This is a genomic window from Verrucomicrobiota bacterium, assembly GCA_016871495.1.
Lineage (GTDB): Bacteria > Verrucomicrobiota > Verrucomicrobiia > Limisphaerales > VHDF01 > VHDF01.
In genome coordinates this window covers 1-54,718 of the sequence record VHDF01000027.1, presented here as the reverse complement: position 1 = coordinate 54,718, position 54,718 = coordinate 1, and the positions used below count along the sequence as shown (strand labels likewise).

Genomic DNA, 54,718 nt, shown 5'->3' with positions numbered 1-54,718 from the left:
AGGGAGTGGTTGATGTAGTCCTCTGGACGCTGCAGTTCGTTGTCATGTGTGGCGAACACGTCTCGGAAGATATCCCGTGTCCACACATGGCTCACTTCGCTCCACACAGGCGCGAACATTGTCTTCAGCGTTCGGTTGTCGACGAGCCGTTGCCAGTACAGGTAGTACTGGTCGATGTACTGCTCGAAGTTCTGGCAGTTGGCGGCCCGGTAGTAGCGCCACGGGTAGCCGCCGAAGAGCTCGTCGCCGCCGCTGCCCGACAGCACCACCTTCACGAACTTGCTCGTGAGCTTCGCCGCGTAGTAGTTGGGGTAGCTCTGCCCGACGCGCGGCTCCTCGAGGTGCCGCGCCACCGCAGGCAGCGACCGTTCCATGTCGCCGGCCTTGAGCACCATCTCGTAGTGCTCGGTCTTGAACTTGGCGGACATGGCCTCGGCCTTGGCGCGCTCGTCGAAGGCGAGCTCGATGCCTGAGGCGGAACTGAGGTCGAACCCGCAGGTGAAGGTCTTGAGGTTCGGGAAACTCTGGGCGGCAATCGCCGTGATGGAGCTCGAATCCATGCCGCCCGAGAGATATGCACCCAGTTCCACATCACTCACGAGCTGGCGGTTCACGGCCTGCCTGAAGAGACGGTCGAGCTCCTCGATGTAGTCCTCGCGGCGAAGCGGCTTCTCGGGCTCGCGGAAGCGGTAGTCCCAGTAGCGGTGCAGGGCGGGGCGGGCGCCTTCTTCGGCGCGGAGCGTCAGGAAGTGACCAGCCGGCAGGATGCGGATGTCCTGGAGCAGCGTCTGGTCCGTGAAGATGTTCTGGAAGGTGAAGTACTCGAGTAGCGCGGGCTTGTTGAGCACGCGGCGGAAGCCGGGCTGCGCGGTGATCGCCTTCTGTTCGGATCCGAACGCGAACGTGCCCGACTGGTCGCTGTAGTAGATGGGCTTGATGCCGTAGCGATCTCTCGCGAGCAGCAGGGTGCGTTCCTTGCGGTCCCACAAAGCGAGCGCAAACATGCCGTTGAACTTGAGCAGAGCATCGGTGCCCCAGCGGGCGAGCGCGTAGAGGACAACCTCGCTGTCGGTCTGGCTACGAAACCAGACGCCAGCCGCCTCAAGTTCCGCGCGAAGCTCGCGAAAGTTGTAGATCTCGCCGTTGTAGCTGAGTACCCAGCGGTGGTCGGCGCTCACCATGGGTTGGTGACCGGCCGGGCTGAGGTCAATGATCGCCAGGCGGCGGTGTCCGAGCCCCACATTCCCCTCGATCCAGTGGCCTTCACCGTCGGGCCCACGATGCGCGATCACGTCGGTCATGCGCTTGAGCACGACCGGCGACACCGGTCCACCATCAAGGTGGATAACGCCGATTACCGCGCACATGGGTTCAGCCGATGGCCTTCAGGCAGGCGACCACGTGGCGGTAGTCGGCCTCGTCCATGCGGTTGTGCAGCGGGATCGCCATGGTGTTGCGGTCGCAGTCCATGGCGCCGGGGTAGTCGGTGGGACTGATGCTGTAGCGCCTGGCGTAATAGCCGAGCATGTGCACGGCATGGGTGCCAGGACGCGTGGCGACACCCGCAGCCTGCAGCAGTTCCATGATGCGGTTGCGCGGCAGCGGGGCAGTGGCAGGGTCCACGTAGGTGACGAAGGCCTGCCATGCATGGCTGCCGGCAGCGGATCGCTGCGGCATTCGCAGCCACGGGATACCCGCGAGCTGCTGCAGGTACCACTGCGCCCAGCGGTCGCGGTCTGCGATGAAGCGGTCGAGCTTGGCGAGCTGCGCGAGGCCGACTGCGCCCTGCAGGTCGGTCATGCGGTAATTGAAGCCGAGCAGGTTGAACTCAGGCAGCAGGTAGGGCGTGGGGCCACGGTGGCGCTGCTCTTCGGACACCGACGCGCCGTGGTTACGCAACGCGTTGGCGACCTCAGCGAGTCGGTCGTCGTTGGTGGTGAGCATGCCGCCCTCGCCGGTCGTGATCGACTTGCGGGGGTGGAACGAGAAGACGCCGCAGGTGCCAAGACCGCCGGCCGGGGTGCCGCGCCACGATGCCCCTGCGGCGCAGGCGCAGTCTTCGATGATGGGAACGCCCGCGGGGATAGCAGCTCGTATGGCGTCCATGTCCGCGCAGAGTCCGAAGAGATGGACGGGGATCACCGCCTTGGTGCGGGGAGTGACGCGTTTGGCGAGATCGCGCGGGCAGATGTTGTTGGTGCGTGGGACGACGTCTGCGAAGACCACCGTGGCTCCGCAGTAGAGCACCACGTTGGCGGTCGATACCCATGTGAACGCCGGCACGATGACTTCATCACCGGGACCGATGCCCAGCGAGGCGAGCGCCAGGTGCAGGCCCGTAGTGCAACTGGTGACGGCAAGCGCGTGCTTCACTTGATGCCGCGCGGCAAAGGCGCGCTCGAACTCTGCGACTTTGGGTCCCTGCGTGAGCCAGCCGCTCATGAGCGGTCCCTTGGCTGCCTGCCATTCGTCCTCGCCGGTGGAAGGGAGGGAGATCTGCACGGGCCGGGCCGTAGGCATGATCGGCGTGCGGGCGGGCGTGTCTGTCATCGGGCGCATGCGTGTAGCCCGACGGCGCGCTGCCGCGCAGCGACTTCCGACTTGTGTGTGTTGCGCCACTCGATCAGGGAGCGCATTCCTTCCTCAAGATCGAGGCTCCAGCGAAACCCCAACTCCCGCTCGGCGGCCTTGGGACAGCCGACCCGGTTGGTGACAAACGTTTGTCCAGCCGGTTCGTATTGAATGCCCAACGACTCGCGCCCGCTCAGACGCAGCAGAAGCTCCGCGAGCTCTTTGATCGAGGTCTTGATGCCCCGTCCGACATTGAAGAAACCGAACGGGCAGTTGGACTGAAGCGCGCAGACGTTGGCGCGGGCGACATCGCGCACGTGGATGAAATCGTAGGCTTGCGATCCGTCCCCGAAGACTTTGGGCCTCTCCCCGCGGTCTACGCAGTCGAGAATCTTCATCATGACGGCGATGTAGGCACCCCGATAATCCTGGCGCGGCCCGTAAACGTTCATGTAGCGGAGCCCGACGCCGTGGAGGCCATAGCGCTTGTGATAAGCCTTGAGCATGTGTTCCCCGGCTATTTTGGTGGCGCCATAGAAAGTCCAATTGTTGTAGGGATGCTCTTCGGTCATGGGTTCGGCGACGGCGTCGCCGTAGACGCTGGCGCTTGAAGAATAGACCAGTTTCTTGACTTGATGACGCCGGCAGGCTTCCAACACATTGAAGGTGCCGCGAATATTCACTTCGAACGCGGACTCCGGGTACTCGTGGCAGTGCAGGAGCCAAAGCGCGGCCAGGTGAACCACGCCGTCGATGCCCTCGAAGGCGCGGTCGAGAATATCCCGTTGCAGCACGTCCCCGCCATGAGGGAACAGGTTGACCCGTTTGTCCTGCAAGGCCGAGGCGAGGTTGTCGACGCTGCCTCTCACAAGGTTGTCGTAGACTCGAATTTCAGCGACTTCCGTTTGGATGAGTTCATCCACCACGTGGCTGCCGATCAATCCGGCTCCGCCGATCACCAGGATTCGCTTGTTCTTGAGTTCCATAAATGTGGCTCTTGTGTCTTACGAATCGCGCAACAATTAATTCCGATTTTCCCGCGCCGGGATTTTGACCTGGAGCGAGGCGCACTGAGGGAGCATGCCCTGGCCATGGGCCTGTGACCGAAGTGCAACAATGCTCCAGGTCAAAAGAACCAGCGAGAAAATCGGAAGTGAATGTTCCACGGTTCCCTCGCCCGGAAATTTTATACTCGTTTCACGACCGGGCATTTCCGGGCCAGCCGAATGTGAATGACGCGGGTTAGGCATTCAGGTTGCAGGCCCGGCGCTCTTGAAGTCGTCGTAGGCAAGGCGTCCGAGGCGCATGGATTCGGGCAGGGGCGCCTCCTCATCCAGATCCAGGCAGTGCAACCGTCCGGGTTGGGCTTCCTGGTAGCGCAATCCTGATTCCGGGCATCGCAAGATGCCATCCGGATCAGGCTTGAGGAGATGTCCATGGCGGCTCATCCAACCCTTCTGCCTGGCCGGAGCGCCGACCAGGAAGGCATAATCGGGCGCGCTCCGGGTGACGACGGCTCCCGCGGCGACGAAACTGTAGCGGCCAAGAATCACTCCAGGAACCAGAGTGGCATTGGCTCCGACGGTCGCTCCCCGGCGAATCACGATGCGTTCGTAAATGGACTGCCGATTGACTTGAGACCGGGGATTCGTCACGTTGGTCAGCACACAGGAAGGCCCCAGAAAAACGTCGTCCTCGATGGTGACTCCTGAATACACCGCGACGTTATTTTGAACCTTCACATTGTTTCCGAGCCGGGCGCCTCCCGCCACGAAGGTATTCTGCCCCAGGATGCAGCGCTCCCCGATCACGGCTCCCTGGCAAACGTGCGCAAAATGCCAGACTTTGCTCCCGGGGCCGAGGGTGGCGCCTGGATCCACGACCGCGGAGGGATGGATGTACGGCGATGGGCCCCCTGTCGGGTGCGCTGGCGCCGCGGACAATGACGTTGGCGTGCCTTCGTCCAGCAGGCTCTTTTGGGCGGCTTCGAGAACGCGCAACACTCGCACTCCTTCCATGGCATCGGTTCGGGGCGGGGTGCGGGTCGCGCAGCAGTCCAAAAAGTGCCGGCATTCGTTGGACAAGGGCTCGACTTCCTCGACCTTGAGGTACTCGCAGTTGCGGGTGGTGTTGGGCACGGGAAGCTCGCCGCGCTCCCAGGTGAGGTAATGGCGGTGCAGCCGCAACTTCGACTCCCAGGGCTGCGTGTCGTCAAATACGACCATGCCCTGGGAACCGACGACGGTCAGTTTCTGTTCCTTAAATGGATTCAGCCAACTGACGTAGATGTGAGCTCGAAAACCGCCTACGAAACGGAGCGAGGTGAGCGTGGTGTCATGAACCCCGGGGGTTAGGTAGCAGTCGCCGGTGCACTGGACCCAATCGGGCACGCGGTGGCCCGCCAGGGAGAGAATGACCGAAATGTCGTGGGGCGCGAAACTCCAAAGGGCATTCTCCTCGCGGCGGATGCGTCCGAGATGAAGCCGGTTTGAAGTCACGTAGAACAGCCGCCCGAGTTCGCCGGACGCGACCAAAGCTTGAAGCGCGCCGATGCAGGGATGGTATTGGAGGAGATGCCCCACCATGAGGATGAGGCCTTTCCGGGATGACTCTTGCGCGAGCAGGAGGCCCTGTTCGGGTTCCAGGCAGAGGGGTTTCTCGACAAACACGTCCTTGCCTGCCGCAAGGGCCGCCTGAGCGAGTGAGAAATGAGTGGACGCGGGGGAGGCGATGGCAATTTGGCGAATGGCGGGATCGGCCAGCACTCGATCCACATCGGTGCATTTTTTCACCCCTTCATATCCTGAATCGAAGCCGTCGAGCAGCGATTCGTTCATGTCGCAGAGCGTGTGCAACGCGCCGAGCGCTTGAAAATTGCGGGCCAGATTGCGCCCCCAATAGCCGCATCCCACGAGAGCGAGCGCGGGTTGGGCGGGGGTGGGGACGGGCGGAGTCTTGACGGGGGCTGAGAAGTTCACGGGAGATGGGGTGGGGCAGCCTCGCGAACGCCCTGGCAGACGTCATCGATTTCGGCGGGGTCGAGGAAAGGATGCATCGGCAGGCTGAGCACTTCCCGGGAAGCACGTTCCGCGACCGGAAACGCCCCCCAAGGATAGCCCGGACTTGCGTAGACGGGCTGCTCGTGAAGGCACTTCGGATAATAAATGGCCGTCGGGATTCCTTTGTCTTTCAAGCGGGCGGCGACAACATCGCGCTCCGGCACTCGAATGGTGTATTGCGCGTAGACATGAGTATTGCCTGAAGCCACCTCGGGTGTCACGCAACTGGCTCGCAGCCTTTCGGTATAGGCATGACCAATCCGAGATCGAGCCTCCACCTCCTCAGGGAAGTGAGGCAGTTTGGCCAGGATGACCGCAGCCTGCAAGGTATCGAATCTGCCGTTGGTTCCAACCACCGTGTGATGGTGGCGCTTGCCGCCATGGATTCGGATGTCCCGCATCTGCTGCGCGAGAGCGTCATCGTTTGTGAACAGGGCTCCTCCATCGCCGTAACATCCGAGAGGTTTGGCGGGGAAAAAGCTGGTGCTGGCGATACGGGTCACACTGCAACTTTTGCGCCCCTCTCGCGTGGCCCCAAAACTTTGCGCCGCGTCCTCGATCACCGTGATGCCGCGCGGCTCGCAGAGCGCGTTGATACGGTCATAATCCGGCATCTGACCGAAGAGGCTGACCGGGATGATCGCTTTGGTTCTGGGCGTCATCGCCGCCTCGATCTTGGTAATGTCGATATTGAAGGTGGCGGGTTCGATATCGACAAACACCGGAGTGGCCCCCACCAGATTGATCACTTCGGCACTGCTGATCCAGGTGAAGGGAACGGTGATCACCTCGTCGCCAGGCCCGATCTCGAGAGCCCGCAATGCGATTTCGAGACTCATCGTCCCGCTGGCAACCGTAATGCCATGCTTGACTCCGACAAAGGCAGCCAGAGCGGCCTCGCATTCCTCAACTTCGGGACCCATGACGTACTGGCCGTGTTCGAACACCTTGCGAACACGCGCGTCAATCTCGTCTTGATGTCGCCGATATTGGGTCTTGAGATCAACAAATTGCATGCGTGATAGAAAGAGGCCGGCCGTGCTCTAGAGCATCAATTTCTCAGCCATAGGCAACACGAGTCTCAGCTTTCCTTGGATGCGCGCCAAAGCCTTGATCCGTTCGCTGCAGAGACGTAGCTCGTCCGGCGTGAGAAGCCCGCGTGCCGCGTCCTCGTCCAGGCTCGAGGTCAGGCTGTCCAGGCGGAGGGTGGTCGCGTGCAGGCGGGGGCGGACGTAATTTTGGTAGCTGGCGCGGATGAACTCTACGAGGTCGGTGACGACTTCATAGTAATCCCGCCGGTCCCCCGAGATCCAAATCTGGCGGATGGCGCCCCATTGAGAGAGCTGCCGCGTGCCCGTGCTGGCGCTGCCTTTGCTAATGTTCAAGATGCTGACCAGGTCATCTAGGGAAAGAGGGCTGGCGGAGAGATAGAGGAGTCCGTAGATCTGGCCGATGGAGCGAGGCAATCCCATGAGGTGGCAGAAGCGCGAGCAGGCATCGATCATTTCCCTGCGTGTCCGAGACTCGGTCGTGGCAGACTTCGACCGCAGTTCGCTCAATTTTCGCTTGTCCACCGGGGGCACCATGCGGGAATCGGTGTTTCGAAGAGGCAGGATCTGACCCGAGAGGGCCGGCTAGACGGCGTAGAACTCGCGATACCAGGCGACGAAGCGCTCGACGCCGACCTCGATGGGTGTCGCGGGCTTGAAGCCCGTGTCGCGAGCGAGGTCGTCCACATCGGCAAACGTGGCTGCCACATCGCCGGGCTGCATGGGCAGAAGCCGTTTCTCAGCCCGCCGTCCCAGGGATTTCTCGAGGCAAGCAATCAGATGCAGCAAGGGAACGGGCTGGTGATTGCCGATGTTATACAGACGGAAGGGAGCCTTGCTGGTGCCGGGATCCGGATGATCGCTGTTCCAGTCGGAGGATGGACTCGCCACGACGTCACACGCCCGCTCGACACCTTCGGCGATATCATCGATGTAAGTGAAATCCCTTTGCATGTTCCCTTCATTGAAGACGTCGATGGGCCGGCCTTCGAGGATGGCTTTCGCGAACAGGAACAACGCCATGTCGGGTCTCCCCCAGGGTCCGTAAACCGTAAAGAAACGCAGGCCGGTGGTGGGAAGACCATAGAGATGGCTGTAGGTATGAGCCATCAACTCATTGGCTTTTTTCGTGGCCGCGTAAAGGCTTAGGGGATGATCGACGTTGTGATGAACCGAGAACGGCATCGTGGTGTTGGCGCCATAGACAGAACTGGACGAGGCATAAACCAGATGTTCCACGCGGTGGCGGCGGCAACCTTCCAGCATGTTGCCGAAGCCCAGGAGATTGGAGTCGATGTAGGCTTCGGGGTTGCTGATCGAATAACGCACGCCGGCCTGGGCGGCCAGGTGAATCACCCGCCGAGGTTGGGATTCGGCGAAGAGGTCACGCAGGGCGGAACGGTCGGCAAGATCCGCTTTGCGAAATGAGAAGGAGGGATGGGGCAGCAGTTGATCGAGCCGGGCCTGTTTGAGCCTCACATTGTAGTAATCATTCAAGTTATCGAAACCGACCACTTCATCGCCTCGACGCAAGAGGCGACGAGCCAGGTGGAATCCAATGAAACCGGCGCAACCGGACAACAGAATGCGCATGATAAAGGGAACTGGGAGAGGATCCGGCCGCCGGAGGATCGAGACGCTTCGCGCCCGTCGCTTCGCGTGGGAGAGCTCAAACTTCAGCAGAACGCTCGCTCCGGCGTTTTTTTCGTTCGGAGCGATTTGAACAAAATAGAAGTTGTGGGCCAAGCGCAAGTTAAATCGTGTTTGGGCTGGACTGGGCAGCAGGCCCGCCGCAGGCGCACGCCGCTCGATGGCCGGGCTCTTCCTGCCCCCAAGTTGGAGGGGCGTCCGGGTCCGATTTCCAGGGTTTTGGCGCTGGGCAGAGATCGTTCGGGGAATGCGTTTGTCAAAGAGGCGAACTCGGCCTACTGTCTCCGCCATGCATCGTGCATCCCGAATTCTCTTCCACTTTTTCACAGCTTTCCTTTGGGTTTGCGGTTCGTCCGCGCTCTTGGCGCAAGAGGTCAAACCCAAGCCCGAGTCAGCAGCGCTCCCGACGGCGGAGAGCCTGATTGAAAAGTACATGCAGGCGGTGGGCGGGAAAGAGGCGATCCTGAAAGCCAAATCAAGGGTCATCAAAGGGAACATTGAAATGCCGGCCATGGGCTTGAAAGGTGCCGCCCAGATCTTCGCAAAATCGCCCGACAAGATGCTGACCGTGATCGAAATCGAAGGACTGGGGACGATTCAACAAGGATTCAATGGCAAGATTGGGTGGTCCAAGGATCCGCTCACAGGAGTCCGTGAATTGAAGGACTCGGAACTGTCCATGCTCAAGCGGTCCGTCGAGTTCCACAAGGATGCCAAGTTGAAGGAGCTCTACCCAAAGATGACGGTGAAGGAGAAAAGCAAGCTCGGCGAGTCCGAAGTCTATGTCGTTGAAGCCATTCCGGCAGAAGGTTCCCCTGAAACCATGTTTTTCGACGTCAAGTCGGGGTTTTTGATCCGGAGCGACTTCGAGTTCGAGGGGCCTCAAGGGAAAATGGCTTTCGAGAATTACCTCGAGGATTACAAGGAAGTTGAAGGGGTGAAAATGCCGTTCAAGCTGCGGCAGATCAATCCCGCGATCAGCATCACGACCAAGATCGACGAGGTGAAGCAGAACGTCGAGATTCCCGATTCGAAGTTCGAGAAGCCGAAAGCCGAGTAAGGGATGGCCTGACGCTTTTGCGGAGGGGAAGCCCGGGCCTCCATGGATTCGCCCGAGAATCCATCCCGGCTCCAACTCAACCGCGCCTCATGTGCGGGAGAGGTTTGGGCCGCATTTCGTTGGGTCGATTCCCGGCTCGATTCGCAGATTTCACACGCGTCCGCGCCTAGGCATCGCCGCGTCTCGTTATTCGGATCGTCTTCGGGGCAAAAATCGGTATCATGCTGCCCAGCTTTCGGAGCTGCGCCTGCCAGATTTTTTCGTGAAAACCCTCAATCTTTTTCTCCTTGTGGCCGGCTGGGTGCTTGCATCCATGCCCGTCCTCCACTCCCAAACCACGGCTTCCTCAGGCAGCCAAGGCAACGCGGTGCTGCTCACGGCGGAAGGCAAGGTTGATGTGTTTCGCCTTGGTGCTTCGGATTGGACGCCGGCGCAAACGAACATGGCGATCCGGGTCAAGGACCGGTTGCGCACCGGCTTGAAGAGCCGAGCCACACTCCGGCTTTCCAATCAATCCGTGGTGCGCTTGAACCAGCTTACCAGCATGGAGGTGGAACCGGACGAATCCCAGGGCAAGAACGTGCTCAATGTTCAGCGAGGATCGACCTACTTCTTCAATCGGGAAAACCCGGTCGAGACCGAATTCAAGACCCCCCGGGCCTCCGGGGCCATACGCGGGACCGAATTCAACATTGATGTCGAGGAAGACGGCCGCACGGTGGTGACCCTGATCGATGGGGCCGTCGATCTCAAGAACGAGATCAGCCAAGTTTCGCTGCTCAGCGGTGAACAAGGCGTGGTGGATGCCACGGGTGCTCCTCGCAAAACGGCGGTGCTGGACGCGGTCGGAATCATCCAGTGGTCCCTTTACTATCCTGGCGTCGTCAATCCCGATGACCTCGATTTCGGGGGAGCTGCGCCTTCAGCCCTTCAAGGTTCAATCCAGGCCTACCGAAGCGGAGATTTGCTGAAAGCTCTTGCGTTGTATCCCTCCGACCGAACCCCGGCGAGCGAGGGCGAGAAGATTTATCTGGCGGCATTGAATCTGGCGGCGGGACAGGTGCCGGAGGCGTTGAGAACGATGGAGGGAGCCCGGTCCCCGCTGGCGGATGCCCTTCGCGAAGTTGTGGCGGCGGTGAAAGGGCAGCCCTGGGCGCGCAGCCTTCCCCCGGCGACCAGCACGGAATGGCTGGCTCACTCCTATCACGCCCAATCTCAAGGCCGCTTGGAGGACGCCCGCAAGGCGGCCCGGGCCGCGGTGGAGAAAGCTCCGGGGTTCGGATTCGCCCAAGTCCGTCTGGCGGAGCTGGAGTTTGGGTTTGGCCGAACCGCCGAAGCGCTGGCTCCTTTGAATCGCGGATTGGAATCTTCGCCTCGAAACGCCCAGGGACATTCCCTGAAGGGGTTCATGCTGGCGGCGCAAGGCCGGACGCGCGACGCGCAGGCCAAGTTTGATGAAGCCATTGCCTTGGATGGGGCTCTCGGCAATGCCTGGCTCGGCCGGGGTCTGTGCAAGATTCGCCTGGGCCAAGCCAACGAGGGCCGGCAAGATTTGCAGACTGCCGCCACGCTCGAACCGAACCGGTCCATGCTGCGCAGTTACCTCGGCAAAGCTTGGAGCAACGCCGGCAACAAGGAACTGGCGGGCAAGGAACTCGACCTCGCGCGTCGGTTCGATCCGAATGATCCCACTCCTTTGCTGTATTCCGCGCTGCTCCATCAGCAGAACCATCGCGTCAACGAGGGCATTCAGGATCTGGAACAATCCAAAGCGCTGAACCAGAATCGGGGCCTGTTCCGATCGCGCATGCTCCTTGATCAGGATCAAGCCGTGCGCAGCGCCAATCTGGCCAAGCTTTATCAAGACAACGGGATGACCGAGGTGGCGGTGCGGGAAGCTTCGCGGGCGGTGAACTACGATTACGCGAGTGCCTCCGCCCATTTGTTTCTGGCGAACAGCTATTTCGCGCTGCTCGATCCCAAGCAGTTCAATTTGCGGTATCAAGCGCCGTGGCTCAGCGAGTTGCTGCTGGCCAATCTTCTGGCCCCGATCGGGGGAGGATCGCTTTCCCAAAACGTGTCACTGCATGAGTATTCCCGCCTTTTCGACGGCAACCGCGTCGGCTTTTCGACCGCCACGGAATACTTCAGCAGCGGTGATTGGGTCAGCTACAACTCCCATTATGGCACGTACGGAGACACCAGTTACAGCCTGGACGCGAATTACCGGCAAGACGGTGGCCAGCGGCCGAACAACGACATCGAAAGTTTCGACCTGTGGGCAAAAATCAAACATCAAGTGACGCCTCAGGATCTCGCCTACGTGCAGTTCCTCTATGCCGAGGCGGATCAGGGCGACATTGCCCAGAACTACAGCCCCTCCACGTTCAGCGCCACACAGCGCGCCAGGGAGCGGCAGTCGCCCCTGCTCTATGCCGGATGGAATCACCAGTGGCAACCCGGGGTGCATACGCTCGCGCTGGCGGGCTGGAGAAGGGATAGCTTCAGTTTTGATGACCCCGCGTTCCCCATGACGGTGTTTGACGGTTTCACCCGCCGCCCGGTCACCCGGCCGTACGCCATCGATTATTTGTCCGAGATCGAGTCGTTCTCGGGCGAGTTGCAGCAGTTGTGGCAAAACGAGAAGCATCAGGTGGCGGCAGGAGCACGGTTTCAAACCGCCGACCTCCACACGGAGTCGCTCAGCACGCGCATTCCAACCACCACAGCTCAGAATCAGGACAACGACCTGCTCCGATTCTCGGCCTATGGTTACTATCAGTGGCAGGTGTTCCCCATCCTGCGCCTGATCGGGGGTGTTTCCTACGATCACCTGGATTATCCCGTCAACGTCGATACCGCGCCGGTCTCGAACGTGGAGAATTCCAAGGACCAGCTTTCACCGAAGGCGGGATTCATTCTCGAGATCACGCCGGTGACTTATCTTCGAGGCGCGTTCACGCGATCCTTGGGCGGTGTCTTCTTCGACAACACCGTCCGACTCGAGCCGACGCAAGTGGCGGGCTTCAACCAGGCGTACCGCAGCATGGTGCCGGAGTCGGCCGCCGGACTCGTCCCGGGCACGCGGTTTGAAACTTTCAACGCCGGCCTGGATCACCGCTTTGAGAAGACGCGCACGTACGCGTCGCTGGACGCGGAGTGGTTGCGGTCCGATGGCGAGCGCGGCGTCGGCTCGTATTATGTGGCCGGACTCTTGGGAGGGCCCACACCCTTTGACTCACGGCAGCGGCTTGACTACGAGGAACGCGGCGTTGCGCTGACCCTGAATCAGTTGCTCGCCAAGGAGTGGTCTGTGGGGCTGCGTTATCGAATCTCGGAAGCGGAACTGAGCAGCCGTTTCCTGAACATCCCGGACCGGGTCACGGACCTCAGCGCGGTGAACTTCGATCATCAAGGCGTGATGCAGTCGGCGCAGTTTTACACCATCTACAACCATCGTTGCGGATTCTTCGCGCAGTTTTCCAGCCAGTGGAACCTCCAGAGCAACCAGGGCTTCTCGCCTGACAATCCGGGCGACGACTTCTGGCAGCACCATGTTTACTTGGGCTATCGCTTCCCGCGACGCATGGCCGAAATCCGTGTGGGAGTGCTCAATCTGACGGACCGGAACTACGAGCTCAACCCGCTCAATCTCTACAACGAGCTCCCGCGCGAGCGCACTTTCACGGCGAGTCTGAAGCTGAACTTCTAGCCCGCAGGGCGGAAACTCGATCGCGGGTGTTCCCCAGTCCAGCCTGGCTCGAACAAGGCGGGCTCGATTTCGGTTTCAAAGGGCCCATCCCTCACGGTAATCGTGCCGGATGAATTCGTCGGCGGATTTTGACCGGCGAGCACGCATGCGTCGCGCGTCCCATTCGATCTTGACGCCGGCGCGGTAGGCGGCATTTCCAAGCAAAGCGGTCTCGGACAGCGGGCCGCCGTATTCGAATGGACAGGTTGTCGAGCCCTGGCCTTTGCAGGCGGCGATCCATTCGCGGTGATGCCCAATGGAATCGGGAATCGATCGGGGTGGCGGGACGAATCCGGCGAATGTCTTCTCCGGCAGAAGCAGATGACGTCCGTAGTCCGCCAGTAATTCTCCCTTCTCCCCCACAAACAAGACACCGCTTCGCCATTGTGCGTGCCGCTCCGGCCCCAGGCGCTCGGGAAAACGCCCTCCATGGTACCAGGTCACGGTGACCGGCCCGCGCATTTCGCGGGCGGGATGCTCGTAACGCACGATCAGCCAGGGCGGAGTGGAATGCGCGTGCACCGGGGGGCCGCTCAGAACTTCCACGCTTTCCACATGGCTGAGTTGCAGCGCCCAGTGGGGAAGGTCCATGAAGTGGCATCCGAAATCAGCCAGGGATCCACCGCCGAATGCCCACCAGTTCCTCCACTTGAAGGGCACCCATTCCGGGTGGTAGGGATGCGGATGAACCGGTCCGAGCCAGAGGTCGTGGTGATGATGCAGCGGCGCCGGGGGAAACGTCGTGGGATAGTTCTGGCCGCCATACACGGCGTTGACCCAAACATGCACCTCGCGGACGCCGCCTAGGGCGCCCGATTGGACCAGTTCGACGACTCGCCGATAATTGGCGCCCGCGTGGATTTGTGTGCCCATCTGGGTCACACGCTTGCGAGCGCGGGCGGACTCGGTCATGCGGCGAACCTCGGAAACGGTGCGGGCCAGTGGCTTTTCGCAATACACATGGCGTCCGGTTTCGAGCGACGAGACGGCGCAAACCGCGTGAGTATGGTCCGGGGTGCCGATGACCACGGCGTCGATGTCCTTGCTCTCGAGCAGGCGGCGGAAGTCGTAGTAGGCGCGGGCGCTGGGGTGGCGCTGCAACGCCCTGGCGAGGTGTTGGGCGTTGACATCGCACAGCGCGACGATGTTTTCATGCGCCACCTCATTGAGATTCTCACCGCCGCGCCCCGCAACGCCGATGACGGCGATGTTGAGTTTGTTGGTGGCGGCCATGAGTTGTTTGCCGTAGGGCCGGAGCAGCAGGGCGCCTCCCGTCGCGGAGGCGGCGCGGTGAAGAAAGGTTCGGCGCGAGGATTTCGGATGCATGAGGAAAGCATTGCCGATGGGCTCAATCTCTGGAAGCTTAGAATCCGTGAAGCGGTTTCAACCGGCGGCGGTGCTTTGGGTGCTGGCTCTTTGGATGCTGGCGATGAACCATTGCCGCATCGAACGGGTTCTAGGCGTCCCGATGTTCGAGTGTTGCGAACAGGCATCGGAGGCACCGGGCGCGTCCCACGATGAGGGTAGTCATTCGGACGCGGGGTCCTGCCTCACCTTGGAGTTAAGTCTCTACAAATCGGAGCAAGCAGGGGTTGATCCCGGAGAGTTTCAATCCGGCAACGCGGAAGGAGGGGACCTCTTCTTTGCTGGATCGCCCGCGCTCGTCAGGCGCTGTGAAACCTTGATCCGAACCGGGATCGTTCCCCTCTGCCCCAGGATGCCGTGGGCCTTCCTCGATCGAGCTGCCGCCTCCGCGCGGGCTCCCGCTTCCGATTCCTGAGCTTTTGGAGCCTCCCTCTCCCTGGAGCCTTCCAATGAAATTCGCGCGCGGCGCGAATCTTCCGTCTTGTTCCCCCGGCAAGAGGGGATCCGGTCTCAACTTCAATTTCTGACGATACCAACACTTTATGACATGGCTTTGGCAATTTTTCCTGAGTCCCAGGCGGATTCGTTTTGAACCAAGGAAGGCTGCGCGGCGGTCAATCCGCGAGATCGTCCTCCTGGGCTTGCTCACGCTCTCCGTGCATCCGCCCCAGGTTCTCGGTTCCGAACCAGGACTCATGACCTTGGATTCCCTTGTGGCGGAGGCTCTCGATCGCAACCAGGAGGTGCAATTCTACCAGGAAGAAATCAAGGCGGCCCGGGCGGGGCGGCAGGCATCACGCAGTCTGCCGCGTCCGGAACTGGACCTCGAGGGCGGGGGCAAATCGGTTCGTGGCAGCGGTTTCCGCGATGATGGCATGGCTTGGTCCGCCGCAGTCCGCCAGCGATTCGAATGGCCTGGACGGATGGCTTTGCGCAAAGCCATCGCCAACCAGGAAGTGGAACTCGCGGAACTGGGTCTGGACAGGTTCAAGCGCAGCTTGAGCAACAAGACCCGATCGCTGGCCTTTCAGTGGGTTGTCTTGGGTGAGAAGGCGAGAGCTTCGCGGGAGGTTGCGGATCGACTTCAGGCCCTCACCCAAACGTTAGCCGGACGAGACCCGGAAGGGCTGGCTCCGGTTTTGGAGCTGCGGTTGATCGAGGCTTCCGCCGTCACCGCCGAGCACCGCGCGGCGGAGGCCGAGCACGACGTTGAACATCTGACGATCGAACTCAACTACTGGCTGGGGAGGGATCCGGAAGCGCCCGTCAGGCTGGCGCCCTTCAAGCCCGTGTTTCGTCCGGCGCCGGATTGGCCGGTGCTCGCCGCATCGCTCACCAACCACTTTGAATTGCGCGCGCGGGTGGTCGAACTGGCGCAGCAAGGGTTGAAAGCCAGGCTCACCCGCCATGAAGCGCGCTCGGATTTCACGGTCGGCCCCTTTTGGGCGGAAGAGCGGGCCGGTGACCGTGAACGAATCGCGGGCATCTCGCTGTCCGTGCCGCTTCCCCTTTGGGGCCGGGCCCAGGCGAACACTGAGGTTGCCGAGGCTCGCCGGACTCAGTCCGAGTTGGCGTTGAATTCCGCTCGGCGCCGCCTCGAGAGCGAGCTTCACGATTACTGGCGCAAGTACGAGCACGCTCTCGGCGTGCTGGGCAAGTGGCGTCCGGATTCCATGGATCGTTTTCGGGAGGCAGCAGGGCTGGCCGAGCGGCACTTCCGGTTGGGCGCGGTGCCCGTGAACACATTCGCCGAGTTGCAACGGCAGTATGCGGAGGCCGTGGACGCACTCTTGTCCGCCCGCACCGAAGCTCTGCAAGCCGCGCTTCACCTCGAGTGGATGACGGGTTTGCCCGCGTGGATCACTTTCGAAAACGAGGGGCCCAAGCCATGAGACTCCCCCTCTCAACCCTTTTGGGAGCGTCGACCCTGATTGTGATCGCGGGGTGCGGGCGCTCGCCGGAGGCTTCGCGCCCAAGCCACCACGGTCACGCCCACGCGCACGAGCACACACACGCGCACGAGGAGGGACACGGTCAGGAAAAACACGAGCACGCGGAAGTGGAATGGACCGAGCAGCATGCTCTTCGAGTGCCCAAAGAGGTCGCGGAAGAGATGGGACTCCAGGTCGGATCGCCCGAGGTCCACCCCATCGAGGCGGTCACCCGCATCACGGGACGAGTTACGGGGGCGATATCGGACACTCCGAGTGGACCGGAATCCGCTCAGGTCACCGGCTGGGTCCGGGAGGAAGTCGCCGCCTCCCTCTCCACCGGAACGCTCGCAAGCATTGAAACCCGGCAGGGGCAACGGTTGGAGGGGGGCGTGGCCGTCGTCCATCGAGTTCTGCCCGGAAGCGGAGGGCTGGAGCGGGAGTTGCTCGTGCGAGTTGAGACCAGGGGAATTCAACTGGCTGCGGGTGATTTTGTGGACATTATTTTGCCCGGCACCGTGGCCTCCGTGTTGTCCGTTCCGGTTCAGGCGGTGGTGCGGACCGTGGAGGGTGATTTTGTGTATCGCGTGAGGGACGGGCTTTTTCATCGCAGCCCGATTCAAGCGGGCCGCCGGGATCTTCGCCGCGTGGAAGTGGTGCACGGGCTTGAGGTCGAGGACCCCTTGGTCCTGGCCGGGACGGAAGCTTTGTGGCGATGTGAGCTTTCATTTCTGAGGGGTGGCGGACACCACGGACACGCCCACTAAAACCCATGTTGCGATTTTTGATCGAATACTCGGTGCGGCAGCGGCTGGTGATTTACGCCTTGACGCTGGTTTTGATCGTGCTGGGAGGTTGGTGTGCCTGGAGGCTACCGTTGGACGCGGTCCCCGATATCACAAGCCCGCAGGTTCAGATTAACACGCTGGTTCCCGCCCTGGCGCCGGAGGAAATCGAACAGCAGGTCACCTTTCCGCTGGAGAACGAAATGGGCGGGTTGCCGGGCCTGCACGAATTTCGATCCCTCTCGAAATTCGGACTCTCGCAAGTCACGATGATTTTCGAGGATGGCGTGGATCTCTATCGCGTGCGGCAATTGGTGGCCGAGCGCATCCAGTCCGCCATGGAACGTCTGCCTCGCGGCTTGACGCCGAAGATGGCGCCGATCGCGACGGGTCTCGGTGAAATATTCTACTATGCGGTGGATTATCGATCCGACGCTCCCGGGCGGCCGGAGACTCGATCCGCGCAGTTGATGGAGTTGAGGGCGCTGCACGACACATTGATCCGGCCGTTGCTTCGCCAGACGCCGGGCGTGGCTGAGGTCAACGCCAGCGGCGGCTATGAAAAGCAGATTGTGGTGAGGCCACATCCTGAGAAAATGCGGCTGGCCGGCATGACGCTGGAGTCGCTTGCCGGGAGGTTGCGTGAGAATTTGCGCAATGCCGGCGGGGGATTGGTCGAGATCGGCGGTGAGCAGGCCGTGATTCGTTCCGCGACCCGGATCGAATCCCAGGCTCGGATTGCGGACCTATCGCTGCGCCCGGGGACGAGTGCGGCACCGCTGCGCCTGGGCGAAGTGGCGGACGTGGAAATCGGATCGAGCTTTCGGACCGGCGCCAGCACGCGACAGGGAGAAGAGGCCTTGCTCGGCGCGGCCATCATGCTTGCCGGGGAAAACTCCCGCGTGGTGGCGGGTGCCGTGCGGGCCAAGCTTGCCTCGTTGCAAGCGAAGCTGCCGAAGGGCGTGGAAATCCGGCCGCTCTATGACCGGGGCGAATTGGTGGATGCGACGCTGCGCACGGTTGAAAAGAATCTGGCGGAGGGCGCTCTGCTGGTCGTCGCCACTCTCTTCTTGTTTTTAGGAAACCTCCGGGCCGCGTTCATCGTGGCGTTATCCATCCCTCTCTCCATGTGTTTCGCATTCGTGGGCATGGCCCATTTGGGATTGGCGGGCAACCTCATGAGCCTGGGTGCGATCGATTTCGGCCTGATCGTCGATGGATCGGTGGTGATGGCGGAGAATATCGTCCGCCACCTCGGGGAGAGGCAAAAACGGCTCGGAAGGGCATTGCATTTTGAGGAACGCGTTGAAGAGGTCATGGCGTCCGCGAAAGAAGTGGCCGGGCCGATGTTTGCCGGCGTCCTCATCATCACCCTCGTCTACGTACCCATCCTTGCGCTCGGGGGGATTGAAGGAAAGATGTTCAAGCCGATGGCGGCGGTGGTCATGCTCGCCCTGGGAGGTGCGCTGGTGCTGGCATTGACTTTGGTGCCCGCTCTGTGCGCGGGCTGGCTGGGAAAGGGTTCCGCGGAGAGCGAGAGCCGGACCGTCCGGATAGCCCAAGCGATCTACGCTCCCTCGTTGCGCTGGGTGCGGAAGGCGCGCTGGGTGGCCCCGGTCGGAATGGTCGGTCTGTTCGCGCTCGCAGCCGCGATCTGGAGCCGCATGGGGCGGGATTTCGTGCCTCAACTGAACGAGGGTTCATTCGCCATGCACATGATCCGGGGGAGCAGTGTGGGACTGGGTGCTTCGTTGGAGATGCAGCAACGGAGCGAACGGCTGTTGCTGGAATGGTTTCCGGAAATCCGCGAAATTTTCTCGCGGTTGGGAACCGCGGAAATCGCCACGGATCCCATGGGACCGAACGTCGCCGACACGTACATTCTGCTTCATCCCCAGGAACAATGGCGCCGGGAGGCGGGCCGTCCGATTTCGAAGGAAAAGTTGGGCCGGCTGATGGAGGAACTGCTGCTGCAAAAGGCACCGGGTCAAACATACGAGATGACCCAGCCCATTCAGATGAGGTTCAATGAAATCATGGCGGGGGCCCGGGCGGATCTTCTCTGCAAAATTTATGGGGACGATTACGAGGTGCTGGAGAGGCTGGCCGGCGAGGTCCGCAGTGTCCTCCTCACCATCCCCGGCCATGGAGATCCTCCGCTGGAGGGCGTGGGCCGCACCCCGCTGGTGGAAGTGAGGCCACGGCTGGAGGCGCTGCGAAAACACGGCTTGCACGGCGAGGACATCAATCGAGTCGTGGAAACAGCACTGGCCGGGGAGGAAGCCGGTGTGTGGATGGAGGGCAATCGCCGGGTGCCCATCGTGGTGCGGGTGGCCGAGTCCTGGCGCGAAGACCCGCGGCGATTCATGAGCCTGCCGATAGAGGCGGAATCCGGCGGGTTGCTCACGCTGGGACAAGTCGCGGTGACCACCAATCTCATGGCGGTCAACACGATCGTGCGGGAGAATTCGCGCCGCCGGGTGGCGATTCTGCTCAATCTGGTGGGACGCGACACGGTGGGTTTTGTTGAAGAAGCCCAGCGTGCCCTGCGGGAGCGGGTTCCATTGCCGCCCGGTTACTTTATCGAGTTCGGCGGCCAGTTTCAGCACTACCTTGAAGCCAAGCGCCGCCTCGCCGTGCTCGTGCCGGCGTCGCTGGCCTTGATCGTCGTGATGATCTTTTTGACCTTTCGATCGATGAGGCAAACCGCTCTCATCTGCGCCGGCTTGCCGTTGGCGGCCAGCGGTGGCGTGCTTGCGCTGTGGATGCGGGGCTTGCCTTTTACGATCAGCGCCGCGGTTGGCTTCATTGCTCTCGGAGGCATCGCCGTCCTGAACGGCATCATGCTGGTCAGCTACATCAACCAACTCCGTCGTGAAGGCATGGAGTTGGCAGAGGCGGTCACGCTTGGCACCTTGACACGGCTCCGACCGAAGTTAATGACGGCGCTCGTGGCTTCCCTGGGTTTTGTTCCCATGGCGCTTTCAACAGGGCCGGGGTCGGAAGTGCAGAGACCCTTGGCTACTGTGGTGATCGGTGGGATCGTGACGTCCTCGGTGTTGACCCTTCTTGTCCTGCCGGTCCTTTATGAATGGATCGAACGGAAGCGTCAGATGTAGTACATCTTGTCCTTGGCCTCTCCCTGTTCCAGCAACTGTTGAAAGGTGATGCCGTTGGCCGCCTGTTCCAAAGCGTGCTGGAGAGACCGCCAGGCGTGCTTCAGCTCCACGGGGCATAAGGGGTCGGCCAATGCCGAAGTTTCCAGCAGGGGGCCATGGACGCAGCGCAGCACTTCCCCCAGCGTGATGGAGCGGGGCGGACGGGCGAGCAGATAACCCCCGACCTTGCCGCGCTGGCTTCTGACGATGGAGGCGGATTTCAGATCGATGAGAATCTGGACCAGGTATTTCGCGGGGATGCCTTGCTCGCGCGCCAGGGTTTCCACCCGTTGTGCTGCGCCGGATGGGAAGTGACGGCTCAGTCCCAGGACCGCACGGGTGGCGTAGTCGCTCTTTGCGGAAAGCTTCACGCGGCCGATGGTAAGCGCGTGCCCGCGGCTTGTGAATCGAGAAACACCCCGGATTTGTGACTTGTCCCGGCTGAAGTTCACGCCATGCTTCCCAGGGTTGCGGTTTGAAACAAAGGCGGCCGGTGGCGGCGCCCATTCACCCGCAGCCTCGATTCAACCTATGAAATTTCTTTTTGACGTCAAGCCGACCGCCCTCGCGGCGGTGATGCTCGCGGCCGGTTGTGACCGCGGGGCGGGTGGCGGCCCCAACGCGGACCAGGTGCTGTCGGGCGCCACGACAAACTTGCAGAATTCGTTCTCGAAAGCGGGGACGGAGGAGAAGGAAATGGCGAACTCGGTGGCCTCAGCCATGGCCGAAAACAATTACAGCAAGGCCTATGTGGCCATGCAACAACTCAACTCGTCCTCCAGGCTCACACCCGAACAACGCGAATTGATGGCCAAGCAACAGGCCGCCTTGATGTACAAGCTTCGGGAAGCGGAGACTCAAGGTGATAAGAACGCCGCCGAACTGATGCAGCACTATCGCGCCACGAAGTAAGCCGGAATCCAGGCCCTTGCCCGGCGCCCCCGCCCCACCCCCCGCGGGGTCCTCGAAGCCCCCCGCCCCATGCGAGCGAAGAAATCTTCCACCACAAACATGGTCGCCCCCGACCTGCCGTTCCACTCGCCGCCGTCCCTCCAGGGACTGGAGCGGCGGCGTTATGCGGAATGGGCTCACCCAGGCCGAAATTCGGAGTATTCCGCGGCGATCGAGGTGGAGGGAACCCGGCACTTCTTTCCGCTGCAAACCGACCAATACGACCAAGCCGTGGCCCGCCGCGCCGAGTTGCTGGACACCTTGCGCCGGCGGGGATGGAACGGCCTTCGACGCTCGGCTTCGAGAGAGATCACGGTCGCGATTTTTTGGCTGCTGAACCCGGTCGCCTGCACCTACACCACGCTGTTCACCTTGCCCGTGACCGGTCGGAAGACTTCGCCCGGCTCCCCGACCAACGGACGCCACCGGGTGCGTGTCGGTTTGGTGGAAGCGGAGAGGGAGATCGCAGCAGCGGTGGCCCATTGGATCGGAGAACATCCCGGGTTTGAAACGGCGGGCGTGGCGGATTCCTGGTCCGCCCTGGACGTGGACCTTTGCGATGTCGTGCTGGCGAACCGGGCTTTGCCTGAGATCGCCGGCGACGAGAGGCTGCGGGCCACCCGGCAACGCCACCCCAAGACCGCCATCTTTCCCTTGGGGATTTATCCGGATAGCGACTCCATTTTTCATTCGGTGAGCGGTGTCAGCCGCGGCTATTGCTTTCGGCGGAGAATTCCCACCGCCCTCTTCGAGCCGCTCGGTCGCTGGGAAAGGCCCCGTCATTTCACGCCTTCGACCGCCATGTCGTGCATTCACGGTTATTTCCAGAAGCTGTTCGATCCCTCCCCGGAGGCTGAATCCTCCGTGGAACGATTGAATTTGACGCCCCGGGAAAATGAGATCCTGCAGTGCTTGAGCCGCGGATTGAAGGACAAGGAAATCGCCAGTGCCCTGCAGCTCAGCGTCTGGACCGTGCATGGCCATGTCAAAAGTGTGTTTGAAAAACTTCATGTCCATTCGCGAACCGAGGCCGTGGTGAAATATCTGCAGAAGTAACACGCCGATGATCGCCGCGGAAGGAGGACGAAAAGGCGAGGGCAGATTATGGGTGCTGTGGGCCGTCGCCGGGGTTGCGGCACTGGCGTGTGCCGTGCTGCCTCCTCTTCGCCAACCCCAGGAATACCACCAATTCGCGGATGCCCGCGGATGGCTGGGCATCCCCCATTTCCAAAATGTCATCTCCAATCTTCCCTTTCTCTTCGTTGGGTTGGCGGGATTGCGACGATGGCGACAGGCGGTCACCAGCGTCCCGGGGGATTTTTCTTCAGGAAACCGGTGGGGACTCTTTTTCTTTTTCGCGGGTGTCATGCTGACCGCGCCAGGGTCGAGCTATTATCATTGGAATCCCACCAACCGCACTCTGGTGTGGGACCGGCTGCCGATGGCTGTCTCTTTCATGGGGCTCCTCGCCGAAGTCATTCGACGAAGGGTGAGTTCCTCCGGGGGAGCCCGGCTCGTTGGGCCGCTGCAAGTGGCTGGCGCGGGGAGCGTCGCGTACTGGGCGTGGGGCTTCGAGAACGGGCGCGAGAATCTTTGGCCCTATGTGGCCGTGCAATTCGCATCCATTTTGCTCATCATCCTGATGCTGACGCTTTATCCACGGAAGTTTCCATCGGATCGGCATCTGGGCTGGGCGGTCGCCTGGTATGCGGGCGCCAAAGTGCTGGAGCACTGGGACGCGGAGGTTTTTTCCTTCGGATCCTGGGTCAGCGGACATGCGCTGAAACATGTGTTCGCCGCCGCTTCGGCTTGGTGTGTCGTCCGCATGGTCGCGGAGGACGCGAGGGAGAGAGATTCATGAGGGGAATTCCTTTTTTCGCCCCCGCGTTGGGAACGATCCTGCGCGGGTATCGCCGGGAACACTTAGGGAAGGACCTCGGCGCCGGCCTTGCGGTGGGCATCATTGCGTTGCCGCTGGCGGTGGGCTTTGGCATTGCCTCCGGCGCCACACCCGGCCAGGGGCTTTGGACTGCGATCATTGGCGGGTCCCACCGGGGCTTTCGTACGCGTGTTGGCGGCGATTGCGGCTTCTCGCGGGTATGAAGGGTTGGTCGTGGCCACTTTTCTGGCGGGATTGATTCTCGTGGCACTCGGAATGTTGAAGTTGGGGCGCTTGCTCAAGTACGTGCCGCATCCCGTGATCGCGGGTTTCACTGCGGGCATCGCGGTCATCATATTCTTGGGGCAATTCCCCGACTTTTTGGGATTGAACGTTCAATCCGTCCGGGGTGCGCCGGAATTGTTCGTTCACATGCTTTCCCGGCTTTCCGAGTTCAACGGGCATGCGGTGTTTCTGGGGGGGCTTAGCCTGTCCATCGTGATGGCAACCCCCTTCGTAACCCGCAAGGTTCCCGGATCCTTGCTGGCGATCCTCGTGACTTCGATTCTGGCTTATGGATGGGATTGGCCGGTGCCCAGGATCGAGTCCCGGTATGGTGTCATTCCGTCGGCCTGGCCCGAACTGCAATAGCCAAACCTCAGTTGGGAAAGGATTCGCGACCTGATGGGTCCGGCCTTCGTCATCGCGGCCTTGGGTGGGATCGAAAGTTTGTTGTCTGCCACGGTGGCGGATGAACTGACCGGAACTCGCCATGATTCCAACCAAGAGTTGATGGGGCAGGGATTGGCCAACCTGGTGGTGCCTTTTGCGGGTGGATTCGCCGTCACGGGCGCACTGGCGCGGACTGCCGCGAACGTTCGAAGCGGCGCCTGCACTCCCATCAGCAGCCTCGTGCACGCTGTGGCGCTTTGTTTGTTCGTGATGGTGGGAGCCCCGCTCGTGAGCCACATACCGATGGCCAGTCTGGCGGCGGTGCTCATGGGGGTGGCCCTGCGAATGGGAGATTGGCATCACTTTGTCCAAGCCTGGACAAGCTCACGCGCCGACTTTGGGGTGATGATGACGGCTTTCGCCCTCACCGTGGTCTTCGATCTCACCCTCGGCGTTTCCGCGGGACTTTTCCTGGCTGGCGTTCTCTTTCTCAAGCGCATGGAAAGCTTGACGGTGATCAAACGACTCACCCCGGGCAACGACCCTGAGTTCTCGGGAGGAAACACGATTCGAGGAAAAGAGGTGCCTCCGGGCGTGATGCTCTTTCGATTCGACGGCCCTCTTTTTTTCGCCGCAGCCGACAAGCTGGAGGCAGCCTTGCGCGTGGATCTCACGGGTATGAAAACCGTGGTCTTTCGAATGCGGCAGGTGCCCCTCCTTGATGCCACCGGCTTGCGCGCGTTGGAACGAGCCTGGGAGGAATTGCATCGGCAAGGCGCGCGGCTCTTGCTCACGGCGGTTCAACCTCAGCCGATGAAACTGATGGTGGAATCGGGTTTGGCCGAACGAATCGGCCTGGAGAATTTCTGCGGAGATCTGGATCAAGCCCTGCGCCGAGCCGCTTCCGCTTCTTCGAAGGAACCCCGCCCGATGGCGCGCACCGACTCAGATGGAGGAGAAACCCCAGCCCACGAAACGGGATTCGGTCCAAGCAGGTGATCGAACCATCCGGCGGGATTTCTAGGCGGTTCGCCCCGTGGAATGCATTTGAGACTCTTTCAAAGTCATTCGCTGACGGCCCTCGGAATCGAAGTTCTCCGGCGCCAGCCAGCGCCGGATCGCAGAACGGAGTCGCGGCCATTCCGAATCGACAATGGAATACCACGCGGTGTCCCGGCTTCGGCCCTTGTACACGGTCGCGTGTCGAAAAACACCTTCGAACACAAAGCCAAGCCGCTCCGCCGCCTGCCGCGAAGGTCCGTTGAACTGATCGCACTTCCACTCGCACCGGCGGTAACCCAGCCGGAATCCCTGTTCCATCATCAAGTAGAGAGCTTCGGTGGCCGCGGTGCTCCGCTGAAGCTTGCTTCCAAAGTGGATGTGGCCGATTTCGATGGAACCATGTTCCGGTTGGATCCGCATGTAACTCGCCAGTCCCAGCGCTCGAGTTTGGTGAACTGAATGGATGGAAAAAAAGACCGGATCGGCAAGATCCTGCTGAGTTTGCAACCACCGAAAGAAGGAATCCGGCTCTCGAAAGGGCCCATAAGGGAGGTAAGTCCAGCGCGAATCGTTTGGTCCGCTTCCCAGTTCTTCCCAAAGCGATTCCGCGTCCCGTTTTGCGTCCAGAGGTTGGAGCCGGGCGTATTGTCCCTGGCAAGGAACCCTTTCCGGAGAGACGGGCGTTTTCCAATCCGGCAACGAAGTCCCCACTCGCTGTCCTGTTTCAATCGTCCGGGAAGGTTTGGTTTCACGCATGACTTTCGTCATGAAGACGCTCCAAGTGTCGTCCGGGTTCCAGATGGCTTGCAGATCCCTTGCCGCGTCACTCTCGCGGAGGCCCTCTTCCAAGACCCTGTAAAGGAAGACGAAGCAGGAAACTCGCATGTTGGCGGCGCAATGAACCCAGACCCGTCGTCCTTTCCAGGCCGAGAGCACCTGGCGAAAGGCCTCATAATCCTCGATTCGAGGATGCTCGAACGAGACCGGCAAGTGGAAGTAAGCCATGCCCAGTTGGGTGACGAGAGCGCCTTCATGGGCCAATGCCCGATCCGATGAGGGCAAGGCGAGGTTCAACACCACGGCGAAGCCGGCGTTCCGAATCGCGCCGAACTGATCCGGATCGGGCTGGCCGGAAGTGGCGAGGTCGGAATCGATTCGATGGTACGCCAGGATGGGTCTCAACTCCGCGTCGTCGGGGGCGGGGTGAGATCCCGGCGCTTCTTTTGCCGAATGTGCACCGGATTGCATTTCCCGTTGACTTGAAGAATCATGGCCGCCGATGTCAACACCAAGCACCATGGCACTGGAAGCCCTGCTCCAAGACCAAGGCGATCCCGCAGTGCTGCTCGAAGTGCGCATTCGCCGGGCGGGCGGGCACTTCGAATTGCGGCACCTCAAAGATGGCGAGGCCGAAGATCGATGGTTGCTGGAGACTTCCCCGGAGGCGTTGCGTGAGCTCGCGCAATATGATGAGAGCGGACGCTTTCGACCGTTGCGAACCGCCCCAACCCTGCGAACCGGATGGAAATGCACGGCCCGGTCCCTATCCGAGCTCGACCAGTGTCTCCAACAACTTTATCCGGGCGCAGTCGCCGACTGGTTTGCTTTCCACCGGAAGGCAAGTCGCGCCACGGCCTATCGCGAATTGGCAGGGCGGCAAACCGGCATGTACCGAGTCAATGCCGCTCTGAGTGACGACGGACTGCGGTGGGTCGCGCAATCTCAGTGTCACGAAAAGTTTTGCTTAAAGCAGCGAATGTGGGCTCTTCCAGATACTCCCGAGTCCCAACCGGGACGCACGGGGTGCGTTCCTTGTCTGGAACCTTGCCCCCTGCTCATGGAATTTGCCCGGGGGGTGGCGCGCGACGAAAGGGCCGAAAAGAAGTCCATCTCCCTTTCGGAATGGGAATTCGAGACTCTTCGGAGTGCACTGAGTGGCAAGGAGACCGCGGCCAAGAATCTCGATCGAGTGGCGGATTTCTCGAATCCGACCAACGCTCGTCGTCGAGAATTCGTGCTGGCCAAACTCACCATGCTGTGGAACGGTGCCCAAAGCCCTCGAAGTGAGGGTGATTCATCATCATGAGATTTTCGAATTTGAGGCCCAACTTCAATCGCCTCTCCAAGCTCACGCTCGCTGCTTCGGCGACTCTTCTTGGGTTCAGCCTGTCCCCTGGAGGATCCTGTCCCGGACTTCTCCCGGCTGTGCAAGCCGCCGACAAGGCAGCCCCCGCGGATGAGGCTTGGAAGGAAGTGGAGAAGGCGGTGCGGCCTCCCAATTTTCCACCGGAATGGCAGAAGCAGCGCCCCTCGCGGGAGGAATACGCCAAGGTCGTGGTTCCCCACGCCCTGGCAGCCGCAGCCAAGGCGAAGGAGTTCTTCACCCAACATGCTTCTCACCCCAAGGCCGGGGAAGCAAAGCGTTTTCATGAGGGCATGCTTGAAACGGCGGCCAATCTGGGATCGGACGAAGCCACGCAACTGATTGCGAAGCTCGAGACCGAGAAGCTCAACGACAAGAGCATGCCCGAGGACGAACGATTTCAGATCCGGACCAAGTCGATTCAACGCGCCGCCATGGCCAAGCAATCCGGCGGAATGACGGCTGTCTTCGCGGAGTTCGAGGCTGGCATTCGCAAACTCATGGTCGAGTTTCCCAAGCGCGGAGAGCCCTACGCCATGTTGCTTGAAGTGGCTGCCAACGCTGAGGCCGATCGCGCCTCCGTCCTGATCAAGGAAATTTTGGCCAGCCCGGCCGAGGATGAGGTCAAGGATCAAGCCAAGGCGCTTGCCAAGAAGTACGAAACGTTGGGCAAACCTCTCCCGATGAACTTCAAAGCGGTCGATGGCCGGGATGTCAATGTCGCCAACATGAAAGGCAAGGTCGTTCTGGTCGATTTCTGGGCCACCTGGTGCGGTCCCTGTGTCGCCGAACTTCCCAACGTGCTTGAAGCTTACCGCAAGCTCAACCCCAAGGGATTCGAAATTGTCGGCATCAGCTTCGACAATAATAAGAAGGACTTGGTGGATTTTGTCGCGGAGCAAAAAATGCCTTGGGTTCAATACTTTGACGGCAAAGGCTGGAAGAATGACTTCGGAGTGGCTTATGGCATCAACAGCATTCCCGCCATGTGGCTGGTGGACAAGAAGGGGCTTGTGCGAGATTTGAACGCCCGCGAAGGTCTCGCCGACAAAGTGGAAAAGCTGCTCGCCGAACCCTGAGCGACCCTCGCTTGCGCATCCGCCGTCTTCTCGCGTTTCGCGTCGAATTGCCGCTTCATGAGACCACCTATCAGTGGTCGGGTGGCAAATCGGTTCAAGTCTTCGACAGCACCATCGTCCGGGTGGAAACGGACACCGGCCTGGTTGGACATGGCGAAGTCTGTCCTTTGGGCCCCTTCTATCTTCCCGCTTATGCCGAAGGCGTCCGCGCGGGCTTGCGTGAATTGGGTCCTCACTTGATCGGGGAAGATCCCCGCCAGTTGCTCAAGCTTAACCGGCACATGGATGCGGTGTTGAAAGGGCATCCCTACGTCAAGAGCGGCATCGACATCGCCTGCTGGGATCTCTTGGGACAGTCTGCGCAATTGCCGGTGTGCGAATTACTGGGAGGCCGGTACGGGGATTCGGTGCCGCTCTATCGAGCCATCTCGCAAGAAGCCCCGGACAAGATGGCGGAGAAAATCGCCCGGTACCGGGGGGAAGGCTATCGGCGGTTCCAACTGAAGGTTGGGGGCCATCCCGACACCGACATTGCCCGCATCCGGGCGGCCGCGGCCCAACTCCAATCCGGAGACCGTCTTGTGGCCGATGCCAACACAGGCTGGATTCAACATGAGGCCATCCGCGTGGCGAAGGCCGTGCAGGACGTGGATGTGTACATCGAGCAACCCTGCGCGACCTATGCCGAATGCCTGGCGGTGAGACGCATGATCGCGCAGCCGATGGTGTTGGATGAATTGGTGGACAGCATGGAAATGCTTCTCCGCGCCACCAACGACTTGGCGGCGGACATCGTCAACCTGAAGATCAGCAAACTGGGTGGCTTGACCAAAATCAAAGCCGTCCGCGACTTGTGTGTGCAACTGGGGCTGGCCATGACCTTGGAGGATAGCTGGGGCGGGGACGTGGCCACGGCGGCCATCGCGCATTTGGCGCAGAGCACGCCCCCTGAGCTCCTGTTCAGCACCACCGATTTCAACAGTTACGTCACGGTTTCCACTGCGGAGGGAGCTCCGACGCGGCGCGAAGGATTCATGTCTGCTTCCCACGCTCCCGGCCTCGGCATTCGCCCCAGGACGGAAGTCTTGGGCGCGCCGGTCTTGTGCGTGGAGTAGCGGCCTCCGGACTTGGCCGGATATTCCAGACGCCGCTTGCATCCGCGACCGTGCGCCGCGTGAGGGCACGCGGCCTACCATCACGACTGCCTTTATGTTTTTAGGCCCGGTGTCCTCACCGGGCGTCTCGTGCACGAAATAGTCGGGCTAGGGCTGCGCGTCGCCAGCTTGCTCCGGCCTGGCCTTCGTTTCGGGAATACGCAGCCAGGCTGTGACCGCGGCGATCACGACCGCGAGAACGAGAAAGACTTGGCTGGCGCCCAACTGAAACTTCACACAGGCCAGCACCATCAGCGCGGCCAGGATCATGCCCAAATTATCCATCACATTCTGGGTGGCGATTGTCTTGCCGAGTTTGTCGGGATCCGATTCCGCTTGCAGCGCCGCGTTCAGGGGAATGAGGAAGAGTCCGGCGAAAACACCTGCCAGTCCAAGCAGCAGCATCACGGGAAGGATCAGGACGAGACGGGAGTTTTCCCCCAAGCTCGGCTCAAAGCGAAGCCAATGGACCATGCCCAGGTGCTCCACGAGGTAAATCACCGCCAGCATCGCCGCCAGCACGAAGCCGTAAATCCGGGTGCGTCGCAGGTCGCCGACAGCATAGAGTTGTCCGGCGAGAATGCTGCCCACCATCACGCCCACACTCAGCCACAAGCCAAGCAGGGCGATCTGGGTATTGTCCGGCAACTTCAGAACGTCCAAACCCCAAGGTTGGAAATTGATCTTCATCGCGGCGCCGCAGACCCAGAACAGGGCCGTTCCCACAAGCACCTTCCCGAGGCGGGGCGCAGTCAGGAGGGATTTGAAGTGCGTGGCGAATTCGGCGGCGCTCGCGCGCAGCCGGATGTCGGCGTTGGCGGGAGTGGGAGTCATCAGCCAGTTCAGCGCCCACGACGTTCCGAAGATGGCGAACAATCCCACGTAGCATTGTTTCACCGGCAGTTTGTCGATCATCCACGAGCCCGCAATCATGCCCGTCAGGATGGCGACCAGCGTGAGCAGCTCCACCATTCCGTTGGCTTTCACCAATTTCTCCCGCGGCAGAATTTCAGGCAGGATCCCATATTTCGCCGGTCCATAGAGGCACGATCCAATGCCGACGATGAAATAACCGGGCGCTTGCCAAATGTAGCCCCACCAGACGCTGAGCGCGCAAACCACCGTGCCCGCGATTTTGAACAGGTTGCCTCGCCGCAGCCAGGTAGTCTTGGGATATCGATCGTTGACATAGCCCGCCAGGGGAGCCAGGAGCACGTAAGGCACGAACAACAAGCTGGTGTAGATCGTGTTGTTCAGCCGGAGTTGATCCGAAGTGATCTCGCCGGCTTTCTGCATCAATGTGAGCTGGCCCACGATGACTGCGAGGATGGCATTGTCCCCGAACGCGCTCAGAAACTGGCTGGCGAGAAGCAGGGGGTAATTGCGGGCCGATTTCATGTGGATGGCCTAGTGTTCAGTTTTGCGCTTCGAATTCAACCACCGTCGCCGTCCTAAGACGAAGCCGTTTCCTTCCGACCGAAACCTTTCTTCAGCGCCCAGTGGGTCGGCGCGTACACCACGGAGAGGAGCGCGACCATCCATACCGCCAGATAGGCGCCGTCCGGGAGCCAGGTCTGCTTCTGCGCGTCATCCAAGCCGAAGACATAGTTCACGTTCACCGGAATCTTGGGATCCGGCAGCACCGCGCCGGCCGGAGGAAGGAAGAAGAACGCCACCAGGCAAAGCAACCATGCCGTCGCGGTCCATCCTGCCAGCGCTCTGTTGTCGTAACCGAGTCTCTTCACGAGGTAGAGGAGAAGAAAGGGCAGCCAGCCGTGGAAAAGGGAGAGGCCTCGAAGAAAGAGGGACCGATGGGAATCGAACATGTAGGCGGTCATGCCGGTGAGTTTATGGCCCGTGAGTTGCACTGCGAAATCCAGGCACCAAAGCGCCTGCGGAAGCAGGATGCCCACGGCGGACAGGGAAATGAGGAACCGGCTTTCCGTCCAGATCCCCAACAAGGTCAGGAAGAGCGCGACGTCGCAGAAATAGAGAAAATTGGTCGGTCCATACTGGTGCCAGTAAACCGGCACCAAGACCGCCATGAAGGCGGTATAGGCCATTTTCAAGCCGAGCGGGATCACCCGGACCTTCTGGGTGTTCAATGCGTTGGCGAGGGAGGTTGATTCGGATTTCATGGTCATGGTTCTCATAGCGCGAGAATGACTACCCTGATTTCATCACGAGCCGTGAATTGATAAACCATGGCATCACATTGATCGGTTCGATGCCGGATTCCCCCGCGCTGGCTCCTGGAGCATCGCTCGACAACCTGCGGTTCTTGATCGACATAGCGGGATTGGAAGTTTGTTTCCTGAGGCGAGGTTCGACGGTTTTGTGATGACTCAAGGAACATTGGGCCCGCGACAACCATGCGATCAACTCGTCACAACTGCACGCGCTTTCCCACTCGCTGCCCGCGTCGATTGGCAGCACGCCTTGGAGCGCATCTTTCGAGATTCCTCTCGGCCTGACCCTTTGGGGGGGAATCGATTCTCCTCCCGACTAACTTGATGCTCAAGTGACCCACCGTTCCGCACCCCGGCCCGTGTATCCCGATGTTGTTGGTAGGGCGGGCCTGTCCCAGCCCGCCGCCCACGGGATGCAAAACATCATGCTCCGGCGGCGCGCCGGGACGGACGCGCCCTACCTGCATCACCGGCAACATCGGGATGCACCGCACCCCGGCCCGGCGGAGTGTTTTTGCTGACAACGGCAATAGCCCTTCGTGAAACTTCGCAAGGTCCAGGCGATAACACCTTTTCGAATCACTCACCAGATCCAATCCATCACGGATAGGCCTCGTTCTTCGTCGCCTTTTTTCTCCATGGGCCACGGAATGGGCGATGCCCACGGCCACGCAATCCCGCCTTCAATCCCGAAGGGATTGTGTCGTCCAGCCCAAGGTTGCGAGTCGGAATCCCGTTGGGATTCTTGGGGGGACGAGTTGGAGTGGCGTTTCGTCGATTGCGACGGGTTGAACCTCAAGGACGATCTGAGCATGCGTCCGGTGTCTCATCGGAGGCACTGGGTGCAATTGAAGTGGGAATTGCCGGAGCAGGCGCCGCCATCGATGACGCGCAACAAGGAACTCGTTTCGCTGCCGACCGCTCGCTGAAGGCCGGTTGTGTTCCAGACTTTGGAAACGCTGGCCTTGTTAATCAGGCACTTACGCATCCCCAGACCGTCCAGTTGCGAAAGACAGGCTAAAAGTACCCACCACCCTTGAGGTTCAGAGTAAGGGTCCGGGGGGACGCGGAGGTTCGTTCCACAATGTCCAGCCGCTCATGGTTCCACACGACGTTCTCGACGCCTTGGAAATCGGCGGGGATGTCCGCGAGAAACACGGCGTAAGATCTCTCCGCCGAGGCTCCCGCATCCAGATAGGCGAAGGTCGGGCGCTCCCAGATCCGCGGTTTTTGGGCCAGGACCGGGAACGGTTGATGGAGCCCGGTGGTCCCAAACTCGAGTCCGCGCGCGGCGGGTTTGCCGTCGCGTGCATCCCTCCACAAGCTGACCCAGGGGTAATCACGGGAGCGCCAGAGGTAGCCCAAAAGCATCCCTCGCTTGGGATGGCAGGCGGTGACCCAGCCCCATTCGCCGTCCAGGACAAAAGAGACAACATTGGGATTTGGATCCCCCTGAAGCCGTCGAAGGTCCTCGGGTTTCCCGTCGCGATTGAGACCGACCGGCCAATACGAGGAAGGCTCCTCGGGATTGGGAAGGGCACCGCCCTGAGCGAAACCGCGACGGCCATTGCAATCGACCAGGGTGCTTTCGTCGAGAAACTCCCCCGCAACGGTGGGATGCTGAACCATGTTGTACATTCGTCCCAACCGGTTTTCATTGCGGACGGTCTCCCGTACGAAGAGGACAGCGCCATCGGGTGATAATCGGGCGGTTCGCTCGACTCTGAAGCCGGCCAGGGGGAGTTGGGCAAACATCTTCGCTTCGAGCAGGCCGGCATCTTGCCTTGAGCTTTCCACGGTCCAGAGAACCGTGGAGGCCTCTCCGTGATAGGGCATGCCGCGCCGGCCTTCTTCCTCCGAGGGCGGACCCCAGCGGTCGAGGCATAGAAAATGGCCGATAGGCTGGGGCTTTTCATCCCGGGGCAGATTCCACGCCAGAGGATTGACCGGTGACCGGTGCGGGCGAAACTCGCTCAAGGATCCGCCCGCCAAGTCGAACACCGCCCGTACGGTCGCATTGGAAAGAATGGTCTGAGGGCGTTCCGGCGGGGTTGCGGCTTGTGCGAGAGCGCGGGCGAGCAGAAGGACGCAGGTGGCCAACCGCGTTGAGTGAATGATGGAGAAGCCTCGTTTCACGGGGCGGTCAGGGTCACGACTCGTGAACTCTTGTGCCATCTGCCGTGGACGTCCGTGGCGCGCACGCGGAGGGCGTGCGTGCCCGGGGTCGAAATGGGCGGCAAACTGCTTTTCCAAAGATGGGGAGATTTCATGGGGGCGGAAAGCTGACGGTAGGGAAGGCTGGGCTTCTCGGGCTCACGTTTTCTTGCGGCGACATAAGCGGGATCTTCTTCGAGGACCTTGTGAAGACTTCGCCAGGGCCCCCGGTCGTTCCAGCGGGCCTCGACGATGGAACGTTCCGATCCGTTGAAAACGTTGACGTAAACATCCGTTCTCCCGAGCTCGGAGAGGGCCACGGACTCAGGAGTCATGATGTTCATCTGATAATCCGCGGGCTGGCGGGACGCTTTGAAGTCCACCGTCACCTTGTTTTCTCGGAAGTTGAGAATGGCGTATCCGTTGGGCGCTCCGTCGCGCATGGTGGTGTGGGGAATCCCGAGGGCGTCGGGTTGTCCGGTAAACCAACTGCCACAGACGGTGACCGTGATGATGTGGTGGTGGGGTTCGGGCCCTCGCCAGCCGTCGGCGCGCTTGATGAAACGGTGTTCCTGCCAGTGTGTATGGCCCGAAATCGAGATGCAGTACGGCCGTTGCTCGATGAGGCGGTAAAGATCTGTGCGGTTCGTGAGATCGGGCAGCGGGATATGCATCATCAAAACCACGAGCTGTTTGGGCGAAGTGAGATCGAGGTCGTTTTTCAGCCATTCGAGCTGCGTTTCAGTCATGCCGCCCGTGTACCCGCCGGTGCCGGCCAGATTCGTGGCGCCGCCCCAAATCACGTTGTCCAAGGCGACGAAATGAACCGGACCGTAGTCGAAGGAGTAATAATTGGGTCCATAAATTCGAGTCCAGGTTTCGTCCGAGTCGCGATCATCCGAGACATCGTAATTCATGTCGTGGTTGCCGAGCACGTTCCACCAGGGCACTCCGATGAGCGCGATCGTCGCGTTCAAGGGTTCCATGACGGATAAGTCGTCAAAAACGACGTCCCCGAGGGTTACACCGAATTGGGCGGAAGTTCCGACGAGTTCCTCCACCGTGTCGTGAGCGATGTACTCCACTTCCCTCAAATCACGCGGCTGGGTATCGCCGAAGAACAAGGCCTGGAAGCGGGAAGGTTCCTTCTGGGGGTGCAGGGGGAAATCGATGGATGCCGGAAGCGGACCGGTGGGTTTGACGCCGCCGTATTTGACGGAAGGCGAACCCTGGGGTTTGTGCACGTAGTAAAACTGGGGCAACCGGTGCGCGTTCGTCGGGGTCATCCAGCCTCTGGGCTTGATCACGAAGAAGGTGGTGTCGTTTGAAACGGGAAGAGTCCACCGGCCCTTGGGGTCGGTGCGCGTCACTTCGCGCTGGTTGGAGACGCGCACGCCGGAAAGGCCAGGCTCTCCCGGATCGCGTAGGCCGTTGCGGTTCTTGTCATGGAATACGACTCCGGACGCCAGTGTGGGCTCGGCGGCACCCGCCGGCAGGAGGTTCACGACCACAAGCATCAGCAGCAGCGGGAGCGGCAGGGATCGCGTCATGCGCGGTAGTGTAGCGAGGTCGCCCTCCCCGCCAAGACCGAAAACCCAGAGTGAACAAAGCCGATCCATCCGCGAGTTACCGGGGAAGCGTGCTGGAGCACCGGGGGCGGTCTTGACGCCAAATGAGGGATGCGTCAGCCCATGGCGGACATCCGCCCGCGGGCGCTCCGACGAAGAGGTGGCGAACGTCTCCGCCGGGCCATAGGCGGTCAGGCGTTGATTCGAGGGCATGGGTCCGAACATTATCGCCGCCAGCAACGTCTATGGAGCAGCAAGCAACGATGAAGACCAGCGTGATTGACACCCGCCGGTTTCGGCCAAGCCTCGGCCGGCGGAGCGGCGAGGGGTGGAGTTATGGAACGAGAGCGAGCGGTTGGAAGGCGTGGAAAGTCTGCGCAGTGGCCTGGTGCGCCCTCTATCTCTCAGGGCGGGAGGCAGGTCCGGTCCATCCAAACCTGCTGGCCGCCGTGTCCGGGGAGGATGTCCGGAGAGATCCGGTGGTGCGGGCGGTGGAGAAAGTGATGCCCGCGGTCGTGAACATTCGAACCAAGACGCGCGTGCGCAGCCGTGGATTGTTCTATGATTGGTGGAGAGAGAATTGGACGCCGTTTACGCGGGATCTCCCCCCCGAAGAAAGCGCGGGTTCAGGGGTGGTGATCGACGAGGCCGGTTACGTGGTGACCAATGTGCACGTGGTGGAGGGCGCCGACGAAATCTTCGTGCAGATCGGGGAAGAGATTTTTCAGGCGGAGAACATGGTGGGCAGCCGCAAGACGGACGTCGCGTTGTTGAAACTAAGGGTGGCGTCCGGGCGCAAGTTTCCAGCCGCGCGGTTTGGCGCCGATGACGACCTGTTGCTCGGAGAAACCGTTCTGGCCATGGGCAATCCGTTTGGACTCGGCGGATCGGTCAGCCGAGGGATCTTGAGCTCGAAGAGCCGCCGAGCCGGTCCAAATGCCGAGGGGGAGCGGTTGGAAATCGCGGACTGGCTGCAGACGGACGCCGCGATCAACCCCGGAAACAGCGGCGGCCCCCTGGTTAATTTAAACGGCGAGATGATTGGCATCAATGTGGCGGTCTTGAAGGTCGGGCAGGGCATCGGGTTTGCGATCCCGGCGAAACGCGTCGCGGAATCCTTGGGGGAAATTTTCACGCCGGAGGTGATGAAGGGCCTCTATTACGGATTGCGCGTCAAGACGACCGGAGCGAACCCGCGGATTGCGAGGGTCGAACCGGGAAGTCCCGCCGAAAAGGCGGGCTTGAGGGAGGGCGATCCGATTCTTTCCGTCAATGAGGAGAGCGTCCGGAGTTGGTTCGATTTTAACCGTGCCCTGGTGTCCACGCCGGAACGGAAAGCGGCGGTCTTGGTTGTGCAGCGAGGCGAGGGGCGGAAGCGAATTGCCGTCACGGGCATTCCGGAGCGGGAGATTTTCAACGAGGAAATGATTCGTCAGCGATTGGGCGCGGGGGTGAAGGCTTGGGATGGCGCTCAAGCGGGGCTCCCTTTGCGCGGTCTGCTGCTGAGCACTGTAGAGCGGGGAGGACCGGCTTCCCTGGCCGGGCTGAGTCCGCAGATGATCCTCTTGGAGATCGAGGGGTTTGCGACGCACGATGTCGTGGAGACCGCTCGCTGGCTTGCGGGGCGCAAAGCCGGGGATCGGGTGTCGGTGATCGTGGGAGTTCCGTGGAGACGCGGGGTGGTAGCCGGGTTCGAGCGGCAGGAGGGTCGATTGCGGTTGCGATGACTTTTTGATGCCCTCGACGCAGTCTTCCGAATAGATTGATCGCGACTCGCGAATCCCATGGATGAAACGCCCATCATCGCGGTAAAAGACTTGGTCAAGCGATACGCCGGACACACGGCGGTCGCTGGGCTGACTTTTTCCGTGGGCCGGCGGGAAGTGGTGGGCTTGCTGGGGCAGAATGGAGCGGGCAAGAGCACCACCATGCGCATCCTTGCCTGTTTCATGCCGGCGTCCTCCGGCACGGCCACAGTCGCGGGCTATGATGTGTTTCGAGAGTCGGAGGAAGTCCGCCGGCGCATCGGTTACATGCCGGAGAACAATCCCTTGCCCGTGGACATGCGGGTCCGAGAGTATTTGAAGTTCCGCGCGCGTTTGAAAGGGCTCGGTTTTGCCCGTTCGCGTGAGAGGGTGAGCGCAGTGCTGGAGCAGTGCGGATTGAAGGACGTGGGTCACAAGATTATTGGCCAGCTTTCGAAGGGCTTTCGCCAGCGAGTGGGGCTGGCGGACGCGCTGGTCCACGAGCCCGAGCTCATCATCCTGGACGAACCGACCATCGGACTCGACCCCCATCAGATCCGCGCCGTGCGTCAATTGATCAAGGACCTTGGGAAGGAACGAACGGTGCTGATTTCGACCCACATCCTTCCGGAAGTGGAAATGACCTGTACCCGCGTGCTGATTTTGCATCAGGGCTCCATTCGGATGTCGGAAACCTTGGAAAACCTGAAGCGAGGACCGGAGGACGCCGGGCCGGTGATCGCCGAGGTGCGAGCACCCGCGGCGGAACTTCGGGAGGCTCTGGAAGAAGTGCGGGATGTGGTTCGCGTGGATGTGTCGCCTGCCGAAGGGGATTATTTCCGCTGCGCGGTATCGGTGCGGGAGGGTGATGACGCGCGTCCTCGATTGTTCGATCTGGCGGTGGAGCGTGGTTGGAAGTTGCGGGAGCTCCGGCGGGGCCGCCGGTCTTTGGAAGACGTTTTCGTGCGGGTGACTCGGGGAGACCGGGAGGAGGAGGCGCCCTGATGCAAGTGTTTCTGACGCTGGTCCGCCGGGAGTTGGGCTCTTATTTTTTCTCATTCAGCGGCTACGTCGTGCTGACGGTCGTGGCCTTGATGCTGGGGCTGAGCTTTAGCCAGATGACCGCCGCGATGAACGGGTCCTCGAGCGATGAACCGCTGACAGAACTCTTTTATCGCACCATGTTTTTTTGGCTGGTTATTCTGGTGGCGAGCCCGGCCATCACCATGCGTTCCTTCGCGCTCGAGCGATCCACCGGCACCTTTGAGACGCTCATGACCACCCCGGTGCGTGATGCGCAGGTGGTGCTGGCCAAGTTCACGGGTGCTATGATTTTCTACCTGATCCTGTGGGCTCCGCTGGTGGTCTGCCTGGTTTTGGTGCGTTACTTTACGCAGGAACCCTCCTTGTTGCCGGCGATGGCGACCACCACGGCGTTTCTCGGGATTTTCCTGGTGGGCTGCCTCTATATCTCGATCGGCATTTTCGCCTCGGCGATGACCCGGAATCAAATCATCGCGGCGATGGCAGCGTTTGCGATGGGATCGGTCTTTTTCGTGGCGAGCTTTTTTGCCCTGACCGCCCCGGCGCGATCCGGCCGGTGGGCGCGGTTCTTTGACCATGTTTCCATGATCGAACACATGCAGGATTTTGTGCGGGGCACGGTGGACACCCGCCATGTGGTGTTTTACATCAGTACGGCGGTCTGGTTCTTGTTTATGGCGGTGAAAGCCGTGGAAAGCCGGCGCTGGAAGTAACCCATGCAGGAGCCGCCATCAGAAGCAAGTTTTCGTCCCGGGCGTGAATGGGGCATCGGACTGAACGTGGCTTTGGGCGCCGCCGCCTTGCTCGCCATCGTGGTGATGGCCAATTACCTCTCGGCCCGACATTTTCGCCGCTGGGACCTCACGGGCGACCCGCGGTTCCAACTGTCGGCGATGACGCTCGGGCTGCTGCGCTCGGTGACCAACGACGTCGAAGTGACCATTCTGATCGACCCCGCCGAATCCGCCACCCTCTACGGAGCGGTGACGGGCTTGCTCGATGCTTACGAGAACGCGAGTCCCCGCATCAAAGTCCACCGCATCGATCCGACGCGGGCTCCCGGCGCGGCGCAACTGGCCCTCGCGCGCCACAAAATCGCGGAGGCGGAAGGAAAGAACCTGGTGCTGTTCAGCCACCAACAGCGGGTGAAACCCGTTTTCGAACGCGAGTTGGTGGATTATGATTTGGACACGGCGGTGCGATCCGCCATGGCGGGGGCCACGAACGCCATCAAGCGAAAGTCCTTCAAAGGCGAACTGCAGTTTAGCTCCGCGATTTACGCGGTGCTGGAGCCGCGCGCGGACAAGGCTTATTTCGTCACCGGCCATCGCGAGTTCAGTCCGGACAACAATGAACGGGCCAAGGGTTATTCTCAGTTTGCGGGAATCTTGACTTCCCGGTCGATCGATTTTGAAACGCTTTCATTGCGCGGGGCTCAGGAGGTGCCGCCGGATTGCAGGTTGTTGATCATCGCCGGTCCGCTCGACCCGTTTCAACCGGACGAGGCGGCCAAAGTGGAGCGCTACTTGAACCGGGGGGGCAAGGCGCTGATGTTGTTCGGCATCGAGCCGCTCTTGTACGGAAAACCGGGCGTCGGCCAGCTTGACCGCGTGCTCGCGGCCTGGGGAGTCCAGGTGGGCGGGAGTTTGGTTTATGATCGCGAGGAATCCGTGTCCGGACAGGACTTGTTGGTCACCCGATTCGGCAGCCATCCGATCGCCCGGGCCATGACGGATGCACAGCTCTACTTCGCGCTGCCGCGGCCGGTCCGACCCGTGGAAAACAAGCCGAGCGGGGCGGACGCGCCTCAAGTCACGGAACTCTTATTGACCGGTCCCAAAGCGGTGACCGCTTCCGATATCAGCGCTGAAAAGGTGCGGATCCATCCTGCCAAGGACCGCACCGGGACGGTGTCGCTCGCGGTGGCCGTCGAGCGGGGGGCCATCCAGGGCATCTCCGACGGCCATGGCTCCACGCGGCTTGTGGTGATTGGGGATCCTTCGATTTTCGCGAATCGAACCATCGACAGCGTGGCGAACCGGGACTTCGCGGGTTTGGTCTTGAACTGGCTTTTGGATCGATCCGAGCTTCTGGGGGGGATCGAACCGCGTCCGTTCAAGGAGTATCAACTCGCCCTCAGCCAGGAAAAATCCTTCTGGTTGCGCTGGTCGCTGCTGGCCGGTGTCCCCGGAGCCTGCTTGTTGCCGGGCGTGCTGGTTTGGTTTCGCCGTCGAAAATAACCCGGGTTGTCGAGGCATGAACACTCGTTCCACACGATGGTTGGTGGCCGCCGCCCTCGGACTCTTCGCGTACATTTTCTTTTTCGAACGAGGCTCGCCCTCTCTTGACCCGGGTGCGAGCCCGGACCGGGCTCGGCTTCTCCGAGTGCAGCCTGGCGCCGTGACCGCGTTGGAAGTCACGTTTCCAACCAACGCACTCATTCGGGTGGAACGCGGAACGAACGGAGCCTGGTGGATGATGTTGCCGGACCGCTATCCGGCCCAGTCGGAGACGATCAACACGCTCCTTGAGCGGTTGTCGCAACTGGACATTCTCACCTCCATTCCCGCCCGCGAGATCATCACCAAACCGGGGGGATTGGCGGCGTTTGGCCTCGAACAGCCCCCCATCCGCCTCGCGTTGTTCGAGGGAGATCGGCGCGTGGAGTGGCGCCTGGGTGGGGCTTCGCCTCTGGGGCAACGCCTGTATGTGCAACAGGTGGGCTCGGACAGCGTGGCGGTCGTGGACAGCGCGCTGCGGAAATGGATGCCCGGTCACGCGGATGAATGGAAAGATCGCAGCCTGGTGTCCTTCGATCGAAACCGTCTGGATCGGATCGAGGCGCGATCTGAAGGTTCGTTTTACGAATTGCAACGGGATCCGACGAACCGGACTTGGCGATTGAGCAAACCTTTCGTGGCGCGGGCAAACTCGTTGCGGGTGGATGCCTTGGTTCAGTTGATGGCGGATTCGCGCGTGGCCGGGTTCACCCACGGCATGACGTCCATCGACTTGGAATCCCCGAATCAACAACCGTTGCCGTTGGATTTGATCTTCGCGCAAGGCACCAATGCCTTGGGAGGCTTGCGTTTTGGCGGCTCTCCCACGAACCGGCCCGACCTGGTTTTCGCCAGCGCCGCCGGGGGAACCAATGTCGTCCTCGTGCCGAGAGAACTGGCGGACCAGTTTCGTCCGCCGCACACGCGCTTCAGGGAAACTCGCCTGAGCCCGTTTGACGCAGGGGGCGCCACCGCATTGGAGGTGCGTTCGGCCGAAACTTTTTCGGCGCGAAGGGGCCCCCAAGGGTCCTGGACGGTGGAAGGCTCGACCTCATTCCCGGGCGATCCGATCTTGATCCGTGCCGCCCTTGACACCCTCGCGACGTTGGAAGTGACGGAATTCGTCCAGGAAGTCGTGGGGGACTTTGGGCAATTTGGACTTGGATCGAACCATGTTCAGTACACCGTGAGGGGAAACGGCGGCTCCACGACGCTGGCGCAGATTCAACTCGGCGTGACGAACCAAGTCTCCGGCCGATTTGCCCGGCGCACCGACGAGCCTTCCCTTTATTCGATTCGCCAGAGCGACGCCAACCAACTCCCGCAATGGGCCTATGAACTTCGGGATCGGTCGCTCTGGAAGTTCGCCACCAACGCGGTGATCCAGGCGACGATTTCCTACCAGGGCCAGCAGCGGAGAATTTCTCGCGGACCGGATGGGAACTGGGCGGCCTGGCCGGCCAACGCCCAAGTGGTCGCCCCGCTCTGGGAGGAGTGCTTGTTCCGGCTGGGCAATCTCCAAGCCTTGACTTGGATTCCCGGGGGCAACGAAGTCAGGAATCGCCTGGGGTTTGCCGAGGTCGCGCACCAACTGACGGTGGAAGTTCGCCTGGGAGACAAAACGCAATCTCACACGCTCAACTTCGGGCATCTCTCGCCGTGGAACACTCCGTTTGCGACCACGATGCTGGAGGGGGAAGCGAGAGCCTTCGGGATTCCGAATTCATTTTACGATCTTTACGAACAGATCCTTCGAGATCTGAAACTCTTGGGTGCGGGATCGAACGGTCCCGGAACGAAACCATGAGTGAAAACCGGGATCGACGGTATTGGCCCGGCTTTCGCCGCGTGTTTCGCTGGTGCCGCATTTGGCTGTTTTTCCTTTGTTTCGTGCTGCTCTTCACCGTGATTTTTCTCAACCAGTCCGGCCTTCCGGATTCGGTCGGGAAAGTGATCACACGCGAAATGGAATCGCGGGGCATCCGGCTCACCTTTGACAAGTTGCGGCTGGGCATGACCGGGACGGTCATCGCCGAAAAGGTTTACGCCCGGTCCTTGCGACAAGAGCAGGCCCCTCGCATCGGATTTGACCGGCTCGAGATCAGGATCGAGCCCGCGTCCCTGGGTCGAGGCCGCTTCTTCATCGAGGGTGCGGCTTTAAGAATGGGCAAAGTGGATTGGCCCCTCTCCCCTCCGGGCTCTCCTTTGCGCGTCCTCAGCCTGAGCAATGTGGTGGCCAGCCTGCGTTTCTTGCCCGGGGACGTCTGGCAGATCGACCAACTCGAAGCCAACGCGCTTGGGATCAAATTCGAGATCCAGGCGGCACTGACGAACGTCGCCACCGTCTTGCAACCCAAGTCCGCTGCGCCAAAGCCCGGTTCGGCCTCCGGGCCTCCACGCTGGCTGGAGCAAGTGCAATCCATCGCCGAACAGGCGACGTTCGCCGAGACTCCCGCAGTCCAAATCGTGATCGAAGGCGACTTCGCGAATCCCGAAACCCTGGCCGGCCGGATCACCCTGAAATCCTCCGCGGGAGTTTACGCCCGCCATGAATGGAATGAGCTGATGCTGCGCGGGACCTGGAGGCCCTATGTGTCCACAGGACACGATTCGCCTCCCCATCGGTTGGAACTGGAGGTGGGGCGTTGGCAGGCGCCCGAAGCACGCCTCGAAGGCGCCCATGTGATCCTGACAGCTCCCCCGGGGGCACGACCCGGCGCCATCGACCGTCTCCAATGGAGTGTCGATGTTGCCGAAATGCACACCGCGAGCGCCATAGTGGAAGATGCCACGGGATCTGGCGAATCCGTCATCGTGCGGCGCGGACCGTGGGAGATGCGGAGCCAGGCGGAATTCCGCGCGGCCACCCTTTCCTCCCGGGGTCATACTGGGGTTGAATTATGGACTCGGCTGGAAGGCGAACACGGAATCGAGTTGAGGTCGCCCCTGAAGGCCAGAGCCAGCGTCTCGGTGGAGGGAGTTTGGGGGCCTTGGGGTTTCATGCGAGGCGCAACCCTCGCGTTGAACGGCGACGGTGCGATGTCGCGAAGAGAACCGAACTCTGAGCTGGCCTATTGGGACGCATTGCGATCCTGGAAATTGGGAGCCGAGCTGGATTGGGATCGCATTCAACAGACTCAACTGACCGTCGATCGAGGCCGGGCCGAATTGGAGTGGGACGGAGAACGCTTGAGCGTCAAGCGTCTGGAGGCGGGCATGCGGGAGGGAAGCGTCGAGGCTTCACTGGAACTGGAACCCAGGCACCGCCGTCTCACGGCACGCGCCCAATCGAGTTTTGATCTTCATCAGATCGCGCCACTGTTGACCGAGAATTCGCGCCGTTGGATCGGCCAGTTTTCCTGGCAAGTCCCTCCGTTCGTTCAAGGGGAAATGAGCGTGGTGCTGCCCGCCTGGACCAATGCGCGTCCCGAATGGAAAACCGAGGTGCTTCCCACGCTTTCCGTTCAGGCCCGCGCGGCGGGAACCAATGCCGCGTTTCGCGGCATCTCGGTGGACCGGGGGTTCGCGGAGATCGGACTCTCCAATGCCCAATGGAACATCCCGCTGATCCAGGTCGAACGACCGGAAGGATCCGCCACCCTCGCCTACCAAGGCCACATGCTGACCAAGGATTATGAGTGGAAGGTGCGAAGCAGTTTGCCGCCCACCTTGGCCGCTCCGCTCTTGGCGCCGGATCAAAAACGCGTGTTTGAGCTCGTTCAATGGAACGGACCCCTGGCGCTGGAGGGATCCATCTGGGGCCGCTGGCAAGACTTGACCCGTTCGGCGGTGGACGTTCGGGTTGCGGCTTCGAACATGGTGATACGCGGTGTCAACTTCGAGCAGGTGGAAACGCGGTTGCAGTGGACAAATGAGTTGGTCCGTTTTGTGAAACCCCACGTGCAACGCGTCGCGGGAGAAAGCGCGTCGGGTTCGCTCGTCACTTTCGACGTGAACACCCAAATGGTGCACATCGAAGGCGGACAAGGGCGGCTGGATCCCATGCTTTCCTCTCCGGCATTGGGCAAGGGCGTTCCCGAAGCCTTGCAACCTTACCGTTTTGACACCCCGCCGAAGGTCCGCGCGGAAGGTGTTTATGCGGTCAGGGACCGGCAATTGACGGATTTGGTATTCGACGTCGAGGGGGAACGATTCACTTGGTGGCGCATGCATTGTCCGGAGATTTCCGGACGGGTTCATTGGAAAGGCAACGATGTCATCCTCAAAGGGGTCAGAGCTTCCTTTGCTCAAGGTTCCCTGGCCGGGGACGCCCTGTTCAAAGTCCTGCCAACCCAGGGTGCAGAATTTAACCTCCAGGCTCGATTCACCAACGCCTCGCTTCACGCCGTGGCCACCGAACTCGCTCACGCGACGAACAAGCTCTCCGGACTTTTCGATGGCACTTTGAACGTGGATTCCGGGATCACGACGGATCAAAACACCTGGACCGGGCGCGGCCAGGTCGAGTTGCGCCAAGGCTATCTTTGGGGCATTCCACTCTTTGGCTTTTTTACACCGATCTTGAATGGATTGGTTCCCGGTGCCGGGCAGGCATCCATTGGCTCCGGCAAAGCGAATTGCACTTTTGCGCATCGCAAAGTGCACACCGAAGATTTGGAACTGCGAGCCAGCACGTTCAACATTCTTTACAAGGGAGACGTGGATTTCGACGGCCAAGTCCAGGCGACCGCCATGGCGGAATTGCTCGGGGAAGCGGGCGGCGTGGGCCGGGTGGTCACTTTGGCGTTTCTTCCCTTCGCCAAGCTATTCGAATACCGCGTCACCGGTTCGCTCGGACAACCGAAAACGGAACCGCTTTACATTCCCAGGTTCCTCACGTTGCCGCTCAACCCTTTTCGCACCCTCCGCCAGCTCCTTCCTGATAGCGTCCCCAAAAACCAGCCTGCATCCCCCAAACCCAATCCCGAGTAAAGCCGTTTCCAGGTTCAAACCAGGGCGTCCCGCCTTGACCGTGGCGCCGTCCAATCAGGCGAAGATCCCTCGGGCAACATGACCGCTGACGTCCGTCAGACGGAAATCGCGTCCCGCGTGTCGGTAGGTGAGTCGTTCATGATCCAGCCCGAGCAACGCGAGCAGCGTGGCATGCAAATCGTGGATGTGAACCTTGTTCTCCACGGCGAACCATCCGTAATCGTCGGTGGCCCCGTAGGCGGTCCCCGCTTTGACACCACCGCCCGCCAGCCACATCGTAAAACCTTCGGGGTTGTGGTCCCTGCCGTCCCGACCGCCTTCCGCGGCCGGAGTGCGTCCGAATTCGCCGCCCCATAAGACCAAAGTGTCTGCGAGCAAGCCGCGGCTCTTCAGGTCCTTGAGGAGGCCGGCAATGGGTTTGTCCACTTCGGCCGCGTTCTTGGCATGGCCCCGGCGCAAGTGACCGTGCTGATCCCACTGGACGTCACCATCGCTATGCGTCACCTGGATGAAGCGGACACCGCGTTCGGCGAATCGGCGCGCCAGCAAGCATTGTTTTCCAAAGTTCTCCGTCACGGGATCGTCCAAGCCGTAAAGCTTCCGGGTGGCTTCAGATTCGCCAGCGAAATCCTGGGCCTCGGGCATGGACGATTGCATGCGAAACGCGAGTTCGAAACTTTGCAGCCGACCTTCCAAGGCCGGGTCGGGTCCGGTCTGGTCCAGGTGCGATCGATTCATTTGCCCGAGCAGATCGAGCTGCATTCGTTGCTGCGGCCGGCTCATTCGGGCATTGCGAATATGGCGGACGGCGGCCTCTCCGGCCGGAACGGTGGCGTTGCCCAGCGGAGTGCCCTGGCAAGCGGCGGGCAGGAAAGCAGCCCCCCAATTGTTCACGCCACCATGAGCGAAGGTCGGGCAGATGGTAATGAATCCAGGCAAGTTCTGATTCTCCGTGCCCAGGCCGTAGGTGATCCACGAGCCCAGGCTGGGACGAATGAAGTTGTCGCTGCCGGTATGCAACTTCAGCAACGCGCCGCCATGCGCGGGGTTCGTTCCATGAACGGAACGCACGACGCAGAGTTCATCGACGCAGGTGGCCACATGGGGAAACAACTCGCTGACAGGCAGCCCGCTCCGGCCGTGGCGTTGAAAGGTCCAGGGCGATTTCAGCAATGACCCCGTCGCGGCGAACGTCACACGAGGCTTCTGACCCGGAAAAGGCTTGCCGTCGTCGCGGTCCAGCAGCGGCTTCGGATCGAAGGTGTCGAGATGCGAAGGGCCTCCCTTCATGAACAGGAAGATCACCCGCTTGGCCCGCGCTGAAAAATGGGGGGCTCGGGCACGCAATGGGGAGGAGGCGGAAACCGGATCGACCTCCGCCGCCAGCAAGGTGGAGGCCGCCAGCCAGCCGAAACCCGCCGAAGTCCGCTGCAACATACGACGGCGGGACCACAACCTCGCGCTGTTCGATAAGGGGAAATTCACCATGATCGGTCCCTCAATCCAGATACAAAAACTCGTTCGAGGAGAGCAGCGCCTGGCAAAGAGCTGCCCACGCATCCCTGCGGATTGCTTGCGGTCGGACCGGTTCCATGGAGGCATATCCGGAAAGGAACTTCCGATCGCGTGAAATTTCTTGGGAGGTGGCCTGCCGTCCGAAGGCCAGACGGTAGGCTTCATGAATGCGGCCTTCGTCGTCCAGGTCGCGAGCGTCCAGGAGCCGGAGGGCAAACCGTGCCGCCGCCTGGCCGACCAAATCGCTGTTCATCATCCAGAGGGCTTGCGGGGTGATGACGGTGGAAGCGCGCTGGCCGCTGGGCACCGCGGGGTCCGGAAAATCAAACTGTTGAAAGAGGTCGTAGAGGTGATTTCGAATGACCGGAAGATAGATCGAGCGGCGGGGACTGTCATAACGCGTTTGGTCACGCGAAGTGTGGTTGAACACAAACTCGCGATTCTTCAGGGGCAGCGTCTTCCCTCCCATGCTCAGATCCAGCCCTCCTGAAACCGCCAACACCGCATCCCTGATCGCTTCCGCCTCCAATCGGCGCCGGGGAAAAGAACTGAGCCAGCGCGGATCGGGATCCTCATCGCGATCTCGTCCCGAACTTGATGCCATTTGGTAAGTCGAGGAGAGCATCAGCAATCGATGCATCGATTTCAGGCTCCACCCTGAATCGATCAGGCGGACCGCCAGCCAATCCAAGAGTTCGGGATGGGAGGGTCGATGCCCCAGCAATCCGAAATTGTCCGGGCTTTCCACCAAGCCGCGTCCGAAATGACCTTGCCAGACTCGATTGGCCATGACCCGCGCGGTCAAGGGGTGGCGAGCATCCGTCATCCACCGCGCCAATTCCAGCCTGCCACTGGATTGGCCTGAAAAAGCGGGGGCCGGGGCGGCGGTCATGGCTTTCGGTACCGTGCGCGCCACGGGGGCTCCCAATTGCAAGTGGCTGCCGCGAACGTGAACCGCCAGTTGCTGCAGGATGTTGGTTTGCTCGGTCACGCCCATGGTGGAGGGCAGCTCCGGTGAAAGTTCCTCCAACCGCTTCAACGCCTCGCGCAATTCTTGGATCCGATGCTGGGCCTCCCTGGGCAACTGCTTCTCGAAATCCTTGGACGGCGTTTCGCCTCGATGTTCCGATTTCCAGCGAGCGACGGCTTCATTCAAAGTATTCGTCAGCGCGATGCGATGAGCCGCAAGGCGGTGTTCGTGCGCTTCCTTGACCTTGAAATGCTCCGGTCGAGCAAGGACAGGCTCATGCCATTGGGCGATGGTCTTCAGATCGTCCATGGTGCGCGTGCTCTTGAAGATCGCCGCCAGGGCGTAGTATTCGTCCGTTCCGACCGGATCGAACTTGTGATCGTGGCATCGTGCACATCCCAAGGTGGCGCCCAAAAAGACGCGGCCCAGGGTGTCGATCTGCTCGTCGATCATGTCCATCTCCAGCTTCACCTTGTCCGGTTCAGCCAACAGCTTGGGTCCGAGAGAGAGAAACCCCAACGCGGTTCGCCTTTCGAAAAGGAGGGATTCATCGGCGGCATTGGGCAAGAGATCCCCCGCCAGTTGTTCCGCGAGGAAAAGGGAATAGGGCTTGTCGCGATTGAATGCGTTGATGACGTAATCCCGGTAACGCCACGCGTTGCCGAAAGCCACGTTCTCATCCAGTCCATTCGAATCCGCGTACCGCGCCACGTCGAGCCAGTGCCGCCCCCAGCGTTCCCCGTAACGCGGGGAATCAAGCAGGCGGTCCACGACCCGGGCAAAGGCACCCGGCCTGGGGTCGCCCAGGAAGGCTTCCATCTCCGCGGGGGTCGGAGGCAAGCCCGTCAGGTCGAAGGTCGCGCGCCGCAAAAGAATTCTTTTCCCGGCGGCAGTCGCGGGTCGCAGTCCCTGCGCATCGAGTTCTTTGAGAATGAAGGCATCCACCGGAGACTGAACCCACTCCGGGTTCGAAGGCTTTGGTGGAACCGTGCGCTGGACGGGTTGGTAGGCCCAATGTCGAAGCTTCTCGTCCATTCCCGGGTTGTCACCAGGGCGCTCCGAGGCCTGCCCACCCAAAACGAACAGCAGCCACCAGACTGCCCACGCCCTCACCCAGCCAGCGGATCCGGGCGATCTGCTCCCCGGCCTGGCAGGGGCAATGACCGATGGGTTTGGGGGCCGCTCGAACTTCATGGAAGGCTGGATGACTGGCCGGATTCAATCCTATTTCCAGAACTTGCGGAAGCGCCAATTTGACCGCCGAATGGGCTCCGGAGCATCCGCAAGTTGTCGGGGCGCGCCGTTCACGGCGCTTCCGCTCGCGCCCATCCGCCGCGGAGAACTCCTCCCGCTCCATTTGTCCCTTGCACCGATCCGGGACGGGTTTCACGATGCGCTTTATGGCGTTGTTACCGCGATGGTTTCCCCAGTCGGGTTGGAAGCGTTGGCTCCTGCTTTCGGTCCTGACGGCCGTGTTCGGCATGGCCACTCTGGTCGTGTCGGCCTATTTGCTCTTCAAGATTCCCCGCGTGCAAATGTGGGTGTTCAGCACTTTCATGATCCGGGGCATGGACAAGCCTGGACAAGAGCCCGGGGAACCCCGCCTCAGCGAAGAAGACAGCCGGAAACTGGCTTCCAGGGGGGATTCTCCGTTGCTCCCCGAGCGTCTCTTCAGCGCCTCCGAAGTCTGGCCGGTGGAATTGGCGTTCACAGGGAGACAATGGGAAACGATGAAGCCGCAAAAAGTCCCTCCCATCCCGAACTTCATGCAACCGGACGGCACCATCGTGCTTCGGAATCCGAAGGCGAGCCGCAACGGTTTGGCCGGGGTGCTCGGGATCGATCTGCCTTGGTCTACGGGAACCTTTGACTTCGCCGGAGAGCGGTTCACGAACGCGGCCATTCGCTTCAAAGGCAACGGCACTTTCCTGGCCGGAATAGGAAGTTACAAACGTCCGTTCAAGGTTCAACTGGACCGGGGTGAGCCGGGAAGAGCCATGGCGGGCCGCGCCATCTTCAACTTCGGCAATCTCCTGGCAGATCGTTCCTCCCTGAGCGACGCCTTGGGCTACGAGTTCTTCCGCGAGGCTGGCGTGGCCGCGCCCAGAACGGCGTTCGCGAGGTTGCTGATCTCGATCGAGGGCCGATTCCAGCGCCGCCTGCTCGGCCTGTACGTGATGGTGGAAAATCCGGACGGTCAATGGGCCAGGGAACGTTTCGGGCGCGACGGGTACACACTGTTCAAACCCGTCACGATGGAATTGTTCAAGGACCTCGGCAACGACTGGGCGGCGTACGAAGGCATTTACGATCCCAAAACCGAGATCCAGGAGAGCGCCAAGAAACGGGTGATGGACCTTGCTAAGCTGGTGACTCATGCCCAGGACCAGGACTTCTCCACCCAGATTGCCGACTTCGTCGATCTCAAGCAATTCGCCACCTTCATGGCGTGTGAAACATTGCTCGCGAACTACGACGGACTCCTCTCCAATGGGCAGAACTTCCTGCTTTATCTCGATCCAGTCACGCACCGGTTCGGCTGGATTCCCTGGGACTTGGACCATGCCTGGGGTGAATTCCCCTTCATTGGCACGGCGGAAAAAAGAGAGCGATCGAGCATCGACAAGCCCTGGATTGCTCCGAATCGGTTTCTCGATCGCGTGTTCGCCGTCGGATCGTTCAAGAAAACCTATCGGGAGGAGCTCCGGCGGCTGTTGGACTCCCAATTCAATTCGCAAAGACTGAGTCGCCGCCTGGATGGACTGGCGGCCGCGATTCGTCCCTTCGTGGGGGAGGAGTCTTCTGAGCGGCTGGCAAAATTCAATCAAGCGGTCTCGGGTGAATGGAATGAGGGGCCGCGCGATGGCAATCCCATGGATCAAAACCATCCCGTCTATCAGGTGAAGCGGTTCTTTGCAGCCCGCGAGCAATCCGTGCGTGCCCAACTGGAGGGCCGGGAGGAAGGCGTCATTCTGGTTCGGCAGGATTACAAGTAATCGGCGCCACCTTGGCTCGACGCGCCAACCTCGTTCAGTTACACACGGCAGCGCGATGGAAACTCTGGCCACAATCTTCTTTGCCCTGGCGGTGCTGCATACCTTTGCGGTGAAACGGTTCGCGCATTGGGCGCATCGATACCCTCCTGGCTCCATTCCGGAAAACGTGCTGCATTTCCTCGCGGAAACAGAGGTGGTGTTCGGACTTTGGGGAGCTGCGCTTTTCCTCGGGATCTCTGCCTTGCGGGGGTCTTTTCAGGATGCCATCGCTTACATCGAAGGCTTGAACTTCACCGAGGCGAAGTTCGTGATGGTGGTGATGGTGGTGGCCGCCACGCGCCCGATCGTTCGTCTCGCCGAAGTGTTCATTCAGGCCGTGGCCCGGCTGCTGCCCTTTCCCGCCGGGTTGTCTTTCTACACCGCGGCTTTGTTCTTAGGTCCGCTGCTGGGATCGTTCATCACGGAACCTGCGGCAATGACCTTGCTGGCCCTGGTGCTCAAGCGGAGATATTTCGATGCGGGTATTTCGCCTCGGCTTGCCTATGCGACCTTGGGCCTCCTGTTTGTGAATGTTTCCATCGGCGGCGTGCTGACTGCGTATGCCGCGCCCCCTGTCCTCATGGTGGCATCCAAATGGAAGTGGGACACCGCCTTCATGATGACTCATTTTGGGTGGAGAGCCGCGATCGCATGCTTGGTCAGCACGGTGGTGACGGCGTGGGTGTTCCGACGGGAACTCTGCGCTCTGCCGCTGAAGCTGGATTCGGGACCCGGCCTCCCGCACTGGCTGACGGCGACTCACGTCGCATTCATGGCGATGGTGGTCGCGCTTGCCCACCACCCCGATGTGTTTTTTGGCGTCTTCGTGCTTTTCCTCGGCGTGGTCACGGCCACCAAGGAATATCAGGAGGAACTGAAATTAAGGGAAGGCTTGCTCGTGGGATTCTTCCTGGCCGGACTGGTGACGCTGGGCACACTGCAAGCCTACTGGCTGAAACCCCTGATTCAGAATCTAAGCGGATCGGCTCTTTTCTATGGAGCCACGGCGCTGACGGCCATCACCGACAACGCCGCGCTCACATATCTAGGCGCTCTCGTGGAAGGCATTTCCGATGAATTGAAGTACGCGCTCGTGGCGGGTGCCGTAACCGGCGGAGGTTTGACGGTGATCGCCAATGCTCCCAATCCAGCGGGCGTCGGCATTCTGCAATCGGCCAAAGTGTTCGCCGATGAGGGTATCAGCCCGCTGGGCCTTCTTCTCGGCGCCTTGTTTCCCACCGGGATCGCGATCGTCTGCTTCTGGCTGCTGCACTAAACCCCCTATTTCACACTCGCCTGGGCCGGAGTTTCCTCATCCCGGACCCAGCATGAAACCTCCGGACCAACCCGGGGTTCATGGCAACACCACGGCTCGATAATATCGCATCGCGGCGGAAGCTCCGAGTGGATCGCGAAACAGGACCGGCTGTGCCGCGCCCGCGACCACGCCCAGCGAGCCCCAGCCTACAAGATCTCCCGATACCTCCACTCGATAGCTCTTTCCCGGCTCCCCCGCGACCAAAAACGTAAAAGTGCCGTCGGGCAAGCGCCCGGGCGAAAGAAGTTGCGGCCTGCTTCCCGAAGCGCCGCCTCCACTCTTGCGTTCGAAAGGACGGCTGTCCGTCAAAAATCGGGCCAGACCGAGCCGGACGGATCCGGCGGCCGTCGCGAAGTGACCGGACACGATCAAGCCGCCGTCGGGTTGCAACCCGGCATCGGAGATCACCGCCGATCGGGTCGAGGCGGGCTCAAAAATCCCCCCCCGAAATCCTGAAGCCATTTTGAACTCGGTGTCCAACGACCCGTCTTTTTTCAACCGAGCCAAGCCCAATCGAGGTTCGGCGCCCACCGCACCCAACGCTCCGGCCACGATGACGCGCCCCTCGCGATCCACCACCACCGCGGATCCGGGCGCCGAGGTCTCCTGGGACGGCGAGAGGATCTCAGGCTTGAATTCTTCCTCGGGTGTTCCATCCGGACGAAATCGAACCAGCCGTCCCTTTCCGTTCCCGGAAACGGCGGCTACGGCGCCAGCATTTGCGTCCGGCGCCAGCGACCACACTTCGTCGCCGGCGCCGAGCTGGTGAAGGAACCCCCCCGCGACATTGCCATCGCGGAGGACGCGAACCAGATTCGGCGACATCGTGACGCCGATCCGTTCGATGCTGCCCGCGACGAGCATGGTGCCGTCCTCGAGCGGGGCCAGGCTGCGGATCGTGGGAACATCGCATGTGTCGCACAGGCGGAATCCCATGTTGAAAGTGGTGTCCAACGCGCCCTCCGGTTTCAGCCGCGCGATGTAGGGAATGCGGACGCCCGCGTACATCACAAAATCACCGGCGATCCACACGAACTGGTTGGTATCCACCGCAATCGTCACCACACGCCCCACCGCGTCAAATCCTGTCAGTCCCTTTTCGTTGGTGCCTGTTCCAGTCTGAAAGGTGGTATCCAGGGTCCCGTCGCTGTTCAGGCGGGCCAATCCATTTCGAACCACGCCATTCACCGTTCTGAATTGACCGCCGAGGAGGATTCTTCCTTCTTGATCCAGCGTGATGGCCGAAACCGCATCACCCGTTTCGCCCATCCCGATCACGGTCGCCATCGACGAATCGAGACGCCCGTCGGGGAGCAATCGTGCAAAACGTTCCTGGGCGGTTCCGTTGACCAGGTTAAAGGTGCCGCCCACCAGGATTTTTCCATCCGATTGAACTTCAACGGCCTGAATCTGCACGGCGCCGGCCTCGGCCAATTCAAACCCCGCGCGGAAGTTGCCATCCACTTTGCCACCGGTATCCACGCGCAGCAGGCCCGGCATAGAACGGTCAGGATTGGCCAGATGACCTCCAACCAGCCATTTGCCGTCCGCTTGCCGAACCGCTTGGGCGATGCGCAGACCGCGGTTCTCGTCCGATTCGAGTGGTACCGGCGTGAAAGAAGCGTCAGGGCTGCCATCGGCATTGAGCCGGAAAAGCGTTCTCGGCTGATTGGGCTGACGATGGCTCGCGCTGTAGAGTCCCAGGATTTTACCGTCCAACTGGGAGCCAAGCACCACGAAGCTCTCGCCATCCGGAACTCTCAGCGACGCAGTAAAGCTTGGGTCCGCTGTGCCATTCGCATTCAATCGACCCAGATCCCACGCGCTGTTGGAATCAAGCAAGTCGAAGGTTCCGCTGACGACGATTTTGCCGTCGGGCTGCATGGCAAATCCGTTGATGGATTGGGGGCCGCGCTCCCGTTCCACAAGGTAAATCGGAGGGTCAAAACTCGTGTCGAGCGAGCCGTTGGCATGAAGACGCGCCATGCTGAAACGGTTGTTCTCTTGAAAGAGCTCAAATCTTCCCGCCACCAGGATCCGGCCATCGGACAGCAATTGGCCGAGAGACAATTGCTCGCCAATTTCGATCTGGATTCCCGCTCCGGGGTCAAACGAGGCATCCAACGTTCCGTTTGCATTCAGCCGGGCAATGCCATTGCGGGGAACGCCTTGAACTGAATTGAAAGATCCGCCGACAACGACTCGACCATCCGGCTGGGCGAGCAAAAACGCGATCAACGAACCACCACGTCCCAAGGAATTGGCCACGCTCGTGCCCGGGTCGAAGCCGGCGTCAAGGCTGCCGTCCGCGTGAAGCCGCGCGAGCCCGTGGCGAGCCAGACCGCGAACCGTGGTGAAACTTCCCCCGATCAACACCTTGCCGTCCGCTTGGACGGCCAGCGCCGTGATGGGTGAGACTAAATCCGCGCGAAACCCGCCCCCACCTCCGCAGCACGCTGAAAGACCCGGATCGAAAGTGGAGTCGAGCGTGCCGTCTTGGTTGAGCCGGGCCAGACCGAGCCGGGCGGTTCCTTGCAGGGCGCTGAAACCGCCTGCCACGACAATCTTTCCGTCGGACTGGACGGCCATCGCGCTCACGAATCCTCCGGTACGCGAGATCACCGGATGGAACGCGGGATCCAAGGCCGGAAAGTTTTGCGCGGACAATCGTCCGGACCATGTGAGGGCGAAGATGAGGCTGAGCAGTGGA

General features: G+C 61.0%; 40 protein-coding genes and 1 pseudogene. 23 read left to right on the top strand and 18 right to left on the bottom strand.

Annotated elements, in window-relative coordinates:
* The 7 genes and pseudogenes from asnB to FJ404_08255 all read right to left on the bottom strand — a co-directional run.
* On the bottom strand, window positions 1-1,367 hold a 1,367-nt coding region (gene asnB, locus FJ404_08285), incomplete at its 3' end, for an asparagine synthase (glutamine-hydrolyzing) (GenBank protein ID MBM3822866.1).
* Window positions 1,368-1,371: 4 nt separating this feature from the next.
* On the bottom strand, window positions 1,372-2,520 hold the full coding sequence (locus FJ404_08280; protein MBM3822865.1) for a DegT/DnrJ/EryC1/StrS family aminotransferase: 1,149 nt from the start codon (window positions 2,518-2,520) through the stop codon (window positions 1,372-1,374).
* Between the two features lie 26 nt (window positions 2,521-2,546).
* Window positions 2,547-3,557 (bottom strand): SDR family NAD(P)-dependent oxidoreductase, encoded by a 1,011-nt coding sequence (locus FJ404_08275; protein ID MBM3822864.1) that lies wholly within the window; start codon window positions 3,555-3,557, stop codon window positions 2,547-2,549.
* A 264-nt stretch (window positions 3,558-3,821) separates the two neighbouring features.
* Window positions 3,822-5,492, bottom strand: a pseudogene (locus FJ404_08270) (oxidoreductase).
* Window positions 5,493-5,545: 53 nt separating this feature from the next.
* Window positions 5,546-6,646 carry a DegT/DnrJ/EryC1/StrS family aminotransferase gene (locus FJ404_08265; GenBank protein MBM3822863.1) on the bottom strand — a complete coding sequence of 367 codons (1,101 nt, stop codon included), beginning with the start codon at window positions 6,644-6,646 and terminating at the stop codon, window positions 5,546-5,548.
* Window positions 6,647-6,673: 27 nt separating this feature from the next.
* The gene (locus FJ404_08260) at window positions 6,674-7,216 is read right to left on the bottom strand and encodes a hypothetical protein (protein MBM3822862.1); all 543 of its coding nucleotides are present in this window, start codon (window positions 7,214-7,216) and stop codon (window positions 6,674-6,676) included.
* 48 nt (window positions 7,217-7,264) lie between these two features.
* Window positions 7,265-8,272 carry an NAD-dependent epimerase gene (locus FJ404_08255; GenBank protein ID MBM3822861.1) on the bottom strand — a complete coding sequence of 336 codons (1,008 nt, stop codon included), beginning with the start codon at window positions 8,270-8,272 and terminating at the stop codon, window positions 7,265-7,267.
* Between the two features lie 346 nt (window positions 8,273-8,618).
* Between FJ404_08255 and FJ404_08250 the strand changes: the two genes are divergently transcribed.
* Both FJ404_08250 and FJ404_08245 read left to right on the top strand, forming a co-directional pair.
* Complete coding sequence (locus tag FJ404_08250) at window positions 8,619-9,389, top strand: hypothetical protein (protein MBM3822860.1); 771 nt, start codon at window positions 8,619-8,621, stop codon at window positions 9,387-9,389.
* 262 nt (window positions 9,390-9,651) lie between these two features.
* Entirely contained in the window at window positions 9,652-13,101 is a 3,450-nt protein-coding gene (locus FJ404_08245) for a tetratricopeptide repeat protein (GenBank protein MBM3822859.1), read from the top strand.
* A 75-nt stretch (window positions 13,102-13,176) separates the two neighbouring features.
* On the opposite strand, the gene FJ404_08240 is transcribed toward FJ404_08245, so the two are convergent.
* Window positions 13,177-14,466: a Gfo/Idh/MocA family oxidoreductase gene (locus tag FJ404_08240; protein MBM3822858.1), complete on the bottom strand. Its 1,290-nt coding sequence runs from the start codon at window positions 14,464-14,466 to the stop codon at window positions 13,177-13,179.
* 46 nt (window positions 14,467-14,512) lie between these two features.
* On the opposite strand from FJ404_08240, the gene FJ404_08235 reads away from it, so the two are divergent.
* From FJ404_08235 to FJ404_08220, 4 genes are all read left to right on the top strand, one after another.
* The gene (locus tag FJ404_08235; protein MBM3822857.1) at window positions 14,513-14,920 is read left to right on the top strand and encodes a hypothetical protein; all 408 of its coding nucleotides are present in this window, start codon (window positions 14,513-14,515) and stop codon (window positions 14,918-14,920) included.
* Window positions 14,921-15,047: 127 nt separating this feature from the next.
* Window positions 15,048-16,397 (top strand): TolC family protein, encoded by a 1,350-nt coding sequence (locus tag FJ404_08230; protein ID MBM3822856.1) that lies wholly within the window; start codon window positions 15,048-15,050, stop codon window positions 16,395-16,397.
* Complete coding sequence (locus FJ404_08225; protein MBM3822855.1) at window positions 16,394-17,203, top strand: hypothetical protein; 810 nt, start codon at window positions 16,394-16,396, stop codon at window positions 17,201-17,203. Before FJ404_08230 ends, FJ404_08225 begins: the two co-directional genes overlap by 4 nt.
* A 5-nt stretch (window positions 17,204-17,208) precedes the next feature.
* Window positions 17,209-20,340, top strand: coding sequence for an efflux RND transporter permease subunit (locus FJ404_08220; GenBank protein MBM3822854.1), 3,132 nt, complete (start codon window positions 17,209-17,211; stop codon window positions 20,338-20,340).
* Here FJ404_08220 and FJ404_08215 read toward each other — a convergent pair.
* Window positions 20,331-20,750, bottom strand: a complete 420-nt coding sequence (locus FJ404_08215) for an Rrf2 family transcriptional regulator (GenBank protein ID MBM3822853.1) — start codon at window positions 20,748-20,750, stop codon at window positions 20,331-20,333. The genes FJ404_08220 and FJ404_08215 overlap by 10 nt on opposite strands.
* A gap of 160 nt (window positions 20,751-20,910) precedes the next feature.
* On the opposite strand from FJ404_08215, the gene FJ404_08210 reads away from it, so the two are divergent.
* The 5 genes from FJ404_08210 to FJ404_08190 all read left to right on the top strand — a co-directional run bounded on the left by FJ404_08210 (window position 20,911) and on the right by FJ404_08190 (window position 24,880).
* Window positions 20,911-21,291 (top strand): hypothetical protein, encoded by a 381-nt coding sequence (locus FJ404_08210; protein ID MBM3822852.1) that lies wholly within the window; start codon window positions 20,911-20,913, stop codon window positions 21,289-21,291.
* Window positions 21,292-21,360: 69 nt separating this feature from the next.
* Window positions 21,361-22,386: a response regulator transcription factor gene (locus FJ404_08205; GenBank protein MBM3822851.1), complete on the top strand. Its 1,026-nt coding sequence runs from the start codon at window positions 21,361-21,363 to the stop codon at window positions 22,384-22,386.
* Window positions 22,387-22,393: 7 nt separating this feature from the next.
* The gene (locus tag FJ404_08200; protein MBM3822850.1) at window positions 22,394-23,191 is read left to right on the top strand and encodes an alkaline phytoceramidase; all 798 of its coding nucleotides are present in this window, start codon (window positions 22,394-22,396) and stop codon (window positions 23,189-23,191) included.
* Between the two features lie 87 nt (window positions 23,192-23,278).
* Complete coding sequence (locus FJ404_08195) at window positions 23,279-23,860, top strand: SulP family inorganic anion transporter (protein MBM3822849.1); 582 nt, start codon at window positions 23,279-23,281, stop codon at window positions 23,858-23,860.
* Between the two features lie 33 nt (window positions 23,861-23,893).
* Window positions 23,894-24,880, top strand: coding sequence for an STAS domain-containing protein (locus FJ404_08190; protein ID MBM3822848.1), 987 nt, complete (start codon window positions 23,894-23,896; stop codon window positions 24,878-24,880).
* 21 nt (window positions 24,881-24,901) lie between these two features.
* Here FJ404_08190 and FJ404_08185 read toward each other — a convergent pair whose 3' ends face one another.
* Complete coding sequence (locus FJ404_08185) at window positions 24,902-26,242, bottom strand: GNAT family N-acetyltransferase (GenBank protein MBM3822847.1); 1,341 nt, start codon at window positions 26,240-26,242, stop codon at window positions 24,902-24,904.
* On the opposite strand from FJ404_08185, the gene FJ404_08180 reads away from it, so the two are divergent.
* From FJ404_08180 to FJ404_08170, 3 genes are read left to right on the top strand one after another with little or no spacing between them, the layout of a single operon-like run.
* Window positions 26,181-26,969, top strand: coding sequence for a hypothetical protein (locus FJ404_08180; protein MBM3822846.1), 789 nt, complete (start codon window positions 26,181-26,183; stop codon window positions 26,967-26,969). The two genes, FJ404_08185 and FJ404_08180, sit on opposite strands and share 62 nt — an antisense overlap.
* Window positions 26,966-28,105 (top strand): TlpA family protein disulfide reductase, encoded by a 1,140-nt coding sequence (locus tag FJ404_08175; GenBank protein ID MBM3822845.1) that lies wholly within the window; start codon window positions 26,966-26,968, stop codon window positions 28,103-28,105. Before FJ404_08180 ends, FJ404_08175 begins: the two co-directional genes overlap by 4 nt.
* 11 nt (window positions 28,106-28,116) lie before the next feature.
* Window positions 28,117-29,220 carry a mandelate racemase gene (locus tag FJ404_08170; protein MBM3822844.1) on the top strand — a complete coding sequence of 368 codons (1,104 nt, stop codon included), beginning with the start codon at window positions 28,117-28,119 and terminating at the stop codon, window positions 29,218-29,220.
* Window positions 29,221-29,367: 147 nt separating this feature from the next.
* On the opposite strand, the gene FJ404_08165 is transcribed toward FJ404_08170, so the two are convergent.
* The 3 genes from FJ404_08165 to FJ404_08155 form a co-directional block, all read right to left on the bottom strand.
* The gene (locus FJ404_08165; protein MBM3822843.1) at window positions 29,368-30,657 is read right to left on the bottom strand and encodes an MFS transporter; all 1,290 of its coding nucleotides are present in this window, start codon (window positions 30,655-30,657) and stop codon (window positions 29,368-29,370) included.
* Window positions 30,658-30,710: 53 nt separating this feature from the next.
* The gene (locus FJ404_08160; protein MBM3822842.1) at window positions 30,711-31,397 is read right to left on the bottom strand and encodes a hypothetical protein; all 687 of its coding nucleotides are present in this window, start codon (window positions 31,395-31,397) and stop codon (window positions 30,711-30,713) included.
* A gap of 248 nt (window positions 31,398-31,645) precedes the next feature.
* Window positions 31,646-31,927 carry a hypothetical protein gene (locus FJ404_08155; GenBank protein MBM3822841.1) on the bottom strand — a complete coding sequence of 94 codons (282 nt, stop codon included), beginning with the start codon at window positions 31,925-31,927 and terminating at the stop codon, window positions 31,646-31,648.
* Between the two features lie 159 nt (window positions 31,928-32,086).
* Between FJ404_08155 and FJ404_08150 the strand changes: the two genes are divergently transcribed.
* Entirely contained in the window at window positions 32,087-32,377 is a 291-nt protein-coding gene (locus FJ404_08150; protein ID MBM3822840.1) for a hypothetical protein, read from the top strand.
* A gap of 88 nt (window positions 32,378-32,465) precedes the next feature.
* Here the strand turns inward: FJ404_08150 and FJ404_08145 are convergent, their stop codons facing one another.
* Together FJ404_08145 and FJ404_08140 are read right to left on the bottom strand one after the other, a co-directional pair.
* The gene (locus FJ404_08145; GenBank protein ID MBM3822839.1) at window positions 32,466-33,584 is read right to left on the bottom strand and encodes a hypothetical protein; all 1,119 of its coding nucleotides are present in this window, start codon (window positions 33,582-33,584) and stop codon (window positions 32,466-32,468) included.
* A complete protein-coding gene (locus FJ404_08140) occupies window positions 33,581-35,152 on the bottom strand; it encodes a metallophosphoesterase (protein ID MBM3822838.1) in 1,572 nt (523 codons plus the stop codon). Before FJ404_08140 ends, FJ404_08145 begins: the two co-directional genes overlap by 4 nt.
* A 122-nt stretch (window positions 35,153-35,274) precedes the next feature.
* Between FJ404_08140 and FJ404_08135 the strand changes: the two genes are divergently transcribed.
* The 6 genes from FJ404_08135 to FJ404_08110 all read left to right on the top strand — a co-directional run bounded on the left by FJ404_08135 (window position 35,275) and on the right by FJ404_08110 (window position 45,170).
* A complete protein-coding gene (locus FJ404_08135) occupies window positions 35,275-36,897 on the top strand; it encodes a PDZ domain-containing protein (GenBank protein ID MBM3822837.1) in 1,623 nt (540 codons plus the stop codon).
* A 72-nt stretch (window positions 36,898-36,969) separates the two neighbouring features.
* Window positions 36,970-37,920, top strand: a complete 951-nt coding sequence (locus FJ404_08130) for an ATP-binding cassette domain-containing protein (GenBank protein MBM3822836.1) — start codon at window positions 36,970-36,972, stop codon at window positions 37,918-37,920.
* Window positions 37,920-38,672: a hypothetical protein gene (locus FJ404_08125; GenBank protein MBM3822835.1), complete on the top strand. Its 753-nt coding sequence runs from the start codon at window positions 37,920-37,922 to the stop codon at window positions 38,670-38,672. The genes FJ404_08130 and FJ404_08125 overlap by 1 nt, the downstream gene beginning before the upstream one ends.
* A gap of 3 nt (window positions 38,673-38,675) precedes the next feature.
* Window positions 38,676-40,199, top strand: coding sequence for a hypothetical protein (locus FJ404_08120; protein ID MBM3822834.1), 1,524 nt, complete (start codon window positions 38,676-38,678; stop codon window positions 40,197-40,199).
* Between the two features lie 16 nt (window positions 40,200-40,215).
* A complete protein-coding gene (locus FJ404_08115) occupies window positions 40,216-42,045 on the top strand; it encodes a DUF4340 domain-containing protein (GenBank protein MBM3822833.1) in 1,830 nt (609 codons plus the stop codon).
* Window positions 42,042-45,170 (top strand): hypothetical protein, encoded by a 3,129-nt coding sequence (locus FJ404_08110; protein MBM3822832.1) that lies wholly within the window; start codon window positions 42,042-42,044, stop codon window positions 45,168-45,170. Before FJ404_08115 ends, FJ404_08110 begins: the two co-directional genes overlap by 4 nt.
* 54 nt (window positions 45,171-45,224) lie before the next feature.
* Here FJ404_08110 and FJ404_08105 read toward each other — a convergent pair whose 3' ends face one another.
* Window positions 45,225-46,607, bottom strand: a complete 1,383-nt coding sequence (locus FJ404_08105; GenBank protein MBM3822831.1) for a DUF1501 domain-containing protein — start codon at window positions 46,605-46,607, stop codon at window positions 45,225-45,227.
* A 61-nt stretch (window positions 46,608-46,668) separates the two neighbouring features.
* Entirely contained in the window at window positions 46,669-48,849 is a 2,181-nt protein-coding gene (locus tag FJ404_08100) for a DUF1553 domain-containing protein (protein MBM3822830.1), read from the bottom strand.
* Window positions 48,850-49,019: 170 nt separating this feature from the next.
* Here FJ404_08100 and FJ404_08095 point away from each other — a divergent pair, with 170 nt between their 5' ends.
* Both FJ404_08095 and FJ404_08090 read left to right on the top strand, forming a co-directional pair.
* Window positions 49,020-50,651 carry a hypothetical protein gene (locus tag FJ404_08095; protein ID MBM3822829.1) on the top strand — a complete coding sequence of 544 codons (1,632 nt, stop codon included), beginning with the start codon at window positions 49,020-49,022 and terminating at the stop codon, window positions 50,649-50,651.
* A 55-nt stretch (window positions 50,652-50,706) separates the two neighbouring features.
* Window positions 50,707-51,966: a hypothetical protein gene (locus FJ404_08090; GenBank protein MBM3822828.1), complete on the top strand. Its 1,260-nt coding sequence runs from the start codon at window positions 50,707-50,709 to the stop codon at window positions 51,964-51,966.
* Window positions 51,967-52,044: 78 nt separating this feature from the next.
* Here the strand turns inward: FJ404_08090 and FJ404_08085 are convergent.
* The coding region (locus FJ404_08085) for a hypothetical protein (protein MBM3822827.1) at window positions 52,045-54,718 on the bottom strand (2,674 nt) is incomplete at its 5' end.

Bases quoted from the DNA above. Each gene is read 5' to 3' on its own strand.
- FJ404_08280 (MBM3822865.1), bottom strand. From the start codon at position 2,520: ATGCCTACGGCCCGGCCCGTGCAGATCTCCCTCCCTTCCACCGGCGAG.
- FJ404_08275 (MBM3822864.1), bottom strand. From the start codon at position 3,557: ATGGAACTCAAGAACAAGCGAATCCTGGTGATCGGCGGAGCCGGATTG.
- FJ404_08265 (MBM3822863.1), bottom strand. From the start codon at position 6,646: ATGCAATTTGTTGATCTCAAGACCCAATATCGGCGACATCAAGACGAG.
- FJ404_08260 (MBM3822862.1), bottom strand. From the start codon at position 7,216: ATGGTGCCCCCGGTGGACAAGCGAAAATTGAGCGAACTGCGGTCGAAG.
- FJ404_08255 (MBM3822861.1), bottom strand. From the start codon at position 8,272: ATGCGCATTCTGTTGTCCGGTTGCGCCGGTTTCATTGGATTCCACCTG.
- FJ404_08250 (MBM3822860.1), top strand. From the start codon at position 8,619: ATGCATCGTGCATCCCGAATTCTCTTCCACTTTTTCACAGCTTTCCTT.
- FJ404_08240 (MBM3822858.1), bottom strand. From the start codon at position 14,466: ATGCATCCGAAATCCTCGCGCCGAACCTTTCTTCACCGCGCCGCCTCC.
- FJ404_08230 (MBM3822856.1), top strand. From the start codon at position 15,048: ATGACATGGCTTTGGCAATTTTTCCTGAGTCCCAGGCGGATTCGTTTT.
- FJ404_08225 (MBM3822855.1), top strand. From the start codon at position 16,394: ATGAGACTCCCCCTCTCAACCCTTTTGGGAGCGTCGACCCTGATTGTG.
- FJ404_08220 (MBM3822854.1), top strand. From the start codon at position 17,209: ATGTTGCGATTTTTGATCGAATACTCGGTGCGGCAGCGGCTGGTGATT.
- FJ404_08210 (MBM3822852.1), top strand. From the start codon at position 20,911: ATGAAATTTCTTTTTGACGTCAAGCCGACCGCCCTCGCGGCGGTGATG.
- FJ404_08205 (MBM3822851.1), top strand. From the start codon at position 21,361: ATGCGAGCGAAGAAATCTTCCACCACAAACATGGTCGCCCCCGACCTG.
- FJ404_08200 (MBM3822850.1), top strand. From the start codon at position 22,394: ATGATCGCCGCGGAAGGAGGACGAAAAGGCGAGGGCAGATTATGGGTG.
- FJ404_08190 (MBM3822848.1), top strand. From the start codon at position 23,894: ATGGGTCCGGCCTTCGTCATCGCGGCCTTGGGTGGGATCGAAAGTTTG.
- FJ404_08180 (MBM3822846.1), top strand. From the start codon at position 26,181: ATGGCACTGGAAGCCCTGCTCCAAGACCAAGGCGATCCCGCAGTGCTG.
- FJ404_08185 (MBM3822847.1), bottom strand. From the start codon at position 26,242: ATGCGCACTTCGAGCAGCACTGCGGGATCGCCTTGGTCTTGGAGCAGG.
- FJ404_08175 (MBM3822845.1), top strand. From the start codon at position 26,966: ATGAGATTTTCGAATTTGAGGCCCAACTTCAATCGCCTCTCCAAGCTC.
- FJ404_08165 (MBM3822843.1), bottom strand. From the start codon at position 30,657: ATGAAATCGGCCCGCAATTACCCCCTGCTTCTCGCCAGCCAGTTTCTG.
- FJ404_08160 (MBM3822842.1), bottom strand. From the start codon at position 31,397: ATGAAATCCGAATCAACCTCCCTCGCCAACGCATTGAACACCCAGAAG.
- FJ404_08155 (MBM3822841.1), bottom strand. From the start codon at position 31,927: ATGTTGCCGGTGATGCAGGTAGGGCGCGTCCGTCCCGGCGCGCCGCCG.
- FJ404_08150 (MBM3822840.1), top strand. From the start codon at position 32,087: ATGGGCCACGGAATGGGCGATGCCCACGGCCACGCAATCCCGCCTTCA.
- FJ404_08140 (MBM3822838.1), bottom strand. From the start codon at position 35,152: ATGACGCGATCCCTGCCGCTCCCGCTGCTGCTGATGCTTGTGGTCGTG.
- FJ404_08135 (MBM3822837.1), top strand. From the start codon at position 35,275: ATGAGGGATGCGTCAGCCCATGGCGGACATCCGCCCGCGGGCGCTCCG.
- FJ404_08125 (MBM3822835.1), top strand. From the start codon at position 37,920: ATGCAAGTGTTTCTGACGCTGGTCCGCCGGGAGTTGGGCTCTTATTTT.
- FJ404_08120 (MBM3822834.1), top strand. From the start codon at position 38,676: ATGCAGGAGCCGCCATCAGAAGCAAGTTTTCGTCCCGGGCGTGAATGG.
- FJ404_08115 (MBM3822833.1), top strand. From the start codon at position 40,216: ATGAACACTCGTTCCACACGATGGTTGGTGGCCGCCGCCCTCGGACTC.
- FJ404_08110 (MBM3822832.1), top strand. From the start codon at position 42,042: ATGAGTGAAAACCGGGATCGACGGTATTGGCCCGGCTTTCGCCGCGTG.
- FJ404_08105 (MBM3822831.1), bottom strand. From the start codon at position 46,607: ATGTTGCAGCGGACTTCGGCGGGTTTCGGCTGGCTGGCGGCCTCCACC.
- FJ404_08100 (MBM3822830.1), bottom strand. From the start codon at position 48,849: ATGAAGTTCGAGCGGCCCCCAAACCCATCGGTCATTGCCCCTGCCAGG.
- FJ404_08090 (MBM3822828.1), top strand. From the start codon at position 50,707: ATGGAAACTCTGGCCACAATCTTCTTTGCCCTGGCGGTGCTGCATACC.